Origin of the sequence: Rhodococcus sp. IEGM 27 (assembly GCF_033142305.1) — a bacterium.
GTDB classification, from domain to species: Bacteria; Actinomycetota; Actinomycetes; order Mycobacteriales; family Mycobacteriaceae; genus Rhodococcus_F; species Rhodococcus_F oxybenzonivorans.
Genome location: NZ_JAWLSG010000005.1, coordinates 225,513 through 282,387, shown reverse-complemented (window position 1 = coordinate 282,387; position 56,875 = coordinate 225,513). Strand labels below are relative to the sequence as shown.

Below are 56,875 nucleotides of genomic sequence, written 5' to 3'. Positions count from 1 at the left end.
TGCCAGGTCCAACCCGAAGTCGCGGGCGCACAGGTCCACGATGCTGCGCCCCTCGGGCGTGCCGTCCGCGAGGCTGGACAACCGTGCGGCCGTGGCCAACTCGATCGCGGAAATACCCGGTGCGGGATGCAGGGCCGTGGCCTGCCGGTTGCCGAACGTGATGGTGCCGGTCTTGTCCATCAGCAGGGTGTCGATGTCGCCGGCGGCCTCCACCGCCCGCCCCGACATCGCCAGGACGTTCCGCTGCACCAGCCGGTCCATCCCGGCGATGCCGATGGCCGACAGCAGGGCCCCGATCGTGGTGGGGATCAGGCAGACCAGCAGCGCGATCAGCTTGATCGGATCCTGCTCCTGGCCCGCGTACAGGCCCATCGGGCCGATCGCGACGACGGCCAGCAGGAAGATGATCGTCAGCGACGCCAGCAGGATGTTCAGCGCGATCTCGTTCGGCGTCTTCTGCCGCGCCGCCCCCTCCACGAGGGCGATCATCCGGTCCACGAACGACTGTCCGGGGGCCGCGGTGATGCGCACGACGATCCGGTCGGACAGCACGGTCGTGCCACCGGTGACGGCACACCGGTCGCCACCGGATTCGCGGACGACGGGCGCCGATTCTCCGGTGATGGCCGACTCGTCCACGGTCGCGATTCCGTCGACGACGTCGCCGTCGCCGGGTATCACCTCTCCCGCCTCGACGACCACCCGGTCGCCGACGGTGAGTTCGGTACCCGCCACCGACTCCACCCGGCCGCTCGCCGTGATCCGGTGGGCGACCGTGTCCTGCTTCACCTTCCGCAGGCTCGCCGCCTGCGCCTTGCCCCGCCCTTCCGCGACCGACTCGGCCAGATTCGCGAACAGCACCGTGAACCACAGCCAGGCGACGACGGCCCAGGAGAACACCGACGGGTCGGCGACGGCCATGACGGTGGTGACGACGGAGCCGACGAACACCACGAACATCACCGGGTTGCGGGCGAGGTGCCGGGGGTCGAGTTTGCGCAGGGCGCCCGGGAGCGCCGTCACCAGCTGGGCGGGGCTGAAGATTCCCGCCTTCACGGGCGCCGGGTCGTGGCCGGCCTCGGGCGTCGTCGCCGTCCCGGATTCCGGACGACTGGTCACGTTCACACTCACTGCAGAGCCTCCGCGATCGGTCCCAGCGCGAGGGCCGGGAAGAATGTCAACGCCGCGACGAGCACGACGGTGCCGGTGAGGAGTCCGGTGAACATCGGGCCCGCCGTCGGCAGGGTCCCGGCGCCTGCGGCCGTCTTCTTCTGCGACGCCAGGGATCCGGCGAGCGCGAGGACGAAGATGATCGGCAGGAACCGGCCGAGCAGCATGCACAGGCCGAGAGCGGTCTGGAACCAGTCGCTCGTCACCGTCAGCCCGCCGAACGCACTGCCGTTGTTGTTCGAGGCCGACGCGAACGCGTACAGCACTTCCGAGAACCCGTGGATGGATCCGGGGCTTCCGGGGTCGCCGCTGTTGCCCTGGTAGCCGGTGGTCGAGGACAGGATCACGGTGATTCCGGCCCCGATCAGGACGAGCGCCGGCATCACCAGCACCGACAGGGCGGCGAGGGTGATCTCCCGCTGCCGCAGCTTCTTGCCCAGATATTCGGGTGTGCGGCCGACGAGGAGTCCGCCGACGAAGACGGCGATCAGGGCGAGGACGAGAATTCCGTAGAGCCCCGTGCCGACACCGCCGGGCGCGATCTCGCCGAGCAGCATATTGAGCAGTACGGCTCCGCCGCCGAGCGGCGACAGGCTGTCGTGCGCCGAATTCACCGCGCCCGTGGACGTTCCGGTAGTGCTCACGGCGAACAGTGCCGTGCCGGGGACTCCGAAACGAACCTCCTTGCCCTCCATCATCGCGCCCGCGGCGGTGGCGGCGACGCCGCGCCGACCCGACTCCGCGGCCAGCGTGACCGCGAGGAGCGATCCCCACAGGATGCCCATCACGGCGAGCAGGGTCAGCCCCTGGCGGTGCCCGGACACCTCGCTCGCTCGGTCGTGAGGATCGCCGACCATGGTGCCGAACGTGCGGGTGAGGGAGACCGGGATCAGCAGGATCGCGAGGATCTCGACGATGCTGCTGATCGGCGTCGGGTTCTCGAACGGGTGCGCCGAATTGGCGGCGAGAATCCCGCCGCCGTTGGTGCCGAGTTCCTTGATCGCTTCCTGCGAGGCGACGGGTGCGAGTGCATTGGTGACGGAGCTGCCGTCCAGACCGGTGGACGCGAAGCCCGGGTGGAAGGACTGGATCACGCCCTGGCTCAGCAGGATCAGCGCGATCACGAAGGAGAACGGCAGCAGAATACGCAGGCTGCCCCGGGTGAGGTCCACCCAGAAGTTGCCGATCTCACCGCCGCGCGACACCCGGACGAACCCGCGGATCAGCGCCACCGCGACGGCCATGCCCACCGCTGCGGACACGAAGTTCTGCACGGCGAGCCCGACCGGCTGGGTCAGGTTGCTCATCGTGGTCTCGGGCGCATACGACTGCCAGTTGGTGTTCGTCACGAACGACACGGCCGTGTTGAACGCCACCGCGGGACTGACCCCGGAGAGATCCCCGGACAGCGGCAGCACGCCCTGGATGCGCTGCAGGGCGTAGAGGAACAGCACACTCGCCGCGGAGAATCCCAGCACGCTGCCCGCGTAGCCGTACCAGGTCTGCTCGGTGTGGGGGTTGATGCGGCACAGGCGGTACAGGACGGATTCGACCCGCAGGTGACGGCGTGATTCGTACACGCGCGCCATATAGTCGCCCACCGGCACATATGCGACCGCGAGTACCGCGAGGACGAAGGCGACCTGCAGTCCGGCCGCCAGGGCAGGCGTCATCAGAACCGCTCCGGGTCGATGAGCGCGATCAGGAGGTACACGACGAGCGCGGCGGCAATCGCGACGAGCGCGACGGCGAGTGTTCCGGCGCCCGTCATTTCACGCGTCCGGTCTGCAGGGCACGGAGAACGAGCGCGCAACAGGCGAATCCGCCGAGGACGAGCTCGACGTAGGCCACATCGGCCATGTGAGGATCCCTCTTCGTACTGATCCTGCGGTTCAGCGCAGGCATGACACCCCACGGTTGTGGGGTGTCATGCCAGCATCACGCCGGATCTCGGCGAAAGAGGCGGCGCTGACGAAGCGCTTACGGGACTCCTCCGGCTCTTGACGCTTTCCTTACGCGGTCCGGGTCAGCCGCGTCACGGACGCGGGCACGGGTGTCCCGCTCGCCACCCACGGCGCCGGGACGGGCGCGCCGGCGACCGACCGAACCGGGACCACGCCGGCCCAGGCGCTGCTGGTTTCGGCCGGTTCGCCCGGTGGTGCGTCCCGCACCTTGACGGTCCACTGGCCCGGCGTGATCGGGAGGGCGAGGGCCAGTGTCGCGGCGAGTTCCTTGCGCCGGTGCCCCCGGACCTCCGTGCTGCGGCCGGGGATCAGCACGTCCGACAGTGCGTTCAGTGCGTCGGCGGATTCGTCTTCGCCGAGAGTGACGAGGTTGCCCCGCACCACCGCCGAACGGTAGTTGGCAGACGAGTCGAACAGGGTGTCCGCGACGACGATTCCGTCGAGCATCGCGACGCACAGCGCCGCCGGTGCACCTGCCGCCACCTGCCGGAGCGCGCCGGCTCCGGTGGAGCCGTGCAGCAGGATCCTGTCGCCGTCGCGGGCGTACAGCATCGGCACGGCCCAGGGCAGCCCGTCGACGACGGTGGCGAGGGTGCCCATCGGCGCGGCGTCGAGGACGGCGTCGAGTTGCGCGCGTTCGGTGCGGGCACGGTCCGGGTATCTCATGATCTTGTCCACGAGACCATCCTCACCCCTATGTGGATCAGCTTCCAGATCCACAATCATCATTATCGACAGACCAGTATTGTGGGGACCATGCCCCGGATCAGCCCCGAACTGCACCTGACGTTGCGGCTCCCCGACACCGACGCGCCGCTGCGGCACCGCATCGCGGAGTCGATCCTCGACGAGATCCGCGTGGGTCGCCTGCGACCCGGCGACCCACTGCCCTCCTCGCGGGCGCTGGCCGCACACCTGACGGTCGCGCGGGCGTCGGTGGTCGACGCCTACGACGAACTCTGCTCGTCCGGATACGCGAACGCCCGCGCCGGTTCCGGCACCCGGATCGCACCGGGCGCCGATGTCGCGGCCCGCGCGCACGTCGCCTCGCACACGGTCACCCGAACGTCGGATCGGGCCTTCGCCGCCGCCCCCGGGACACCGGCGGCGCGGTGGGATCTCACTCCGGGCCACCCCGATCCCGCCCTGATCTCCACCGTCGACTGGCGCCGGGCGTGGCGGACGGCCGCCGCCGCGGCCGTGACCTCGGACGTCCCGAGCCCCGGCGCGCACCCGGAGTTGCGACGGTCCCTCGCGGTACATCTACGCCGCACCCGGGGGATCGCGGCGCGCCCCAGCGAACTGGTGATCGTTCCCGGAGTCGCCGCTGCGCTCCGCACGCTCGTGGCCGCAGCAGAACTCGGCGGCCGGGACGTGGTGTTCGAGGAGCCCGGCTACAGCCGGGCCCGCACCGTCCTCGACGATTCGGGGGTGCGGACGCGCAGCGTGTCCGTGGACGGCGACGGCCTCGACCCCGCCCTGCTGCGCGCCACCGACGCCGCGGCCTATTGCACGCCCGCCCATCAGTACCCGATGGGGGCCCGGATGCCGGTGGGCCGCAGGGCGCGGCTCGTGGCCGACGCCGCGGCCTCCGGAACGGTGATCATCGAGGACGACTACGACGGCGAGTTCCGCTACGACGTGTCGGCGCTGCCCGCCCTGCGCAGCATCGACCGCGGGCCGGAATGCGTGGCGTACGTGGGCACGGCGTCGAAGATCCTCACTCCCTCGATCCGGGTGGCGTGGGTGATCGCGCCTCCGGCGCTCCGGCAGGGACTCGTCCGGGCCCTCGACGCGAGTGGTGAGGCGTGCTGCGCGACCACTGCCCTCGCGCTGGCGCATTTCATCGACTCCGGTGCGCTGTCACGGCACCTCGCCCGCGCCTCCCGCACCTACTCGGCCCGCCGGGCGGCCTTCGTCACCGCACTGCAGCAGCAATTGTCCGCGGTCGACACGGACGGTGCCGGGCTGGCCGGCATCGAGGCCGGCCTCCACGTCGTCCTGACGCTGCCCGATTCCGTCGACGACGTCGCCGTGTCGGCTGAGCTGCAGGACCACGGTGTGACGGTCCCGAGCCTCGCCGATTACCGCACCACAGCGGGGGGCCCGCGGGGGCTGGTCTGCGGGTACGCCCGACTCCCCGAGTCGCAGGCTCGCGGGGCGGCCGAGGCGATCGGGAGGGTGGTCCGGCGACATCTCGGCTGATACTGTTCGTTCGAACGAACAGTAACGGGGAGCGGCGACATGAGCGCGGGACAATTGGGCGATCGACGGCAGCGCGACAACGACGGGGATCGGTCCCCGGGACTCGTCGAGCAGGCGCAGGCGCTGGCCTCGGGCGCCACCACCTCGGTCGCGGCTACCCGCGCCGCCCTCGACCGCATCGATGCGAGCCAGCCGACGCTCAACGCGTTCAAGGTGATCCGCCGGAACAAGGCACTGGCCGAAGCCGCCGAGGCCGACCGCCGGATCGCCGCCGGTGAGCGCCTGCCGCTGCTCGGGGTCCCGATCGCCGTGAAAGACGACGTCGACGTGGCCGGGGAGCCGACCGCCTTCGGGTGCCTGGGCGACTTCCCGCCCGCGGCGCGGGACTCCGAGCTGGTGCGACGCCTGCGTGCCGCCGGCGCCGTCGTCGTGGGCAAGACCAACAGTCCGGAGCTGGGACAGTGGCCGCTGACCGGCGGTCCCGCCTTCGGGTACACCCGCAATCCCTGGAACGGTGACCACACCCCCGGAGGGTCGTCCGGCGGCGCCGCGGCGGCCGTGTCCGCCGGTGTGGTGTCCGCGGCGATCGGTTCGGACGGCGCCGGGTCCATCCGCATCCCCGCCGCCTGGACCAACCTCGTCGGGATCAAGCCTCAGCGCGGCCGAATCTCCACCTGGCCGGCAGCCGAGGCGTTCTACGGCCTCACCGTCAACGGCCCGCTGGCCCGGACGGTCGCCGACGCGGCCCTGCTCCTCGACGTCGCGTCGGGACCGCACGAGGGCGACCTGCACACGCCCGCACCGGTCACCGTCAGCGACGCCGTCGGCCGCGACCTCGGACCGCTGCGCATCGCACTGTCTCTGCGCATCCCGTTCACCGCGACCCCCACGACGCTGCATCCCGAGGTCCGCCAGGGCGTCGCACGGATCGCCGAGGCGCTGCGCAAGCTCGGGCATCGCGTCGTGGTGGACGACCCCGACTACGGAATCATGTTCGGGCTCGGTTTCCTCCCGCGGTCGATGGTCGGTATCGACGACTGGATGCGGAAGGTCCCGGACCCGTCACTCGTCGACCCCCGCACGAAGGGCAACGCCCGGACCGGCCGACTGTTGCGCGGGGCACCGCTACGTGCCGCCCGCGCCGCCGAGCCGAGGATGCAGCGACGGGTCGGAGCGATCTTCGACAAGTACGACCTCGTCCTCGCCCCGACCACCGCGACTCCCCCACCGAGGGTCGACGGGATCGACGGCATCAGCTCGTGGGCCACCGACAAGGTGATCACCGCGGTCTGCCCGTACGCGTGGCCGTGGAATGTGCTGGGCTGGCCCAGCGTGAACGTGCCGGCCGGGTTCACGTCCGGTAACCTGCCGACCGGAGCCCAGTTGATGGGACACGACGGTGCCGAGCCACTGTTGGTGTCGGTCGCGGCCCAGCTCGAGTCGGTGCTGCGGTGGGACCTGGAACGTCCCGAGAAATGGTGGTGACCGGTGGCTTCGACGGACGTTCGAGACCGCATCCTCGCGGCGGCGCTGCACATCGTCGGCACGGAAGGCATTCCCGGCGTGACCAATCGGCGGATCGCCGCGCAGGCCGGCGTGTCGCTCGGCTCCATCACGTACCACTTCCCCACGCAGACGGACCTGTTGCGCGCCGCGTTGTCCGGGTTCGTGACGGAGGAGACGCAGCGCCTGTCGGAGCTGGCGGAGGGGTACCGGGACAAGGGGCTGAGCCTCGAGGACGCCGCCGCGCTCACCGGGAAGGTCGCGAAGGACCTGGCGTTCTCCGCCGAGCGGATCGCCCCGTTCGAGCTGTACATCCAGGCGGGACGCGACCACGAGCTGCGTCAGGCCGCGGCCGAATGTTTCGCCGCGTACGACGATTTGACGGTGACGATCCTCACCGCCCTCGGCGTCCCGGACGCGGCGTCCGTCGCACCGACCATCGTCGCGACCATCGCCGGCCTGCAGCTCAGGAGACTCGCGACCGGAAGCGACGGCGATCACGACTTCGCGACGTCGGTGCTCCTTCTGCTCAGGGCCGCCGCCCCGTGAGTGGCTGACGAGCCTCTGGACTCGTTCACCACGCACGGGTGGCGCAGCCGCCTAGAACCCCAGGCGGCCCAGCTGTTTCGGGTCACGCTGCCAGTCCTTGGCCACCTTGACGTGCAGTTCGAGGAAGATCTTGGTGCCGAGCAGCTTCTCGATCTGCAGCCGGGCCTTGGTCCCCACCTCGCGGAGGCGGGCGCCGCCCTTGCCGATCACGATGCCCTTCTGGGACGGGCGTTCGACGTAGAGCAGGGCGTGGACGTCGAGCAGTTCGCCCTGCTTCTCGGTGCGTCCCTCGCGGGGGATGATCTCTTCAATGACCACAGCCAGGGAGTGCGGCAGTTCGTCGCCGAGCCCCTCGAGTGCGGCCTCGCGGATGAGTTCGGCCATCAGCGTCTCTTCGGGCTCGTCGGTGAGCTCGCCGTCCGGGTAGAACGCCGGGCCCTCCTCCATCTTCGACGCGAGGACGTCGACGAGCACCTCCACCTGCTCACCGGAGGCGGCAGAGACGGGCACGACATCCGTCTCGGGACCGAGGAGCTTGGACACGGCCAGCAACTGCTGCCCGACCATGTCCTTGCTGACCTTGTCGATCTTCGTGACGATGCCGATGAGCGTGGTCTTCGGCGCGATCTGACGGACCTGCTGCACGATCCACCGGTCGCCGGGGCCGATCTTCTCGTCCGCCGGGATGCACAGGCAGATCACGTCGACCTCGGAGTAGGTGTCGCGCACGAGGTCGTTGAGGCGCTGGCCGAGGAGCGTCCGGGGGCGGTGCAGCCCGGGGGTGTCGACGAGGATCAACTGCGCGTGCTCGCGGTGCACGATGCCGCGAATCGTATGCCGGGTCGTCTGCGGACGCGAGGACGTGATCGCGATCTTGCTGCCCACCAACGCGTTGGTGAGCGTGGACTTGCCCGTGTTGGGCCGCCCGACGAAACAGACGAATCCGGAACGGAATTCGGGTTTACTCATGCTTCTCCTCGATCACGGATCCATCGGTTCGCGCGAAGACGATCGCCGCCTGCGCACTGAGTTCGTGTAGCGCGGCGATGCCGGGGTCGTCCGGGGCTGCGCCGATCAGGACAGCCGCTTCGAACCCTTCGGCGCCACTCGACACCGCCGCGGCGACGGCCGCCTGCAGAGCTGTCAGCGACAACGCCGCCAAGGTGACGGCGCCTGCGGCGTAGGTGCGGCCGTCGAGGTCACGGACGGCAGCGCCCTGCCCGCTTCCGCTGCGGCCCAAGGCTCCCCGCGCAAGCACGATCAGCTTGGCGTCCTCGGTATCGAGTTCAGGCATCGTCGCTCTCCCGTTCGCGGTCGTCGTCGTGATCGTCTTCCGAGATGGGGGCGCGTTGCACGAAGACCGTGCTGATCCGCACCCGGCCCCGCACGTCGGGCGAGCCCTCGCCGCGCAGGATCAGCCCCTCCGACACGACCTCGGAGCCGGGAAGGGGCACCCTACCGAGTTCGTATCCGATCAACCCGCCGACGGTCTCCACCTCATCGTTTTCGAGTTCGAGTCCGAACAGTTCGCCGAGATCCTCGATGGGCAACCGCGCCGACACCCGGTACATACCGTCACCGAGGTCCTCGATCGGCGGTGTCTCGTCCTGGTCGTACTCGTCGGCGATCTCCCCGACGATTTCCTCGATGACGTCTTCGATGGTGACGAGCCCGGCGACTCCGCCGTATTCGTCCACCAGCACCGCCATGTGGTTGCGGTCACGCTGCATTTCGGCGAGCAGGCTGTCCAGTGGTTTGGAATCCGGCACGAACACGGCCGGGCGCATCACGTCGCGGACGCGGACACTGCGCCCACCGTCACGCGAGTGGTACGTCTGCTGGACCAGGTCTTTGAGGTAGACCACCCCGAGGACGTCATCGACGTTGTCGCCGATCACCGGGATCCGTGAGTGACCGCTGCGGACGGCGAGGGACGTCGCCTGTCCGGCGCTCTTGTCGCTCTCGATCCACACCATCTCGGTGCGCGGGACCATCACCTCGCGGGCCGAGGTGTCGCCGAGTTCGAACACCGACTGAATCATGCGCCGCTCCTCGTCGGCCACCACGCCACGCTCCTGCGCCATGTCGACGAGTTCCCGAAGCTCGATCTCGGAAGCGAAGGGGCCGTTGCGGAAACCACGGCCCGGCGTGATCGCGTTACCGATGAGGATCAAAAGGCGACTGATCGGGCCGAGGAGGGTACCGATGACCTGCAGGGGGAACGACGCGATGAGCGCTATCGAGTAGGCGTGCTGACGGCCGAGTGTGCGCGGACCGACGCCGATCACCACATAGTCGACGAGCACCATGACGATGGCGGTGACCGTGAGCGCCCACACCGGTTCGAGGAGGTCGATCAACCCGCCGACGAGCACCACCGTGGCGGTGATTTCGCACAGGATGCGAAGCAGCACCATGAGATTCACGTAGCGCGGGCGATCCGACAGGATGCGGAGGACCCGGTGGGCGCCGGCCCGATCCTCCTTGGCCATCTCCTCGACGCGCGCCGACGAGATGGTGTTGAGAGCGGAGTCGACGGCGGCGAACACACCGCCGAGGGGGACGAGAACGATCGCGAGGACGATCAGCGCGATGGCGCTAGTCACAAAGAACCCTTCACGTCGCGGTTACTGATCCGGCGAGTCGAAGAACCCGGCCTTGCCGAGCAACTTCTGATCGCGGGCAGCGAGTGCCGCGTCCCGTTCGGCGCGGCGAAGGTCCTCGTACCACTCTTCGAGGAGCTGGTTCTGCAGCCCGAACATTTCTTTCTCTTCTTCGGGCTCCGCGTGGTCGTAGCCGAGAAGGTGCAGCACTCCGTGGACGGTGAGCAGAGCGAGTTCGTGGGCCAGCGGGTGACCGGCCTTGTCGGCCTGATCCGCTGCGAAGGACGGGCACAGCACGATGTCGCCGAGCATCGACGGTCCGGGGTCCGGCGCATCCGGCCGACCACCCGGCTCGAGCTCGTCCATCGGGAAGGACATCACGTCGGTGGGGCCCGGCAGGTCCATCCACCGCATGTGCAGGTCCGCCATGGTGGCCGAGTCCACGAGGACCATCGACAACTCGGCCGCGGGATGGACATCCATCCGTGCGATCACAAAGCGGGCAACGCTGATCAGCTCCTCTTCGGAGACGTCCATGCCCGATTCGTTCGAGACTTCGATGCTCATGTGTGTCGCTTCCTCCTGGTTCCGGCGACACTCACCCTACCGTCGCGGAGAACGCGAGTGCGCCGCTCTCCGCTGTGCGCGGTTTCCGAGCTCCACCTTGCCGTCGCGGTCCGCCTCGAAACGCTCGTAGGCGTCGACGATGTCGGATACCAGCCGGTGCCGGACCACGTCGCTGCTGTTCAGCTCGGCGAAGTGGATGTCGTCGATGTCGCCGAGGATCTCGCTGGCGGCCCGCAGGCCCGATCGCGCGCCTCCCGGCAGGTCCACCTGGGTGACGTCACCGGTGACGACCACTTTGGAACCGAAGCCCAGCCGGGTGAGGAACATCTTCATCTGCTCGGCGGTGGTGTTCTGTGCCTCGTCGAGAATGATGAAGGCGTCGTTCAGCGTGCGACCGCGCATGTACGCCAGGGGCGCGACCTCGATGATGCCCGACTGCATCAGCTTCGGGATTGCCTCGGGGTCCATCATGTCGTGCAGCGCGTCGTGCAGTGGCCGCAGGTAGGGGTCGATTTTCTCGTGCAGCGTGCCGGGCAGGAATCCGAGCCGCTCGCCCGCCTCGACCGCGGGGCGGGTGAGGATGATCCGCGACACCTGTTTGGTCTGCAGCGATTGCACGGCCTTCGCCATCGCCAGGTACGTCTTGCCCGTGCCGGCGGGGCCGACGCCGAAGACGATCGTGTTGGCGTCGATCGCGTCCACGTACCGCTTCTGATTGAGCGTCTTGGGTCTGATGGTCTTGCCGCGCCGCGACAGGATGTCGAGAGTGAGTACCTCGGCGGGGGACTCGCTCAACCCCTGAGTCAGCATCCCGACGGTACGCCGCACCGCATCGGGTGTTAGCGGCTGTCCCCGGCCCACGATGGCGGCGAGCTCGGTGATTACCCGCTCGGCCAGGGCAACGTCCCCGGGTTTCCCGGTGAGTGTGACCGCATTGCCGCGTACGTGGATGTCTGCATCCAGGACCCGCTCGAGAGCTCGCAGATTCTCGTCGGCAGAACCGAGGAGAGGCGGGACCGTTTCGGGTGGGAGATCGATACTCGAACGCACGGTGCGTTCCGCCGGGCGCGTGGCGCCGAACGTCTCGCCATTCTGGTCTTGTTCGCTCACGTGAGGTATATGGCCTACTTCCGGTTCCCGGCGATTCACGGCGGTCGCCGTGCTCTCCGCAGTCTATCGCTCGCAGGTCAGCGCGCCCACCCGATTACGCGACAACACCGGCGTGATCGGCGACAGCGGCGGGAAACGTCACCGGTCGGCCGGACCGGCCAACAGCGCATGCCGCGAGATCTTCCAACAGTCGGTCTCGGGATTCAGGAAGGCGTAGTGGTCTTCACCCTCGACGACATGCAGCGCGATCGGGTCACCGGCCGCCCGCGCGGCCTCGCTGTACCGCACACTCACCTTCGCAGGCACTTGCACGTCCTCCGTGCCGTGCACGCAGACGACCGGTATGCCGATCGGAATCCGGTGGTAAGGAGACGCCGAGCGGTAGCGCTCGGGATCATCGCCGAAGGGAACGCCGAGAAGGTCCTCGATGTACCCGATACGCCGCCCGCGCTCCCCCGCCGACGCCAGGTCGAGCGCCCCGGCCTGTGCCACCACCATGTCGGGCCGCACCGCGGTGTGCGATTGGCCTGCGAGCCACACGGCCAGCTGTCCCCCGGCCGAGTGCCCGACCACCCGAACGCGAGACAAGTCGAAGGCCACCGGCGACTGCTCGGCGACGGGACCGGCGATTGCCTCCAGCGCGGCGACGACGTCGACGGACATCTCGTCCCACGTCCCACCCGCACCCAACCTGCGGTACTCGATGTTCCAGACCGCGACTCCGTGCCGCGCCAGATCGACCGAGAAGCTCGTTCCCAGGTTGAGGTGGTACTTGCCGCTCCAGAACCCGCCGTGCACGACCATCACCACGGGGACGGGACCCTCGACCGGCTCCTCGGGGGCGTAGAAGTGCCCGAATTGCTGCGGTTCGGTGCCGTAGGCGATACGAATGCGGTCCACGGGCAGTCAGATTAATCGCCGACGAAGATGCAGCGTCAGGCGATGGGGGCGGCGCCCCAGCGGTCCGTGAGCACGCCGAGGGCCCCGAGGGCGACCGCGGCCGCCGTGGAGGTTCGCAAGACGTGCGGTCCCAGCAGTACGGGGACGGCGCCCGCCTCCGTCAACGAGGCGACCTCGTCGTCGGCGAGGCCGCCCTCGGGTCCGACGACGAGCACAATCTCTGCGGCCGAACGCAGTGGCAGTTCGGCGAGACCCTGTGTGGCCGCTTCGTGCAGGACCGCGACGACTCCGCCGCGGCCGACCACCTCACGCACGACGGCGAGCATTCCGGCGGTGCGGTGCAGCTCCGACACCTCGGGCACGATCGCCCGCCGCGACTGCTTGGCGGCGGCCAGTGCAGCGCTACGCCAGCGGGCGACGCCCTTCGCCACCTTGGGACCCTCCCACTTGGCCACGCACCGCGACGACTGCCAGGGAATGATCGCATCGACACCGGCCTCGGTGGCGAGTTCGACGGCCAGCTCCGAGCGGTCCGCCTTCGGCAGTGCCTGGATCACCGTGACCGTGGGCGACGCTGCAGATACCTGACGACGCTCGTGGACGGTGAGTTCGAGCCGGTCCTTTCCGGCTGCGGTGACTTCGGTGTCAGCGAGGCCGCCGCGCCCGTCGGCGAGGACGATCCGCTCACCGACACCGATTCGGCGCACAGTGGCCGCGTGCCTGCCCTCGGGGCCGTCGAGCACCGCGGTCCGCCCGACCTCGGGCAGGGGGTCGAGGAAGAAGACGGTGGCCGCCACCGTCAGCGGCCGCTGAATGCTTCGCGCAGGCGGGAGAACAGCCCACCGCTGTGTTGCGACTGGGTGGAGACGACCTCGGCGACGTCCCGGTCACGCAGATCGCGCAGCTCGCGGAGAAGCTTGGCTTCCTTGTGGTCGAGGCGCGAGGGGACGACGACCTCGAGGTGCGCGTGCACGTCGCCGCGTACACCGGAGCGCAGCTTCGGCATGCCGTGTCCGCGCAGGACCGTCACCGACCCGGGCTGGGTGCCGGGTTCGATGACGATGTCCTTGGGGCCGTCGATGATGGTGTCGATGGTGACCGTGGTTCCGAGCGCGGCGTCGACCATCGGCACCCGGACGGTGCAGTGCAGATCTTCGCCGTCGCGGACGAATACTTCGTGTGCCTGCTCGACGACCTCGACGTACAGGTCACCGGCCGGACCACCGCCGGGGCCGACCTCGCCCTGCGCGGCGAGCCGGATCCGCATACCTCCGGCGACGCCGGCAGGGACCTTGACGGTGATGTCGCGGCGGGCGCGCACGCGGCCGTCGCCGCCGCACTTGTGGCAGGGATCCGGAATGGTTTCGCCCGCGCCGCGGCACGTCGGACACGGACGGGAGGTCATCACCTGACCGAGGAACGAACGCTGGACCGACTGCACTTCACCGGCACCGCCACACGTCTCACAGCGCACGGGCTTGGAGTTTCCGTTGGTGCCGGAGCCGGTGCAGCTGTCGCACAGGATCGCCGTCTCGACCGCGACCTGCTTGCTCACGCCGGTCGCGCATTCGGCCAGCGTCAGACGGGTGCGCAGGAGGGAGTCCGCTCCGGGTTGCACCCGGCCGCGGGGACCGCGTCCCGCGCCACCTCCGCCACCGAAGAACGCTTCGAACACGTCGCCGAGGCCGCCACCGAAACCGCCACCGAAGCCGGCACCCGCACCACCACCGGAGGACAGCGGGTCGCCACCGAGATCGACGATGCGCCGCTTCTCCGGGTCGGACAGCACCTCGTAGGCCGTCGAGATCTCCCGGAACCGAGCCTGCGCCGACTCGTCGGGGTTCACGTCGGGATGCAGTTCCCTCGCAAGCTTGCGGTAGGCGCGCTTGAGCTCCTGGTCGGTCGCCTTCTGGTCGACGCCGAGCGTTGCGTAGTAATCCCGTGCCACGTTGAGTCTCTCGTCCTTCTCTACTTCGTCATCTCGCTATTGATCCGTCTTCGCGTCCCCGGCTCCCGTCGAGCTCATGGGTCCGGCGGTTACCGCTCGGCGAGTACCTGGCCGATGTATCTGGCAACGGCTGCCACCGACGCGATTGTTCCCGGATAGTCCATTCGGGTGGGTCCGAGCACTCCCATGCCGCCGAGCACGGTGCCGGCGGCGCCGTAGCCGGTGGAAATGACCGAGGTGCCGCGCATCTGCTCCACCTGTGTTTCTTCGCCGATCCGCACGGTGACGGTGCCGGCATCCTGGGTGGCGGCCAGCAGTTTCAGGACCACCACCTGCTCCTCGAGCGCCTCGAGGACGGCCCGCAACGAACCGGGCAGCCCGCTGATACCGGTGAAATCGGCGGCATTGCGGGTGAGGTTCGCCGTGCCGCCGAGCACCAGCCGCTCCTCGGGGTGTTCGACGAGCGTTTCCACGAGCACGGTGGCCGAACGGACCACCGCGTCGCGGAGGTCTTCGGGAGCCTCTTCGGCGAGTTCCGACACGGCGATCGACGCCGCCGCCAGCCGCTTGCCTTCGAGAGCGCCGCCGAGGAGCCTGCGCAGTCGTGCGAGGTCTTCGTCGTCGAGGACGTCACCGAGTTCGACGATGCGTTGATCGACGCGGCCGGAGTCGGTGATCAACACCAGCAGCAGCCGGGCGGGTGTCAAGGCGACCACCTCGAGATGACGAACGCTCGACGCCGAAAGTGTGGGATATTGCACAACCGCGACCTGCCGCGTCAGTTGCGCGAGGAGCCGCACGCCCCGCCGGAGCACGTCGTCCAGGTCGACACCCGACTCGAGGAACTCCAGGATGGCGCGCCGTTCCGCGGTCGACAGTGGCTTCACTTCGGCGATGCGGTCCACAAACTGCCGGTAACCCTTGTCCGTGGGCACGCGACCGGAACTCGTGTGCGGCTGGGCGATGTATCCCTCGTTCTCGAGGAAGGCCATGTCATTGCGCACGGTGGCGCTGGAAACCCCCAGGTTGTGCCGCTCGACCAGCGCTTTGGACCCCACGGGCTCCTGTGTGGAGACGTAGTCGGCGACGATCGCGCGTAGAACCTCGAAACGTCTGTCGTCAGTACTCGACACCGCCATCCACCTCCAGTTCTCGATCATCACGAATACGGCCCTCACCGAACCGGGTTCGGTGAGGCCCTCACGTCCCCTGAGCTCCGTGCGTAGGCACGTGCATCGCGGCTCGATCCAGTCTAATCGTCCGGACGCCCGCACCCGCCGAGGCCTTACTGTGGTGACCGGAAGTCGCGCATCGGTGACCAGCTGGATATTCGGGCGTCGATGAGCGCACGGCACGACTACGGGCGGATGACGAGGCGATGATTTTCAAAGGTGTCATGGACGGCAAGCCCTACCCGGACCACGGTTTGTCGCTGCGCGACTGGTCCAAGATCCCGCCGCGGCAGGTTCGACTCGACGAAATCGTCACCACGACCAAGGTTCTGGAACTCGACCGGCTGCTGTCCGAGGATTCGACGTTCTACGGCGACCTCTTTCCGCACGCCGTGCAGTGGCATGGGGTGCTGTACCTCGAGGACGGACTACACCGGGCGGTGCGGTCGGCCCTGCGAAACCGGGTGGTGCTGCACGCGCGGGTGTTCGACTACGACGAGATGCCCGGCATCGTGACCGCCTGATCGCGGTCCGGCTACCGGAGAACGGTCCTGACAACGGCATCGGCGAGGAGCCGTCCCCGATCGGTCAGCACCAGGTGATCGCCGTCTCGCAGCAGAAGCCCGTCCTTCACTACCGCATCGGCGGAGCGGCGTTCCCCGGCGTCGAGCTCGGCTACCGGCAGGCCCGTCCGCAACCGTGCGGTCAGCATCACCCGTTCGAGGTGGCGATCGTCGTCGGTGAGGTGTTCACTTCCGCCGACCGGTAGCGATCCGGCCGCGAGCTGCTCGGCATAGCGGGCCGGGTGTTTGACATTCCACCAGCGCACGCCCCCGACGTGACTGTGGGCGCCCGGGCCGGCTCCCCACCAGTCACCACCGTCCCAGTACCCGAGGTTGTGCCGGCATTCCGCTCCGCTCACAGCCCAGTTCGACACCTCGTACCAGGTCAGGCCGGCGTCGGCGAGGCGGGCGTCGATCCGTTCGTAGCGCGATGCCAGCACGTCGTCGTCCGGTGCCGGCAGTTCACCGCGACGGACTTTCCTGGCCAGCGCGGTACCGTCCTCGACGATCAGCGCATAGGCCGAGACGTGGTCGACCCCCGCCGAGAGCACCGCATCCAGCGAGAGGTCGAGGTCCTCGTCGCGTTCGCCCGGTGTGCCGTAGATGAGGTCGAGGTTGACGTGCTCGAACCCGGCGGCCCGCGCTTCGAGGGCGGCGGCGACCGCCCGACCGGGAGTGTGCGTCCGATCGAGCACTTTCAGGACGTGCTGGGCCGCGGACTGCATGCCCAGCGAGACACGGGTGTATCCGCCTGCGCGGAGCCGGTCGAAGAACGCCGGCGATGTCGACTCGGGGTTCGATTCCGTCGTGACCTCGGCGCCATCGGCCAGCCCGAAGCTCGCGCGGACGGCGCCGAGGACGTCGGCCAGACCGTCACCGCCCAGCAGTGAAGGGGTACCGCCGCCGACGAACACCGTGTCGACGGCCGGCGCCCCGGTCAGCTCCGCTGCCGCGTCGAGTTCGCGGCGCAATCCCTCCATCCACGACTGCGGGGACGCAGAGGTGCCGAGTTCACCGGCCGTGTAGGTGTTGAAATCGCAGTAACCGCAGCGTGTGGCGCAGAACGGAACGTGGATGTAGATGCCGAACGGACGACTCCCCACGCCGGAGAGAGACCGTTCCGGCAGCACGAATGGGCCCGCCTCGCGCAGACTGCCGGGGGTCGTACTGGTTCCGCTCACTCCTCCAGTGTCCACGGTGTTGCGTTGCGGCGATTCCACGGGACGTGGCCACCGCCCGACCGACCGGAAGAAATGCACCCAAGCGTGATATTTCCCGCAAAAATGGTGGAAATCGGTCCCCGGCTCGGAGTCAGCGATCTGACGTGGCACAATGGACCGCATGACCGGACCCGGAGTGCGACTGGTGGCACGTCGCCACGTCGATCTCAAGCGTGTCTGCAGCTGTTGTTGTCTGCCCTGCTGCGCGCAGTAAACCAGCCTGTCAGCCCGTTCATCATTCTTCTCGACTTCCGGCCGGATTCGTACGCCCCGAGCGAGGAACAGCGTTCCTCCTCGGCCTCAGCCGGTGCACCGTGAGACACAGGAGTGCTCCATGACGTCGACCACCGACGCCTCCCCCGCTGCCACCGACGCAGCTCCCGCGCCCACTCGCACCCGCACGGCGAAGCCGACCCGCCGACGGGCCGAGGGACAGTGGGCCCTCGGCTACCGCGAGCCGCTCAACGCCAACGAGCAGGCGAAGAAGGACGACAACCCGCTCAACGTCCGAGCGCGCATCGAGAACATCTACTCGAAGCAAGGTTTCGACAGCATCGACAAGAGCGACCTGCGTGGCCGCATGCGCTGGTGGGGTCTTTACACCCAGCGCGAGCAGGGTTACGACGGCACCTTCACCGGTGACGAGAACATCGACCTGCTCGAGGCCCGGTACTTCATGATGCGGGTGCGGTGCGACGCCGGCGCACTCAACGTCGAACAGCTCCGCACCATCGCCGGTATCTCCACGGAGTTCGCTCGCGACACTGCCGACCTCTCGGACCGCGAGAACGTCCAGTACCACTGGATCGAGGTCGAGAACGTCCCGGAGATCTGGAAGCGCCTCGAAGGTGTCGGTCTCAAGACCACCGAAGCGTGCGGCGACTGCCCGCGCGTGGTGCTGGGTTCGCCTCTCGCCGGTGAGTCGCTGACCGAGGTCCTCGATCCGACGCCCGCGATCGACGAGATCGTCCGCCGCTACATCGGCAAGCCCGAGTACTCCAACCTGCCGCGCAAGTTCAAGACCGCCATCTCGGGTCAGCAGGACGTGGTCCACGAGATCAACGATGTCGCGTTCATCGGTGTCAACCATCCGGAGCACGGTCCCGGCCTCGACCTCTGGGTCGGCGGCGGACTGTCCACCAACCCCATGCTCGCGCAGCGCGTCGGCGTGTGGGTGCCGCTCGACGAGGTCGCCGACGTCTGGGAAGCCGTCGTCTCGATCTTCCGTGACTACGGCTACCGCCGGCTGCGCGCCAAGGCCCGCCTCAAGTTCCTCGTGAAGGACTGGGGTATCGAGAAGTTCCGTGAGGTACTCGAGACCGAGTACCTGAAGCGCAAGCTGATCGACGGCCCGGCGCCGGAGAAGCCGCTGCGTCCCATCGATCACGTCGGCGTGCAGAAGACCCGCAACGGCCTCAATGCCGTCGGCGTCGCGCCCATCGCCGGCCGTGTGTCGGGCACTATTCTCGCGAAGGTCGCCGACGCTGCCGAACGCGCCGGCAGCGACAAGATCCGCTTCACGCCCTACCAGAAGCTGATCATCCTCGACGTCGCCGACGACAAGCTCGACCAGCTGATCGCCGACCTGGACGAGGTGGGTCTGCCCGCTCGTCCGTCGCACTGGCGCAAGAACCTGATGGCCTGCTCGGGCATCGAGTTCTGCAAGCTGTCGTTCGCGGAGACGCGCAAGCGCTCGCAGGTGCTGGTTCCCGAACTCGAGCAGCGGCTGGCCGACATCAACGCGCAGCTCGATGTGCCGATCACGATCAACATCAACGGCTGCCCCAACTCGTGCGCCCGCTCCCAGGTCGCCGACATCGGATTCAAGGGAATGCTCGTCGACGACGGCGAAGGCAACCAGGTGGAGGGCTTCCAAGTCCACCTCGGCGGCAGCCTCGGTTTCGATGCAGCTTTCGGCCGGAAGCTCCGGCAGCACAAGGTCACCAGCACCGAACTCGGTGACTACATCGATCGCGTCGTCCGCCAGTTCGTGAAGCATCGCAACGAAGGTGAGCGCTTCGCGGAATGGGTCGTTCGAGCTGACGAAGGAGACTTACGATGAATCTCGCCACAGCCACACACGACGATCTCCGGCTCCTTGCCGAGCGCGGAGCAGCAAGCCTCGAAGGTGCCACCGCGCAGGAGCTGCTGCAGTGGACCGAAGAGACGTTCGGGGACGGTGCGAGCGACGCGACGGGCTATCGGAACAGCTACATCGTCGCGTCGAACATGCAGGACGGTGTTCTGGTCCACCTCGCCGCCCAGGTTCACCCCGGCGTGGACGTGTTGTTCCTCGACACCGGCTATCACTTCGCGGAGACCATCGGCACCCGCGACGCCGTGGAGCAGGTGTACGGGGTCAACATCATCAACGCCCGCGCCGAGGCCAGCGTGGCCGAGCAGGATGTGGCGGAGGGCAAGGATCTGTTCGCCCGTGAGCCCAACCGGTGCTGCGCACTACGCAAGGTCGCGCCGCTGAAGAAGACTCTCGCCGGTTACAAGGCCTGGGTCACCGGTATCCGGCGGGTCGAGGCCCCCACGCGGGCCAACGCGCCGCTGATCTCGTTCGACGAGGCGTTCGGTCTGGTGAAGATCAACCCGATCGCCGCGTGGTCCGACGAAGACATGCAGGCCTACATCGACGAGCACTCGATTCTCGTGAATCCGCTTGTCGACGAAGGCTATCCGTCCATCGGGTGCGCTCCGTGCACCAGCAAGCCAGCCCCCGGCAGCGATCCGCGCAGCGGCCGCTGGGCCGGTAAGGCCAAGACAGAATGCGGGTTGCACGCCTCATGAGCATCGATTTCTCCACCTCCGTTGCCGACACGGGCGTTCGCCCGCAGTTGAACGGCACTCAGTTCGACACACTCGACGCACTCGAGTCGGAAGCGATCCACATCTTCCGTGAGGTCGCCGGCGAGTTCGAACGCCCGGTCATCCTCTTCTCGGGTGGCAAGGACTCGACGGTGCTGCTGCATCTGGCCATCAAGGCGTTCTGGCCCGCACCGCTGCCCTTCGCCCTGCTGCACGTCGACACCGGCCACAACCTGCAGGAGGTGCTGGACTTCCGCGACCATGTGGTCTCGAAGTACAACCTGCGCCTGCACGTCGCGAAGGTCGAGGACTACCTGGCCGACGGTCGCCTCACCGAACGTCCCGACGGGATCCGCAACCCCCTTCAGACTGTGCCGTTGCTCGACGCGATTGCCGAGAACCGTTTCGACGCCGTCTTCGGTGGCGCTCGCCGCGACGAAGAACGCGCCCGGGCCAAGGAGCGCATCTTCTCGCTGCGCAACGCGTTCGGCCAGTGGGACCCGAAGAAGCAGCGCCCCGAACTGTGGAACCTGTACAACGGCAAACACTCCCCCGGTGAGCAGGTCCGCGTGTTCCCGCTCAGCAACTTCACGGAACTCGACATCTGGCGTTACATCGCCCGCGACAACGTCGAACTCGCCAGCATCTACTACGCCCACCAGCGTGCGGTGTACCAGCGCGACGGCATGTGGATGACCCCGGGCGTGTGGGGCGGTCCGACCGAAGGCGAGGAACTGCAGACCTTGTCGGTGCGATACCGCACTGTCGGTGATGGATCGACCACCGGCGCAGTCCTTTCCGACGCCGCCGACAACGAGGCGATCCTCGCCGAGGTCGCGGCATCCCGATTGACCGAGCGCGGCGCGACACGCGGCGACGACCGAGTTTCCGAAGCGGCCATGGAAGACCGCAAGCGAGAGGGCTACTTCTGATCATGAGCGACCTCCACGTGGGTAGCCCCCGAAGCACCCAGTTACTTCGGCTTGCCACCGCCGGCAGTGTGGACGACGGCAAGTCCACTCTCGTGGGCCGACTGTTGTACGACACGAAGTCGGTACTCGCCGACCAGATCGATGCCGTCACCCGGGCCTCGGTCGACAAGGGTCTGTCCACCCCCGACCTGTCGCTGCTGGTGGATGGTCTGCGCGCCGAACGCGAGCAGGGCATCACCATCGACGTCGCCTACCGGTACTTCGCCACCCCACGCCGGTCCTTCGTGCTGGCCGACACCCCCGGGCATGTGCAGTACACCCGCAACACCGTGTCGGGCGCGTCCACCGCGCAGCTGGTGATTCTGCTGGTCGACGCCCGTAAGGGTGTGATCTCGCAGACCCGTAAGCACGCTGCAGTTCTGGCTCTGCTCGGGGTTCCCAAGTTGGTGCTGGCGGTCAACAAGATCGACCTCGTCGAGGATCCGGCCAGTGTGTTCGCCGAGATCTCGGCCGAGTTCAACTCGCTCACCAGTTCACTCGGCTGGGCGTCCGAGGACGTCCTCGAGATCCCCGTGTCAGCACTGCACGGCGACAACGTCGCGGTCCGATCGGACAACACGCCGTACTACGACGGTCCCACCCTGATCGAGCACCTCGAGTCCGTGCCGGTGGACGCCGAACCGCACCGGGTCGGCCTCCGCTTCCCGGTCCAGTACGTGATCCGACCCCGCACCCCCGAATTCCCGGATTACCGCGGATACGCCGGGCAGGTCGCGGCAGGTGCGGTGGAGCCCGGGGACGAAGTGGTGATCCTGCCGTCCGGTGTGCGCACCACGGTGACCCGGATCGATACCGCGGACGGTGAACTCGACAGCGCACACGCAGGCCGAAGCGTCACCCTGGTTCTCGCCGACGACGTCGACGTCTCGCGTGGCGACGTCATCGCCTCACCTGCAGATGCGCCGGAACCGCTCGGTGAGTTCGATGCCACCGTGTGCTGGTTGGCCGAGAAGCCGCTGCGTCCCGGGGCGCGCCTGCTCCTCAAGCACGGCACCCGCACCACCCAGGCTATCGTCGGCACCCTGGTCGAGCGTCTCAACGAGCAGGAACTCACCTCCGAGCCAAGCCCGGAGTCGTTGGAGCTCAACGAGATTGGGAAGATCTCGGTGCGTGTCGCCGAACCGATCGTCGCGGACGACTACACGGTGAACCGCCACACCGGCAGCTTCCTGCTGATCGACCCGGCCGGCGGCAACACGCTCGCCGCAGGCCTCGTCGGAGACGCCATCGCCTCGGTGGAGCTCGGCGAGCGCGTCTGAGTGCAGTGACGCCGCTGATCGCTGTCGCACACGGCAGTCGCGACCCCCGCAGCGCGCGGGTGGTGGCGGCTGCCGTGTCGGCGCTGCGCGAGAGACGTCGAGACCTCGATGTCCGCCTGTGTTTCCTCGACCTCACTGCGCCGTCGGTCGATCAGGTGATCGATGCGGTGGCCGCGGAGGGTCATGACTCGGCGGTGGTCGTGCCGATGTTGCTGGGCGCTGCCTTCCACGCCCGGGTCGACCTACCCGCACTTCTCGATGCCGCCCGGCGACGGCACCCCCGGCTCGAGGTCCGTCAAGCCGACGTACTCGGGCATGATCCCCGGCTCCTCGACGCCGTCCGTGACCGGATCGTCGAGGCCGGCGGCTCCACCGACGAGTCCGGTCTCGGGGTGGTCCTCGCGGCGGTCGGCTCCTCGGACCCGGCAGCGAACGACCGAACCCGGAGGCTGGCCGACGCACTTCTCGCCGGCACCCGGTGGTCCGGCGCTGTCACCTGTTTCGCCACTTCAACCGAACCGACGGTGCAGCAGGCGATTGCGCATCTTCACGCGTCAGGCGCGTCACGCATCGTGATCGCGCCGTGGTTCCTCGCCCCCGGACTGCTCACCGACCGGCTGAGCCGTGCAGCCGAGTCCTGCGCAGGCGACATCACCTACTCCGCCACCATCGGACCGCACTCCCGGCTGCTCGACGTCATGCTCGATCGGTATGCGGACACGCGCACCGAGTCGCGGACGTGCACTGTCTTGTCCGCCTGAGCACCCGCCGACCGGCACGACGACGCGAGCGAGGCCTAGGACGCCGCCGAAGCTGCGGACCCGAGACCTGCGTGTGCGCGGGATGGCGGCGGACGTCGGCGGCGTGTCCGTCGGCTGGGCGGGGGCCCGATCGTGGTCGTCATCAGTAGTGCACCTTCTTCTCGACGAACCGCATCTGCACAACCGTGACGACCATGAGGAGCACGAACATGATCATCGTGCCGGCGGCCGCCGATCCGGCCTTGAACTGGCGGAAGCCTTCGTCGTAGATGAACCAGCTCAGCGTGGTCGTGGCCCCGGCGGGTCCGCCCCCGGTCATCATCGCGATGAGATCGAAGGACTGGAACGCACCGATCACCTGCGTGACCATCAGGTCAGTCAATCAACCTGTTCGAAGGCAATCGTCACAAACCTTCACCGCGGCTTCACCGCCCTCCCTTGGCATTGCGCCACTCGGCCAACGTCCCCCGCCGCCGGGTGAAATTCCGCCGCGCTATGCCGTTCTCACTCCTACGCGGACCGTCGCGTCGGCACCGCAACCATTGGTGGCAGCGATTCCAGCAACGAAGCCCAGGCGCGGACCACGCCGATGCAAGCCGGGAAAGTTTCGCGCCGACAAGGGCTACGACTACGACATTCACTGACGGCGGCTGCTCGAACGAGGCATCGTCCCGAGGATCGCCCTCCGCGGCATCGAGCGAAACGATCGTCTCGGCCAGTACCCGTGGAAGATCGAACGCACCATTGCCTGGCTCACCGGCTACCGGCGTGTGACCATCCGCTACGAGCGTCACGGCGAACACTTCGCCGGCTTACTTCACCTCGCCGCCGCACTCACCTGCTTCACGAAGCTCACCACATGGGACACGCTCTCAGTCGTCCAGGTACTTCGCCATTCCGTCCAACGTGGCAGTCAGCTGCTTCTTGAACGTCTTCTGGATCGCTTTGCCGATAGGGCCGAAAAGCAGTGGGCTGCTGACGTCCAGTGCGATGGTGATCGTGGAGCCCTCACCATTCGGGGCGCAGCTCAGCCGAAGTGAGACCTTCGAGCCAGTGGAACCTGAGCCTGACAGGACCAAATCACTGGGGGGACAATACGTCTCGACTCGAAAATCGATCGTATCGGTGATGTTTGCGATCTTGACCTTCTCCACCATTCGAGTACCCACTTCGATGGCTCCCTGCGGGGCCTCCACCCACGCAGAGTGCAACGCATGCCAGTGCTCGTACGTCGTGGGATCGGAGACGGTCGCCCACACGTGAGCAGGCGAGGCCGGCAATTGACGTTCCATCGTGATCGGAGGAGCCATGGTGTTCCCTTCGCAGCAGCTGATGACAGCCTCCACTACCTCACAACGTTGACTCGAAGTCAACGTTGACACCAAGTCAATGAACTTCTAATGTGGGACTCCCACCGCACTCACACCCAGAGCGGTATCTACACACCCCGCCCCGGGTTCGACGACGTTTCTGTCGGCGGCTGCGAGGCACTCGCCCAATCCCGGAGTGCGCTCTCATCGCTCGGGCCCGGCCGAACCGAAAGTGAACTCATGACTACAGCAACAGACCCGTCCTCGGTTGCCACGGGGGCGGACGTCCTGAACAATCTTCGCGCCCTGGTTCCCGAACTGAAAGCCGGAGCATCGGAGAACGAGGCGGCTCGGCGGTTGTCCGAGGGGACCGTCGATGCCTTGAAGGGAGCCGGAGCATTCCGCGTTGCCGCGCCCGCCCGATTCGGGGGACTCGAGACCAACCTGCGCACCATGCTCGACGTCTCGGCCACCATCGCCGAAGGCGACGGTGGTGCCGCATGGGTCACCACACTGTCCAACATCAACGACTGGGCACTCGGAGTCTTCTCCGACGAAGCGCTGTCCGAGGTCTACGCTGACGGACCGGACACCATCATCTCCGGCGTCGTGACACCGACCGCAACTGCTCGGAAAGTAGACGGCGGCTATCGCGTGGACGGCGAGTGGGCCTACGCTTCCGCGAGTCTGCATTCGGCCTGGTGCACGGGCGGTGTGCTCGTCGTGGACGAGGACGACACCATGATCGACCAGGCGATGGCGCTGATTCCCCGAGCGGACTACTCCATCAAAGACACCTGGTACGTCGCCGGCATGCGGGGGTCGGGCAGCAACACCGTGGTCGCCGACGACGTCTTCGTACCCGAGCATCGCCTTGCCTCGATGTTGCCCATGATGGACGGGTCTTACATCGCCGAACGGCCCGATTCCGCATTCGGGCGTTCCGCATTCGGCCCCATGCTGGTCATGGTTCTCGTGGGACCACAGCTCGGAATGGCACGAGCAGCACTGGATTTGGTGAAAACCAAGGCCAGCGAGAAGGCGCTTGCGTATACCACTTTCGAACGCCAGTCGGATTCGGTGGCATTCCAGATGCTCCTGGCAGAGGCTGCCCTGAAGATCGATACCGCTCATCTTCATGCCTACCGCGCCGCGGACGACGTCGAGCGATGGGCGATTGCCGGGGAATATCCGGATGTGATCTCCCGTGCTCGCGTTCGAGGAGATGCAGCTGTCGCACTACGCAGCGTGAACGAGGCCCTCAACATGTTGCTCGATGCAACTGGGGCCGGAGCATTCGCAGAGGTCAACGCCCTTCAACGCATTTGGCGCGATTCCAATGTGGGCGCACGCCATGCAGTGATGCTGCCGCGCGTATCGATCGAGACGTACGGGAAAGCGTTGCTCGGCGCTGAAGCGCACGAACACATCACCCCGATCATCTGACGAGCACGGCCATGTCCGCCCGCGCGTACCCGTCCGCAGGTGAACACGACGACCAGAGCTTCCCAGCACCGTGTTCCGACCACACCGCGGAACTAGAGGCGATCGCGTCGAACGACCGTGAAGCCCTCGTCCGCCGCGCGTTCGGGGCGCGTGTAAGCAGTCATTTGGCGTCCGGTGGTCTGCTGGTCGTCGCGCGGCCCAGCAGCGACGGGATCCTCGTCCTCGCGGCCCACAACGCCACAACAGCGGCAATGGCGTTCCTGATCCGCCACACCTCGGGGTTTGTCCAGATCGCCTTGCCCGAGAGCCGTTGTGGGCGCTTGCAATTGCCGCCAATGAACGCCTTCGACCGCGGATTCGTCCGAATGTGCGTCGGGGTGGATGCGATAGACGGTGTCGGTACCGGAATATCTGCGTCGGACCGAGCCACCACCAGCCGGCGTTTGCTCGATCCGGCGGCCGAACCGAGCCATTTTACCCGTCCGGGACACCTCGTTCCCGTATGCGTCGAGAACCACGGGATGAAGAGTCCCCTCAGCTCGGCTGCGGTGGCGCTGAAACTGGCCGGACACATCGAATTCAGGAGTGCGAAACTCGAATGGACCTTTCACTGTTCAAGAACGCCATGGCCCGAGTGACAGGACCGGTCGCTGTCATCACATCGTACGAAGACGATGCGCCGTATGGAACGACGGTCAGCTCGTTGGCATCGCTGAGCCTGCGCCCTGCCATGATCTCGGTCGCTCTCGACAACGCGTCCTCGTTGCTCGACATCGTCCAACGAACCCAGACCTTCGGCATCAACATTCTCTCGGTCGACCAGCACGAGAGTGCAGCGCGCTTCTCAGGGCCCAGGGAGCACAGGTTCACGGGCACGGCGTGGGACCTGCACGGAGGACTTCCTCGATTGGCAGGCACCTCAGCATGGCTGGAATGCACGGTCGCAGCTGACTTCGTCTGCGGCGACCACACCTTGATCATCGGTTACGTCACCCACTGCTCGGTCGAGGAGCACGCACCCCTGGCCTACAGCATGCGTACCTACGGCTCGATCGACATACATCCCTCGGCCATCGAATTATCATCATGATCGACGCCAACCGCCGTCGCAGGGTGACCTACTCGTGGCGTGTGGACCGTTCCATCAGGCCTGCGGGCGGCCGACACGACGGTTGTCATCGACCGCACCGCAGGTATGGGCGCTGAACGTTGCGCCGACGGCGCGACAGTCCAGAACGCGTAAACTGCGCATTGCACGATGCGACAATCGCTACACGACACGAGATTGGAAGTCCGGTGCCGAACTCAACCGCCAGAATCGCCGCTCGCGCCGCACAAGCGGCCGAGACCAGGCAGCGACTGGTGGATGCCGCTGTTCGTCTGTTCTCCGACCTGGACTACGACAAGGTAGGGGTGTCGGAACTCGCGCAGGAAGCAGATGTGGCCCACGGTCTGCTCTTCCATTACTTCGGCAACAAGCGGGGCATCTACCTCGAAGCGATGCGTGTCACAGCAGAAGCCCTGACGCGCCAGTTCGCCGGCGTTCGCGCAACCACGCCCGCGGGTCAGATTCGGGAAGCGTTGACAGCCCACCTGCGGTATCTGAGTCGACATCGTGGTCTCGCACTGCGCATGGTGCTGGGCGGTCGAGGTGCTGATCCCGAGGCCTGGGCAGTGTTCGAGAACGCCCGAACGTCGGCGCTGACGTATGCGGCACACATGCTGTCCCTCGATCCCCACAACCCAAGTCTCCGTCTCGCAGGCCGCTCCGCCGTGGCGGCAATCGACGAGGCGACCGTGCAGTGGCTCGAAGACGAAGACCGCTTCAGTATCGAACAAATGGTCGATTGGGCAGTCCAGCTCACTGTGGGATGCCTTCGATCCGCCGAAGTTCTCGACCCGACACTGACGCTGGACTCGGCGATACAAGCCCTGCTCGAAACAGCTGACGAACCGGAATAGGAGCTGAAACCTTCTGAAGGACACGGGTTCTCGTTCTATACGGCCGAGCGCGCCACCACATATCGAGAGTTCGCCGTCGGAGAGGCAGCACACCGCCGAAGAGCACCCCGGTGACTGCGATCGGCGCCTACAAGATCGTCGCCCTCGAGGAGCACCCCTCATAATGGACACTGCCATCGCATGGGCCGCAGTGTGGGCCGCAGCCGAAGGAGCGAACCCGAACGCGGATGTCGGTAGAACCATCCCGGGCACTCGGCCCGAGCGCTTGTTCGAACTGGGCGAACAGCACATCGCCGACATTGCTGCCTCGCTGCCCGACCGATTCGACGATGGCAGTAAATTTCGACGGTGTCGCGGGGTGCACGCTACTTGATACGGCGAGGGCGCAGGCACCGTCGGGGCCGAAGACGTGATGCACCAGTCGGCATGCCCGTCGGGCGTAGTCTCGAGACCTCAGATATCGGATGGGTCGTTTGGGTCACGCACGCCGGCCGATAAGACTCGTATCGACTACCGAAATGTGCGGACACCAGTTCGGCACGGCACACAAAGAGCAAGGGGTATGTGGTGAAGACAGCTATCGTCACCGGAGCGTCATCGGGGATCGGGCAGGCCGTAGCAACGGCGCTCGTCGACCGCGGGTACCGGGTGATCGGGACGAGCCGGAACAGTTCCACGGTGAGCGACCCGGCGCGAGGTGTCGAATACCGCGATCTGGACCTCACCGACCGAGACTCGATCCGCAGTTTCGTCGACGCTCTCGACGGGGTAGAGGTCGACGTGCTGATCAACAACGCAGGCGAATCTCAGTGCGGTCCTCTCGAAGAGCTACCCGCCGATGCCGTGCAAAGGTTGTTCCAGCTCAATGTCTTCGGCGCCGTGGAGCTGACTCAGTTGTTGCTCCCAGGAATGCGGCAGCGGCGACGCGGCAAGATCATCAACGTCGGGTCCATGTTGGCCAGCTTCCCCCTCGCGTACCGGTCGTCGTACGTGGCCACCAAGGCCGCCATCAAAGGATTCGCCACAGCCGCACGCTACGAGCTGCTGCCGTTCGGCATCGACATCACCACCGTCGAACCGGGTTCGATCGCCACCGGGTTGTCAGGACGCCGAACGAAGTACATAGGTAGCCGATCCCCTTACGCACAGCGCTTCTCCTCCGCAATCTCGGTACTCGATGCCAGGGAGGCGCAGGGTATCTCAGCGTCCAAGGTCGCACGGACGGTGGTCAAAGCAGTCGAGGACAAGAAGACCCTCCCTCTCTACGCCGTAGGCAGCAACGCCCCAGTTGTGTTCTTGGCGCGAAGGTTGATGCCGCGCACGGTGATCGAGTCCGTCATGGCCAAGGCGTACGGCATCGGCACTCGTACACGACGAGGTTGACTTCGCGACGGTCTTGGCACTGGCGTACGGCAGTCTTGCCGCGAATGGACGGCGAACACGACGTTTCATCGACTGCGGCAGGGTAGTCGCGTCACAGAATCGGATTGCCGTCGAGTGACTGTCGTCGGATAGCGAACTCCGAAGAGGTGTGAGGTCCGCGTCGACACAGAGATACAACTATCAGCTTCGGAGTATGGTGTCGAAATCCGACTCGAAATTGCACTCTAGAGCCCCGACCAGAATGGGCGGAGGCATTCGCCGAGGCCTTCGGCTTCACGGTGGCGTTGCGGACAGCCGAGGAATTGCACCTACGCAGCACCGCAGCCGGCTCACCGTGCGTACTGATCCGCAAAAGCGCCCGGACGAAGTGCCTCGGGGCGGCGTTTCTCGCCGCCGACGGCGGCGATGTGATGCGACTGGCCGAGACCACCGGCCGTCGCGTCGATCGGCTCCTCGGACACCGTCGGCGGAATCGGGGTCACTCTCACCGATCCGACATCGTGGTCTCGCACTGTGCATGACCGAATCAGTATCGAACAAACGGTCGTTGGACAGCCCAAGGCACTGGGGGATGTCTTCGATCCACCGAAGTTCTCGACCCGACATTGACGCTGGACTCGGCGATACAAGCCCTGCTCGAAACAGCAGACGAATCGGCATAACCGGAGCGTCGCCTGCCCGAGTCGACGACGCGAGCTCTCGCCTTGCAACCCTCGGACGAGGAGCACCGATACCTCGGCCATGCACCCGGCAACGCCCGAAGCGAAAGAGGGTACCCGTCATCACCGCACCAACGACCACGACACCGCGAAAACCCGCGTAGTGCCCGGCGTGCAAACAGGAAGGCAGGCAAGGGTGTGTCCCTGTAGCCATGAACACGTGGGCTGTGAAGCTCACGCACCTGTTGCTGAGCGAGAGGGGGCGACGGTCGAGCCCGCGGCCTCGATGAGGCCGAACAACGTCCCGACAGTCAGCTCGACCACAGGGTCGAGGTCCAACTCGGGGTTGTCGAAGTACTCGTCGGCAGCTCGATCGAGAAATCCCACCCATCCACTCAGTGCAGCGCGCGTCAACGGCGACAGGGGCTCGCTTACGCCGACGAGATCTGCAACCTGTCGAGCGCCCTCCGTCTGGGCGTCTCGGACCACACGCTCCACATCGGGGTCGGCCAACATACCCTCGCGAAGCATCTTGACGTACACGGTTCGATAGGTCTCGAGAAATTCGATGTGCCGCCGTACAAATCCTTCGAGACGTTTTTGCGGGGTGTGTTCATCCGATTTTGGGCTCTGGAACGCAGCAAGTTTCGTCAGAACATCCGACAACGCTGCCGTCACCAGACCCCGCTTGTCGGTGAAGTAATAGAACAGCAGCCCATGCGCGACGCCTGCCCGCCGCGAAATAGCGGCCGCGCTGATGTCGGTATCGCCACCTTCGCCGAACAACTCGATCGCCGCGTCGATGAGGGCTTGCCGCCGGTCTCGGCGTGGCCGGGTATCGCGCCGAGCACGGGCACCGGCTTTGGACGCTTCTGTCGCCATGTAAGCCACGCTAGCGGACGGCGGCTGCGCCATCCGAGCGATTGACTGATAGTCAGTTTCATTGACTTGAAGTCAAAGTGTCACGTAACGTGGGTCACATGATTACTTCGCAGCCTGGGAACAGCCGGCCCATGGCGCCGGACCTGATCGCTCACTGGGTGGTGAAATCAGCACGCCGCGATGAGCTGGTGCAGTGGTACGGCACTGTGTTCGGCGCAGAGGTCACCTACCAGGACGACACTGTGACCTTTCTGACCTGGGACGACGAATCGCATCGCCTCGCGATCATCCCGGTACCGAAGCTCGTGAAGTTCCTCTTTCCGTTCGCCAAGTTTCGGCGGAAGGCCTACGGAATCGACCACATCGCGTTGACCTTCCATTCGCTCGAGCGGCTACTGGAGAACTACGTGCGCCTCGAGCGCCAGGGAATCCGACCGGTATGGAGCATCAATCACGGGCCGACGATCTCGCTCTACTACGAAGATCCGGACGGAGTGCGTCTCGAGTTCCAGGTCGAGAACTACGCTCCCGGTCACGAGTCGGACTTCTTCTACACTGCCGAGTTCGCTGACAACCCGATCGGCGTCAACATCGACCCCGACTACCTGCTCAGTCAACTCCGCAACGGCGTTCCCGCCGAGGAACTCCGCCGCCGTGAAGCCGGAGTCAGGCCGGGTCGACGTGTGGTCGCAAACAAGAAGACCCTCAACTTTCGAACCTTGTGACAACCTCCTCGACCGCCCGAAAATCCTGACCCAGAAAGCGACCTCCGATGAGTATCAGCGTTGTACGAACCACCGACGCCTGGTGGCGCCTCGACGGTGACCGAGCAGTACGCATCGACACCGCCGCCGCGACTACCGAAGAGCTACTCGCCGACCGCGGCAGCATCGCCACAGCGACGGGAACAACCCGCGACGTCGACGACCTCGAATTGCTCTCTCCTGTAACCGCTCCCTGCCGCGTCGTGGCACAGCTGCTCAACTACCGGTCACACGCCATCGACACCGGAGCCGACCCGAATACGTTGCAACCGACATTTTTCCGAAAGTCGTCGGCGTCGATCAGCGGACCGACCGACCCGATTCGCACACCGGCCGAAGTGAGCCTGCTGGACTACGAAATCGAACTCGGTATCGTTGTGGGCGCCGAAATTCCCATCGGCACTACCGTCACCGCAGACACCCTCGCGAAGTACGTCGCCGGGTTGGTCGTGACGAACGACGTCTCCGCTCGCGAGATACAGTTGACGAAAACCCAGGTGTACGAGAGCAAGTCGTATCCCACCTTCACCCCGGTCGGCCCACGCCTTGTGCTCCTGGAACAAGAAGAGCTCATCCGTATCCCCGAGCTTCGCATGACACTAGCCGTCAACGGTGATGTGCGTCAGGACCAGCTGATCGGCGATGACCTGATCACCCCGCCCGCGGAGGCGCTCACCCGACTCTCCCGATTCCAGGCCATGGCACCGGGTGATCTCCTGCTGACCGGCACACCGATCGGTACCGCCATCTCCGCGCCCCCCAAGATCGTGCAGAAGATCGGCGAACTTCTCCCACCTGCACTCAAATGGAAGATCTTCTTCGCCCGCCAGCAGAAGAATCCCAAGTACCTCTCGGTCGACGACGTCGTCACCGCAGGCATCCGCACTGCCGACGGGACGCTCGACCTGGGTGTCCAGAACACAATTGTGCGATGACCCCGACTCGGCACTCAACGGTCGACGCACCGGTGGTGATCGTCGGTGCAGGACCGGCGGGTGCAACAGCGGCTCTCCTACTCGCTGCCCGGGGAATACCCAGCGTGGTCATCGAACGCCGCACAACGCCGTTGTTCCATCCCGCCGCACATGTCATCAACGCACGAACCCTCGAGATCTGGCATCAGCACAGTCCGGATCTTGCCGCGAAGATCGCGGGCATGTCGCCTCCGCACGAGACCGTCAATCTGATCAGCTGGTACGGCTCCCTTGCGGATCCGCCGATCGGCTCGATCGACCTTCTCTCCGACCCCGAACGCAAAGCGGAGGTCGAAAGTCAGAGCCGGTACATGGTCTCACACATCGGCCAACACATCCTGATGCCGCTACTGTGGGACGCCCTGGGCTCCGATCCCCTCGTCGACTTCCGACGAGGGATGACCGTGTCCGCCGTCGAATCGGCAGCCCATGAAGCGACAGTATCGACCACGTCGGCGGACAGGGTTGCCGCGCAGGTTCTACGCACGCAGTACGTCCTGGCATGCGATGGCGCGAACAGCGCGACCCGCGCCGCCGCCGGTATCACGCTCGACGGCCCGGTCCTGGCGAACATGGGCAGCGCATTCTTCACCTCCACGACGCTTTTCCCGGACGACGCGCGGCCATTGCTCAGTTGGATCTACACCCCCGAACTGTGCGGAGTGCTGATCTCCCACGCCGAACACCGCTACATCTTGATGACCGCGTACCTGCATCCCGGGCAGGACATCGCACTCGACAGCCGACGGTACTGGGAGAATATTCTGCCGACAGTACTGGGCGACAAGGATTTCGAGCTGGAGTCGACGGGCACCTGGATGATGACATCCCAGACCGCGGATAAGTTTCGACGCGACCGCGTTCTACTGCTCGGCGACGCCGCGCACAGATTCCCGCACACCGGTGGTTTCGGGCTGAATTCCGGCGTGCAGGACGCGCACAATCTCGCGTGGAAGCTCGACGCTGTGCTCTCCGGGGGTGCGTCACCCGACCTGCTGGACACCTACGAACCCGAGCGTCGACCAGTGGTGGAGCAGTTCGCCGCACAGAGCGTCGCCAACCACTTCCGTCTCGACGACATCGGCAGGCATGTCGGAGTTACCAATACGATGCTGCACAAGGCGACCGAGGCCGTGCGGCGCCACCCACTCGACTGGATCCCGGGCCGATTGATCGCCCCACTCGCTGCCTCCGCGACGAGACGGAAGATGCGCCGTGCCCGGTCGCTGGATCCCGATCTTCCAGGGGCAGCCGAGCTCCGGCAGCGCATCGCCGACGCGATTCCAGGTCAAGTCGAGCACTTCGTCTCCACGGGCCTTCAGTTCGGTTACATCTACGCCAGCCCGCTCGTCGCCGCCGACGCGGCCGAAAAGCCAGCCGACGATGTCGTCGACTACCGGCCGACCACTCACCCCGGCGCGCGATTGCCCCACGCACTGGTTGCGATCGGCGGCATGACCATCCCAGTTCACGACGCAGTGGACCACACCCGTTTGACCCTGCTCTCCTTCGACGGCGACAACTGGAAACGGCTGCTCTCTCACAGAGCCGTCCCCTCCCCCGGTATCACCGTCGTCACTATCACTCCAGTGACCCGACATGACCTCACCCCGTTGGTCGAGCTGTTCGAAGTCGGCGAGTCGGGCGCAGTGGTCGTCAGGCCGGACGGACATGTCTTTTGGAGAACCTCATCACCGGCCGAAGTCGCGACACCAGAGCTGCTCGACGCCATCCGACACCGGTGGGGCACGTTCTACACGAGCACGCCGAAAACACCGCCCTCACCAGCGGACGGCAGCGAACTCGTCGGTGGACGATCGCCCTGATCCGGCGAAACGACGGATCGGAAGTGCCAGACGATCTGACGGCGGCCGCGCGCCGCTGTCGCATCGTGCCCGGGCGCTGCGCCCAGGGAACAACGATGTAGGCACCTACACCAATTGTCACTGGCGGCTATTCTACCGCCGGGTGCACCGCGGCCCGGGAGTGGTGGGTCCTCGGCTACACCGGGCCGGTAGCTATCGTCGGTGCGGACGACAACTGCGCGTACTCCGACCCGCCTTGCCCGAGCAAATCCTCATCGATACCGCTGCCGATGACGCTGTGGTATTCCACCTTCAAGGGCTCGACCTCGATGTGATGGGTTCGCCGGCGACGACCCTTGGTACCGAAAATCGCACCGTCACAACGGCTGTCGGGTACGAATTGCGTGCTCCTTCATCTTGAGAGGTCACTTCGAGCTTGATTACATGGCACATCGAGCCGCCTTTCATACCAGCGCCCGGTTTCGTCGGGCTCAGTGACCGTGAGCGCCAGAGTCGTAGCGGCCGATGACGGTGATACCCAAGAGGAGTTGAAGGTTCCATGTCCAGAAGGCGCAGTCCGGCAACGGCTGGTGCTATCGGAATGCTCGTGATTCTGCTGGCAGCAGTGTCAGCGATGGCACTCGATTCACTGCCCCTGATCGGGGCCGGCCCGACCTATCACGCCGAGTTCTCCGAGGCGGCAGGACTCGCACCCGGCAACGAGGTGCGCATCGCCGGTGTCAAGGTCGGCAAGGTTAGTGCACTCGAACTCGACGGTGGCCACGTCGACGTAGCGTTCAAAGTGTCCGACGCCTGGATCGGCGACGAGACCTCAGCGTCAATCCAGATCAAGACGATCATGGGCACAAAATATTTGGCGCTCGACCCCCGCGGGACCGACGTGCTGAAACCGGGCGACGCGATACCGCTCGACCGCACCACGTCCCCCTATGACGTCATCGATGCGTTCTCGTCCGCGGCCAGGACGGTCGGCGCCATCGACGGCGACCAACTCGCAGGGGCCATGACATCGCTGTCGCAAGCGTTCGAGGGCACCCCCGCCGAGATCCGGGCTTCCCTGGACGGTGTCAGCAGGCTCTCCGGCGCCGTGGCGAGCCGAGACCAGGAACTGCGGAGGTTGTTTGACACCACCGCGAACACCTCGAAGGTGTTGGCCGACCGCAACGCTCAGTTCACGCGGCTGATTGCCGACGCCGGAGTGCTCCTCGACGAGCTCAATCACCGACAGCAAGCGATCTCACAGCTACTCACTGGGACGCAACGTCTTTCGCAGAAACTGTCAGGCCTGGTCAAGGACAACGAGGCGATCATCGGCCCTGCTTTGCAACAACTTGGAGCGGTCGTGAAAATACTGCGTGAGCACAATGAAAATCTGGACAAGTCAGTGAAACTGTACGAACCCTTTACCCGCCTCTACACAAACATTGTTGGTAACGGCCGCTGGTTCGAAGCGGCCTTCGTGAATCTTCTTCCGCCGGCACTGCCTGATGTCCCAGGCCCGCGCGAACCCGTACGCGCGTTACCAGGAAATTGATCGGCTTGCTGTGGATCACGCGGCCATCGGCTCCACCGTATGGCCAACACCTGAACTGATGACTCCAGTCCAGCGTTTTTGCGCTCAGATCCAGCTCGTCGAGAATTGGAATCCCGGCAGTGTCGGATCGATGGCCTTATGGGGCGTGCGTGCGCCGGCGTGGATCAGGTGGGTGAGCACGACGTGGAGCGGGTTGATGGTCTGGGTGCGGGTTTTGACCAGTCATCGCTGAGGATGTCCTCGAGTCGGCGTTCGTCTGCAGGGGTCGCGGCGACGACGACCGCTGCGCACAGGGCGGGTTCGAGGACCGCTTTCGCGGCGAGGTAGTGTTCCGGGCTGAATCCCCGGTGCCGGAACAGGTTTTCGAATGCGCGGAGTACCGCCTCGATGCCGCCGTCGAGGACGTAGGTGCCTCCGCCGGCACCGACCTGGACGTCGACCAATCCTTCGCCTTCGAGGCTCATGGTGGCCTGCCTGATCACAGCCCTGCTCACCTGGAACTCCTGGGTGAGCTCTCCCTCGGTCGGCAACCGGTCACCGGGCCGGTAGTGACCGTCGAGGATTGCCTCGCGAAGTTGCTCGGCCACGGTTTCGTAGAGCAGTCCGCGCGTGGCCGGCTTGAACGTCGTCATCGTCTCGATCTCCAGGCGTGGTCTGTTTCGGGTGAGCGGGGTGCTCGATGTCGGATGTCGGTGGCGGGGCGGAGGCTCCGCGAAAGCGCCGCGGTTGGGATCCGCGCCGACGCGATCTCTCCGGGTTTCGTCAGCTCCCCGGCCACCGACGAAGCGGTCGACGACACCGGCCGCGAGTACATGCGGGGACTGCATCTGATCCAACGCCCCGGCACCGGTCACGACATCGCCGCCCTGGCGCTATACCGACTGCAACCCGGCCGAGCCGAGGCAACGGCCGACGCACTGGCCGCCCAAGGACACGACGCGTGGGGCACCACCGTCGACCTCACCGACCCCGAGGCCGCCCGCGCATGGGTGACCGACGGTGCTGCTCGCCTCGGCGGTATCGATGTGCTGTACAACAACGCTGCCGGGTTCGTCTTCGCTCCCTTCGCCGAGATGAACTACGACCTCTGGAAGAGCACCCTCAGCGCCGAACTCGACCTGGTCCTCACCCGTCACCAACGCCGCCTCGCCGCGCCTGATAGCGGACGGGGGCGGCGCGATCATCAACGTGGGTCGATCTCCGGGATGCGCGGCATCGCCGCGCTCGGCCAGGCCGCGCACGCGGCAGCCAAGGGTGCGGTTATCGCCTTGACGAAGACCCTTGCCCGCATCCGACGACGCGGGCACCTTCCCGGACCTGGGCGGCCTGGCCCAGTCCCCCGTCAGTCCCGGTGATGAGGACCCGCTTGCCGTGCAACCGGCCGCGGCCCACGGATGCACTCTCTGTGGGCGCCGCGGCTTCTGTGGGTGTAGTGGTCATCTCCTGCGCTTTCGTCGAGTGGTTGCGATGAATTGCGCGCAAGACAACGCCCACACCGAACAGTGTCGCCACGAAGACGATCAGCGCCTTGAAGCGGTGACGCCTTCGGGACCGTTCCCCTTCCACGCGATCTCCTGCCCCCGGCCTCTCGCGGCAGTGTCCCGCACGATATCCATCGGTGCAGAAAGGACCGCGTAATGCCTGTCCGGTTCTCGGACTGTCCACCTAGCAGAATCGACGCCAGCCCCATGCTCGGTCTTGTACAACGGATGAAGTCCGGCGAATTGACCTCCCGAGTCACACCCATTCGCCTCTGGCGCACCGCCGTCGTTCTGGATCAAACTGAAACAGAGGCGAGGGAGTCCACCATGGCTACTGAGATCATCCGGCACGGAATCGTGGCGGGCATCGACGGATCGGACGGCTCAGTGGAGGCGGCGCAGTGGGCCGCCTCCGCAGCGGAGCGCTTCGAGGAGCCGCTGCGCCTGGTCCACGTGCTGCCCAAGCATCCCGAGTCACGCGGCCGGGCGCCCGCGGGGGAGCCCCGGCACGACTTCCGCGCCGAGGCAGAGGCGCTCCTCGCGGCAGCGGAACGCGCGTTGCGTGATGGTCGTGCCGACATGGAGATCGAGCGGAGCATCGTCGACGGACCCCCGGCACGCGTGTTGATCGATCTGTCCCGTACCGCGCGGATGATCGTCCTCGGGCCTGCGGCCACCAGTGAAATGAAATCGGTGTATGCCGGTTCCGACGTCGTGCGGGTGTCGAACCACGCCGAATGCCCGGTCGTTGTGTGGCGTGGGATCCAGGGCCACGAGGTCAGCGGCAATCGCCCGATCGTGGTGGGTGTGGACGGCAGTGAACTGAGCGACATGGCGGTGTCCCACGCCTTCGAATTCGCGTCCTTCTTCGGCGCCCCACTGGTCGCCGTGCACACCTGGGCGGAGCACTCCACGTTCGGGGCGTGGTACTCGGAGGCGCGGCGATTCATGGACTGGACCGACCTCGTTCAGCACGAGGAGGCCTGGCTCGCCGAGAGCCTTGCCGGATGGTGCGAGCAGTACCCCGACGTGGAGGTCACGCGGTGCCTCGAGCGGGGCGGGCCGATGAAAGTACTCCTCGAGTACTCGTTCGGGGCGCAGTTGATTGCCGTCGGCAGTCACGGGCGCAGCCCCTTCACCGCGTCGTTCATCGGCTCCACCAGTCAGAGCCTGATCCACCACGCACGGTGCCCGGTGCTGGTCTGCCGTAAAGGCTGAGCGGACGCAGGCAATTGCGATCAGGCTGATTAATATCGACGTAGTACAGAACCAATCTCGTGCCGGAATCCGGCGTCGCATCCAGCAATCCACAATGCTCCTGAACTGCGTCTTTTTGGTTGACAGCAGTGTCACAACACACCATGCACAGCGTGCAGAAAAGGCAAGTGTTTTCATCAGGCAAAATCGAATGCGCCACAGATTGCGACACCCCATTTCGCGTTTATAGTTTCCGGCATGCCGGAGCCCCAGTCGTACCTTGTCTGCGCGTCGCAGCGTAGTGGCAGCACTTTGCTCGTCGAGTCACTGCGCGCCACCACGGTGGCTGGCAATCCTGAAGAGTTTTTCCAGTATTTGCCGTCCACCAGCCGGTCACCGCAACCGCGGCAGTGGTTCGAGGATGTCACCGACGAAGCGGTGCTCTCGCTCCTCGCGCCGCTGGAACCGGGGGTCGAGGACACCCGCACGGCCGAGCAGTGGCGCGATCAACTACTCAGCCTCGGGCGCACCCCCAACGGGATGTGGGGCGGAAAGCTCATGTGGAACCAGGTGTCCCTGCTGCTCGATCGCGCGGCGGGGTTACCCCACCGTTCCGGGGCCGATCTCCGGTCCGCCCTCGACGACGTTCTCGGCACGGACATCACTTTCATTCACGTGTACCGGCCCGATGTCGTCGATCAGGCGGTGTCGATGTGGCGGGCCGTCCAGACCCAGGTTTGGCGCGACGACGCGACTCCGCCGGCACCGAACGACGGCGCCGAGTACAACGCCGAGGGCATCGCCCACCTTGCGCGGAACTTGCGTGACCAGGAGCGCGCCTGGCGCGACTGGTTTGCGGCGGAAAACCTGTCTCCTCTCGAGGTCAGCTTCACCGATCTGGTGGCCGATCCGCAGGCCACCACTGCCAAGGTTCTTCTTGCGCTGGGGTTGGATCCGGACTTGGCACCGCCGCCGCCACTGAAACGCCAGAGCGACGGCCGCTCCCGCGAATGGGCAGAACGCTATCGCGTCGAAGCAACGGCGAAGGGGTACCCGGTATGACCCACGGTTCTATCGTTGCGGATTCCAGATCTGCGGAATCCACAGTCGCCGCGGTCGAGGAACTCCGCGCACTCGAGGCCGAGGCTGTGCACATCATTCGCGAGGTCGTGGCCGAACTGGAACGGCCGGTACTGCTCTTCTCGGCCGGCAAGGACTCGATCGTTCTGCTTCGCCTCGCGGAGAAAGCATTTCGCCCGTCGCCTGTTCCATTTCCCGTGCTCCATGTGGACACCGGTCACAACTTCCCGGAAGTACTCGAGTTCCGGGACCGGCGGCTCGCCGAGGGCGGGCACTCGCTCCTCGTCGCGTCCGTGCAGGAATCGATCGATCGTGGCCGGGTCACCGAGGCGGGCGGTCCGAGCGGGTCACGGAACCGGCTGCAAACGCGCACGTTGCTCGACGCGTTGGAACAGCACCGATTCGACGCCGCGTTCGGTGGCGCCCGGCGGGACGAGGAACGCGCCCGCGCGAAGGAGCGAGTGCTCAGTTTCCGCGACGAGTTCGGCCAATGGGATCCGCGTGCGCAGCGCCCCGAGCCGTGGTCGCTCTACAACGGGAGAATTCGCCGGGGCGAACAGGTGCGCGTGTTTCCGTTGAGCAATTGGACGGAAGTCGACATCTGGCGGTACATCGAACTCGAGAATCTCGAGCTGCCGTCGATCTATTTCGCACACCACCGCACAGTGTTCGAGCGTGACGGGATCCTTCTGGGCGTGTCCGAACACACGCAGCCCGCGCCCGGTGAGGTGGTGCAGGAACTCCGGGTCCGATATCGGACGGTCGGCGACCTCACCATCACGGGTGCCGTCCTCTCCGAGGCCGACGACGTCGCGGGGGTTATCGACGAGATCATGGCCGCCACCGTCTCCGAACGCGGCCAGACCCGAGCCGACGACCGAACGTCGGCTGCAGCAATGGAAGACCGGAAGCGCGAGGGCTATTTCTGATGACCATCACCGCACCGCGCCAACTGCTGAGACTCGCGACCGCAGGCAGTGTCGACGACGGAAAGAGCACGCTGATCGGCCGGCTCCTTCACGACACCGGAAGCCTGCCCATCGATCACCTCGACGCGGTGACCGACGAAAATGGAAACGCGGACCTGGCCGCCCTGTCCGACGGCCTACGGGCCGAACGGGAGCAGGGAATCACGATCGACGTCGCATACCGCTTCTTCTCGACCGCCTCCCGTAGTTTCGTACTCGCCGACACGCCCGGGCACGAGCGGTATACCCGCAACATGTTCACCGGGACGTCCAACGCACACGTTGCGATGTTGTTGGTCGATGCGCGGACCGGAGTGCTCCGCCAAACCCGGAGGCACGCACGCATCGCCGAACTGCTCGCAGTGCCCCACGTGGTGGCAGTCGTCAACAAGATCGACCTGGTGGGTTTCGACGAGGCACGCTTCCGGGAGGTCGAGTCCGACCTACGCATACTTGCCGGGCATCTGGGTGCGGCCGATCTCACCGTGATCCCTGTGTCGGCGACACTGGGCGACAACGTCGTGCACCGCTCCACCACCACTCCGTGGTACGCAGGTCCCACTCTGCTCGAGTATCTCGAATCCGTGGAACTCGCTGCCCCATCGGCGAACACCGCTCAGCTGCGCTTGCCCGTCCAGTGGGTTGCGCGCCCGACTGAAGGCCGCCGACGGCGCTACACCGGTCGACTGTCGGCCGGCACTCTCACAGTCGGCGACGAAGTTGTGGTGTTGCCCGCGGGCGCGCGAAGCACGGTGACCGCCCTCGATACGCTCGACCCCGAACGCTCCGTCGCCGTCGCGCCCCTGTCGGTGTCGCTGGAACTTGCCGACGACATCGACGTCGCACGGGGCGATCTCATCGTCAGTGCCCACGCCGATGCCTCGGCTCCGGTGCCGGCGCGAGAGATCGATGCGACCGTGTGCTGGCTCGGTGAAACCCCTTTGCGTGCCAGCGATCGCATCGCCGTGAAGCACACGTCCCGCACCGTTCGCGCCACGGTGCAGGCGTTGCACACTCGACTGGACCCGGAAACTCTCGACGAACACGACTCCCCCGCCGAACTCGCTCTCAACGACATCGGCCGAATAACGCTGCGCACCAGTACCGTCGTCCTCGCCGACACGTATGCGGAAAACCGGGATGGTGGCGCATTCATCCTCATCGACGAGAGCAGTAACGACACGATCGGCGCCGGCACTGTCCTCGATTCCCGGGAAGTGGTACCGGGAGCGCAGACGAGACGCGATATCACTTGGCACCCTTCTTCTCTCGACCGTGGCCGTCGATGGGCGGCGACGGGTCAGCGCGGCGCCACCATCTGGCTCACCGGGCTTCCCGCGTCGGGGAAGTCGACGGTGGCTGTAGCACTCGAACGCACGCTCGTCGATGCGGGGCGAACGGCGTATCTGCTCGACGGCGACAATGTGCGGCACGGAATCTCCGATGATCTGGGGTTCAGCCCAGGGGACCGCGCCGAGAATATCCGGCGAGTCGGACACCTCACCCGATTGTTCGCCGACGCCGGGGTGGTCGCGATCGCCTCGATGGTGTCTCCACTCCGGTCGGATCGCACCATTGCGAGGGTCCTCAACGAGGCGGCGGGACTGCCGTTCCTCGAGATTCACGTGAGCACGCCGGTAGAGGAATGCGAACGACGAGACCCGAAGGGCCTCTACGCTCGTGCGCGGGCCGGCGAGCTGCGTGGCCTCACAGGTGTGGACGCGCCTTATGAGGAGCCTGATGATCCGGACCTCGCGTTCGATACCACGGGTGCCGATCTCGACGAGCTCGTACAACGCATCCTTGCCGTACTGGCCCGACACGAGGTTCGGTAGCGCTGGCGCGGCGCCGTCGAGGCCCGAGGCCGGATCTACTCACGCCCGCGCGGACCGGAGTACGGCGTCGTAAAGGGCGACGCGATCATCGAAAGGTCGCCGGACCCGGCCGAAATCCTGCACGGCGTCGGAGCCGCGACCCGCTACGACGACGACGTCACCGGGTGCGGCCCGCGTGACCGCGGTCGCGATGGCCTCGCCGCGTTCGGGGACGACGAGTACCTCAGCGGTCTTCACCCTCCGCGCCGCTCGTGCGACGTCGTCCCGCAGCACCTCGGCATCTTCCGAGAACGGGCTTTCGTCTGTGACGACGACGATGTCGGCGAGCTCGGCCGCCGTCGTCCCCAGTCGGGCACGCTTACCCGGATCACGATTGCCGGTCGCCCCGATGACGACGATGACCTTGCCCCGGGTCAGGGAGCGAAGATACGGGAACAACCGCCGCTGACCTCCCGTGTTGTGCATGTAGTCGACGAAGGCCAGGAAGGGCTGGCCGGCGTCGATCGCTTCGAGACGACCCGGCACGGTGTCGAGGCCCTCGATTCCGGCGATCGCGCCGTCGAGGTCGACCCCGCGCACAGTCAGGGCCGTGACGGCGGCAAGTGCGTTGTCCACCTGATGGGCTCCCAGGAGCCGAAGTCGAATCGTGGTCGTCCTCCACGGGCCGTGCAACCTGAACGAAGTTCCACCCTCGTCGGCGTGCACGTCGTCGCCGTAAATATCTGCCTTCGCAGACCTCGAGGAAAAGGTGAGACGGGGCACGGACACAGTGGCGGCAAGGCGGCGACCGAATTCGTCGTCTATGCCGATTGCCGCCGTCGCACAACGCTCGGCGCTGAACAACCTGGCCTTCGCGGCAAAATAGGAAGCCATATCTTTGTGGAAATCGAGATGGTCCCGTGCAAGATTGGTGAATACGGCTACACCGAACGACGTTCCGTCGACGCGATGCAGCGCGAGCCCGTGGCTGGAGACCTCCATCGCCACCGCGGAGACACCCTGGTCCCGGAAAGCGGCGAGAGTCTGGTGGAGTTCGGAGGCCTCGGGAGTGGTCCGGACAGCGTCCCGCGAACCGCGGCGTCCCCGCACCGTGATGCCGGTAATCCGTCCGGCGGTAATTCCGGCGCCGTTCAAACCTGCCTCGAGTAGATATGCGGTGCTGGTCTTTCCGTTCGTTCCCGTCACGCCGTAGACATCGAGTGCGCCGGAGGGATTTCCGTAGAGTACGGAAGCGAGCGGACCCACAGCACACCGCGGATCGTCCACGACGATGGTCGGCAGGAGTTCCGACGGGTGGTCACTCAGCATCGCGACCGCACCACGCGAGACGGCTTCGGCTGCGAACGCGGCGCCGTGCCAGCGCTGGCCGGGCAGCGCCGCATAGAGGTCGCCCGGCCGGACGAGACGCGAGTCCTGACTGATACCCGTCACGACTTCCTCCCCGGTCCCGAAGAGCACTGCCGCCCCGCCGAGGCGGCGCAGCACCTCGCGCAGAGGTGTGGGCGGACGGGACCGGCAGTCGATGCTCACGCTCTCAGTGCACCACTGCCGCGGGGCGTGCGAGGGCTGAACCGGATCTTCGATCCGGCATTGTCAGGTGTCGGTGTTGTTCCGCGGTTCGTCGAGGATGCCGCGCTCCGCGCTGTACGCCGACCGCACATCGGGCGTGCGGTCCAGTTTGGCGAGATACTTCTCCATTGCAGTTCGGGCGTAGGCGGTGCCCTCCTCATCGCTCGGAATGGCGTCGCCGGTGGCCCGCCGCCACGCGTGAAGCTCGAGCGACAACTCGGCCTGGATGCCGGCAAAGGAATCGGTGTCTGCGACGTTGACGCGTTCGTCGGGATCGGCAGCGAGGTCGTAGAGCTCCCTGCTCGGACGTGGCGCGAGGTGCTCGGTACCCATCGCGTCGCCGGACAAGCTGTTCTGGATGTCGAGCGGAAGGTCGAGAACGGGCCGGGGCGCGTAGTTCTCGATGTAGCTGTACTGCTTCGATCGCACAGCGCGGATCGGGTCGAACGTGTCGTGGAAGGTCTTCTCGGTGAACACCACCTCGCGCGCCTGGTCGTTCGACGCACCCAGTAACTGTTCGGCGTGGGAGACGCCCTCCACCTCCGCGGGCACCGGCACACCGAGCAGCTCGAGAAGGGTGGGCACCAGATCCACACCACTGAACAATCCGTCGTAGACACGGGGCGCCGCGCGCAACCGGCGCGGTGGGCGGATGATCGTCGCGATCCCGGTACCCGGCGCATACAGGGTCGACTTGGCCCGGGGGAACGCTTCGCCGTGGTCGGTGAAGAACACGACCCACGTGCTGTCGTCGAGTCCCTCGGCCTCCAGCGTGTGCAGCAGCCGTCCAACGGCCGCGTCCGCCACCTCGATCGAACCGTGAAACCCGGCCAGGTCTTCGCGCACCTGCGGCCGGTCCGGCAGGTACGAAGGCACCGCGAAGCTCTCCGGGTCGGCCGGCCGGTAGCGGTCCGCTGGGTACGGGCGGTGCGTCTCGAAGAAACCAGCCGTCAACAGGAACGGCTGTGGCGGGAATCGGGACAACCACCCGGACGCACGATCGGTGACGTAGTCGCAGTACGAGTTCGTCACGTCGTACTCGTGGTAGCCGAGCCGCTTCGGGTACGCCGTCTCGTGCTGCATGCCGAACAGGGCCGTGTACCATCCGGCGTTCGACAGAAGAGACGGCAACGTCTGCACGTCGTCGTGATACTGCCATCCATGATGGGCGAGTCCGACGAGACCGTTGCTGTGCGGGTAGCGGCCCGAGAACAGTGCGCCGCGCGACGGGGAGCACAGGGGTGCCACCGCGTGCGCGTCGGTCAGCCGCACTCCCTCCGCGGCGAGCCGGTCGAGGTTCGGACTTCGCACACCGGACGCACCGTAACAACCCAGATGCCTCCCGAGATCGTGCCAGTGCACGATCAGCACGTTGTCGCGGGTTACGGGCACTGCCGGAGTTGTCACAATCGCCTCCTCGTCGGCACGGGATTACAGAGACACCGGGCTATAGAGACACCGGGATTTCCGCCTCGGGAAGCTCCGGTGCCCGCGTGGCCCGCGCGTACACAGTTTCACCCTCCTGCAGATGCAGCGCCGCGCTGTCACCCCGCGTCACCTGGGCCGAGAAACGCTCGCCGGTCGCCTCGTTGCGCAAATCCACCCGCACCTCGAACCCGAGATGCACCACCCGTTCCACAGTGGCCCGTGTCACCCCGAGCGACTCCGCGGTTCCCGCCTTCTGGGCAAGTGCCATGTCGGGGTCGCGGCCGAGCCGGATGTCGTGAGGACGGACCAGCTGGCCGTTGAGTTTGGCCACCGAACCGAGGAACGACATCACGAAATCGTTGGCCGGACGATCGTAGAGGTCTGCCGGTTCACCGATCTGCTCGATGCGGCCCTTGTTGAGGACGGCGATCCGGTCGGCGACATCGAGCGCCTCCTCCTGATCGTGGGTGACGAGGACGGTGGTCACGTGCACCTCGTCGTGGAGCCGGCGCAGCCAGGTGCGCAGGTCGGTCCGCACCTTGGCGTCGAGGGCACCGAACGGCTCGTCGAGGAGCAGCACCTGGGGATCGACAGCCAATGCCCGGGCGAGCGCCATGCGCTGCCGCTGCCCGCCGGAAAGCTGAGCCGGGTATCGGTGCTGGAACCCGTCGAGCCCGACGATTCCGAGGAGCTCGTTGACCTTCCTGTCGATCTCCGGCTTCGGCCTCTTACGGATCTTGAGTCCGAACGCGACGTTGTCGCGCACCGTCATGTGCTTGAACGCCGCATAGTGCTGGAACACGAATCCGATGTCACGTTTCTGCGGCGAGACGTTCGTGACATCTTTCCCGCCGATCACCACCGTGCCGGAGTCGAGTGCCTCCAGGCCGGCGATGGAGCGCAGCAGTGTCGACTTGCCGGAACCACTCGGACCGAGGAGCGCAGTGAGCGAACCCGAGGGGATGTCGATGGTCACGTCGTCGAGGGCAGCGAACGATCCGTAGTTCTTGCGCGCGCCGGTCACGGTAATCATGTGGTGCTCCTCTTACGGTCGAGCAGAGTCATCAGAAGCAGGCTGAGTACGGCAATGCCCATCAGCAGGGTGGCCGCCGAATATGCCCCGAAGGTGTTGTGGTCGTCGATGTACCGCGAATGCACCAGCAGTGTGAGGGTCTGCGAGACTCCGGGGAAACCGGACGACACCATGATGACGGCGCCGAACTCGCCCAACGAGCGGGCGATGGTGAGAATCACCCCGTACGTCAGACCCCACCGGATGGCGGGGAGGGTGATCAACCAGAAGGTCTGCCACTTGTTTGCCCCGAGCGTCGCGGCCGCCTGCTCCTGTTCTTCCCCGATCTCGTGCAGCACGGGCTCCACCTCGCGCACCACGAACGGAAGCGTCACGAACAACGTGGCGATCACCATTCCCGGCAGGCCGAAGATGACCTTGAACCCGATCGATTCCACTCCCCCGAACCAGCCGTTGGTGCCCCACAGCAGGATCAGCGACACACCCACGACGATCGGGGACACGGCGAACGGCAGATCCACCACGGCTTGCACCAGACCACGACCCGGGAATCGTCCCCGTACGAGAGCGAGGGCGGTCACGATTCCGAACACCACGTTGATCGGCACGACGATGGCGACGATCAGCAACGACAGGTTGAGCGCCGAGATTGCTGCCGGGGTCGAGATGGAGTCGATGAACGCACCGATGCCACGCTCGAACGTTCGGTAGAGAATGACCGCGATCGGCACGACGAGAAGGCCGAACAGGTAGAGCAGCGCGACGGTGCGCAGAGTGATGCGGGTGGGTCCCGACAGTTTCATTCCGCCTGCTCCTCACGACGTTGACCACGACTCGCGAGAAGCCGGAGAACGAACAACGTCACGAACGCGATGGCCAGCAGAGCCACCGACACGGCCGCCGCAGCGGCAGGCCGATCGATTTCGATCTGTTGTTGAATGTACTGCGACGCCATCTGGGTCTCACGCGGAATGTTGCCGCCGATGAGGACCACCGACCCGTATTCGCCGATCGCGCGGGCGAACGCCAGCCCTGCACCGCTGATGATCGCAGGCATGAGGGTCGGGACGACGACTCGCCGGAAGATCGTCACATTGTCTGCACCGAGCGACGCCGCAGCTTCTTCCACTTCCCGGTCCACCTCGATGAGTACCGGCTGCACCGAACGCACCACGAAGGGCAGCGTCACGAATGCGAGTGCCACGATCAGTCCGGGTTGCGTCGCGTTGAGGTAGATGTGAATGGGACTTTCCGGCCCGTAGAGGGCCAGCAGGACGATGCTGGCCACGATCGTCGGGAGTGCGAACGGGAGATCGATCAGCGCATTGACGATCCGTTTGCCCGGAAACTCGTCGCGAACGAGCACCCACGCGATCAGCGTGCCCATCACCACGTTGATCACGGCCACCACGACCGACACCATGATGGTGACCCGGAGGGAGGCCAACGCGACCGGGCTGGTGATGGCGTCGACGAAGCCGCCGATGCCGTCACCGAACGACGCCACGGTCAGGGCGGCGAGGGGAAGCACCACGATGATGCTCAGCCACAGGGTCGCGACACCGATACCCAACGGTCCGACCGCGCCGGTGACCTGAACGAGTTTCTTACGGGTGCGGCGATCGGGCGGGGACGGCACCGTGGTGCCGGTGCCGACCGCCGTCGTCGTCGTCGGTGCGTCGCTCATGTCGGTGTTACCTGGTTGCGTTGTCGTAGATCACAGCGATCGACCCGGTGTCCTTGGCGAACAACTCGGGGTCGACCTTCGACCAGCCGCCGAGGTCGGCGATGGTCCACAACTTCGCCGGCTGGGGGAACTTGTCGGCGAACTCCGTCGCCACGGCCGGGTCGACCGGGCGGAACCCGGCCTCCGCCCACAGCTTCTGGCCCTCGGGGGTGTAGAGGAAGTCCTTGAACGCGTTGGCCTTGTCGAGGTGCTTGCTGTTGGACAGCACGGCGACCGGATTTTCGATCTTGAAGGTGGTCGGCGGGGTCACATGCTCGACCGGATCACCGTTGCTCTCCATGAACAGCGCCTCGTTCTCGTAGCTGAGCAGCACGTCACCGGTGCCCTGCAGGAACGCCTCCGACGCCTCACGGCCCGACTTCGGCTGAATTTTCACGTGGTCGTTGACCAGCGAGGTGATGTAGGCGAGACCGGCGTTCGGATCCTGGCCGCCGTTGCTCTTCGCGGCATACGGTGCGAGCAGATTCCACTTCGCCGATCCGGAGCTGAACGGGTTGGGGGTGACCACCTCGACGTCGGGGCTCAGGAGGTCGTCCCAGTCCCGGATGTTCTTCGGGTTGCCCTCACGCACGACGATCGTGACCACCGAACCGAAGGGGATTCCGTTGTAGGCATCCTGGTTCCACGTCTTGTCGACCAGTCCCGCGTCGACGAGACGAGTGACGTCGGGCTCGACCGAGAAATTGACGAAATCGGCCTCGGCACCGTCCTTGACCTTGCGGGACTGGTCACCGGACGCGCCATACGACGGCTGGAACGCGACATTCTTGCCTTCTTCGGTGGCATTGAACGCGGGGATGAGCTTGTCGTAGCCGGGCTTGGGCACCGCGTACGCGAAGAGGTTGATGGTGCCGGCACTGCCGTCTGCACCCACCGCGTCGCTGCCGGCGGTGTCGCTCGCGCCGCCGCTGCACGCGGTCAGTGCCACAGCTCCGAGTGTCACGAGGGCCGTGAGAAGACTACGAGAACGGCGTTTCATGGAGAAACCTTCCTGGGAACTGTTTACAGAGAAGTAGTGCGAAACGAGAAGAGGGGGGACGCGCCCATCGGCACCTGCAGGAACGCAACGGAAAGAGCGATGCGCCATCGGCGGCGGAACTGCTCGATGCGGGAAATGCCGACTGCTGGGTGCGAGGTGAGAATCAACAACAGTCGATGTCGGCGACTGCAAGCATGCCGACAGCGATCAACGCCAATTCATGGCGGACCTGGTGTACAGCGGCTTCAGACACGCCGTGGACTGTAGCAGAGGCTGAACCAGCCTCTCGAATCGAACCGAGCTATCGGGTGAGCAGCCAGGCGACGACAACGAGAACGATGAGCGCGAGCAAGGCGAGTGTGACGCGGGAGCGCGGCATCAGGGTTCCTCCACTGTGGGAACGTCCCGCCTGAGCAGGACGAAGACTGCGGCCAGTGCTCGATCGAGCAGCCACGCGACGCCGCGGCACACCGGCACCATGACCAGCAGCACGAGAGCGACTTGAGGAACGAAGGGAAGGCCCGCGATCCACAGCTCGAAGCCGTCCCACCAACCCGCCATCAATTCCACCGCACCACCCTATCGCCCGCCGATGCCGGGAGGCCGCACAGGTGGACGGCGCGACGCAGGCGGTCGATGATGTCCAGATGGTGTCCACCGAGAACCAGAAGCTTCCGTTCGGGCCGACGACCCCTGGTAAGACCGCATCCGGCGGGCACCATCGGCACGACACGTTTCCGCCGATCGACGACTACGCGTTCCTCTCGGACTGTGAAACCACGTGCCTGATCGCCCGCAACGGGGCCGTCGAATGGATGTGCATCCCACGTCCCGACTCCCCCAGCGTCTTCGGCGCGATCCTCGACCGCAGCGCCGGCCACTTCCGCATCGGTCCGTACGGGCAGAACGTGCCGGCGGCCCGCCGCTATTTGCCGGGCGGGCTCATCGTCGAGACCACCTGGCAAACCGAGACGGGGTGGCTGATCGTCCGTGACGCGCTGGTGCTCGGCCCGTGGCACAACACCGAGCAACGCTCCCGTTCGCATCGGCGCACACCCACCGACTGGGACGCCGAGCATGTTCTGCTGCGAACGGTCAAGTGCGTCAACGGAACGGTCGAATTCGAGATGAGCTGCGAACCTGCCTTCGACTATCACCGTGGCACAGCGCACTGGGAGTACACGGGCAAGGTGTACGAGGAGGCCACGGCCACCTGCAACGCGAGCGGCCCGGGTGATCACCCGGTGCTGCGGCTCACCACCAATCTGAAGATCGGCCTCGAGGGCCGCGAGGCAAGGGCTCGAACCCGCATGGTCGAGGGGGACAATGTCTTCGTCGCGCTGTCCTGGTCGCACCTGCCCGCACCCCAGACGTTCGACGAGGCTGCCCAGAAGATGTGGCACACCGCGAAGTGCTGGCGCGAATGGATCACCATCGGCCGTTTCCCCGACCACAAGTGGCGCGGTTACCTCCAGCGCAGTGCGCTCGCACTGAAGGGTTTGACGTACGCGCCCACAGGTGCTCTTCTGGCCGCGTCCACTACCTCCTTGCCGGAAACACCTGGCGGCGAGCGCAACTGGGACTATCGCTACGCGTGGGTTCGCGATTCGACCTTCGCGTTGTGGGGTCTGTACAGTCTCGGGCTCGACCGTGAAGCCAACGATTTCTTCTCGTTCATCTATGACGTTTCTGCCTCCGAGGACGGCCACCATCATCCGCTCCAGGTCATGTACGGCGTCGGGGGCGAGCAGACCCTCGAAGAGGCCGAACTGCATCACCTGTCCGGGTACGGCGGGGCGAAGCCGGTGCGCATCGGCAACGGTGCATACAACCAGAACCAGCACGACATCTGGGGAACGATCCTCGACTCGGTGTATCTGCACGTGAAGTCGCGCGAGCGAGTTCCCGAAACGTTGTGGCCGATGCTCAAACGTCAGGTCGAGGAAGCTGTCAAGCATTGGCGGCACCCGGACCGCGGCATCTGGGAGGTGCGCGGCGAACCACAGCATTTCACCTCGTCGAAGATCATGTGCTGGGTCGCCCTCGACCGCGGCGCCAAACTCGCCGAGCAGCAGGGTGAGGCGAGTTATGCCCAGCAGTGGTCGGACCTGGCCGACGAGATCAAGAAGGACATCCTCGAGCACGGGGTGGATCGTCGCGGTGTCTTCACTCAGCGCTACGGCAGCGACGACCTCGACGCCTCACTGCTCCTTGCCCCGCTGCTGCGGTTCCTTCCAGCGGACGATCCGCGTATCCGCGCCACGGTCCTCGCCATCGCCGACGAACTGACCGAGGGCGGCCTGGTCCTGCGCTATCAGGTGGAGACCACCGACGACGGACTCGAGGGCAAGGAGGGCACGTTCACGATCTGTTCCTTCTGGCTGGTCTCGGCGCTCGTCGAGATCGGTGAGCTCGACCGCGCCAAGGATTTGTGCAACCGGCTGCTGGGCTTCGCGAGTCCACTGAAGTTGTACGCGGAGGAAATCGACCCGGCGTCGGGACGACATCTGGGCAACTTCCCGCAGGCGTTCACCCACCTGGCTTTGATCAACGCAGTGGTTCACGTCATCCGCGCCGAAGAGGCCGCCGCGGGCGGCTTCCAACCTGCGCATCAGACCGTCTGATCAGGTGGCCACTGCCTCGAGCTGGGGCATGATCCGGTTCAGGGAATACACCAGCGAGCGGCTCGACGGCGTGTTGAATCCCACCACGGTCGCGTAGTCCTGGGTCGCGAGCCCACCGCCGCGCACCGACGGGAGCTCGGCGAACCCTGGCAGTGTCATCAGGTCCTCGCGCGTGCCGCCGTTGGGCAACATGACGACGAGATCGGCGTCCAGGGTGTCGACCCTCTCCGGGCTCAGCATCAGCCGACCGCCCGTGGCACCCGCCTCCTCGACGAGATCCGGCGGCAATGTCAGTCCCAGCCGGCGAAAGACGGTACTCGCGCCGTCGTCAGGGTCGGCCACCACAACCAATTGATCGGTGGCGAACATGAATTGGGAGAGGACAGCCGTCTTGCCCGCGAGGCCGGGCAGGCGCTCGGTCAGGCCGTTCACGAATCCGTCGGTCTTCGCGACGATCTCGGCTGCCTGCCCCTCCTTACCGAGCAGTCGACCGAGCGTCTCGACTTGCAATTCCCACGGGTCGACCTGTTCATTGCCGATCGCCGCAACGGTGGGTGCGATGCCGGAGATTCGATCGAAGTCGTCCTGATCCGTAATGGCGAACGAACCGAGGATCAGGTCGGGATTCATGGCGGCGATTTCCTCGGCAGGCAACGGCGCACCCGACTGGGTCACCGAGGCGCGGTCCAGTTCGACCGCCGACTCGGCAACGTCGGATTCCCAGGGATAAAGTCCCCGCTCGTCCCCCATCGGACCAGCTGAGAGATACCCCACCGGCTGGACGCCGAATTCCAGCAATGCGTCGAGCCATTGGCTGCTCGTCGCGACGATCCGGGTCGGTGTGCCCTCTACGGTCGTCGTGCCGAAGCGATGTTCGACCGTGATCTGCCGCTCGGCTACCTCGTCGGAACGAGCGTCGACGCTGCAGCCGACACCGGCGAACATCACCGACAACACGACCGCGATGACCAGACCTCCATGCACAGCGCACCCCTCTTCGATAAGCCAAGGCTAACCTTGGCATACCGGAGGACTCGGCGCTACGCCTTCGTTGCCGTCACTTCGCGAAACGCGTCAGCAGTCGCTCCGCGTCGGCGGCGATCCGGCGGACCACCGCTCCCGCCGGCTGCTCGGAAGTGACCAACCCGGCCGCTTCGCCCGCGTACACGACCCCGAGGTCGGGATTCGCGGGGTCGTACGCCGTGGCGAGTTCGCTCTCTGCGGCGCCGACGTCGTGCCACTTGCCGGTGAAGTCGTTGCGAAGCGCCCGGCCACCCCACCGCGAAGGCCACGGCTGGCTGCGGGCCTGGTCGAACACCGAGGTGTAGACGGTGTCGGCGCTGCCCGCGGCGATCAGTTTGCTCCGCGCGTACTCCGGGCCGATGGTCTCCGGGCTCGCGAGCAGGACGGTCCCGATCATCGCGCCCTCGGCACCGGCGGCGATAACCGCGGCAAGGCCACGGCCGGTCGCGATTCCTCCTGCGGCGAGCACGGGCAACGACGTGGCCTCGAGGATCTCCTGCAGCAGGGGCAGCGTCCCGATTCGGCCGGTGTGACCGCCGGCTTCACCGCCCTGGGCGATGACGACGTCCACGCCGGCAGCTTCCACCACGCGAAGGTCTTCGACGGTGTTGACCTGCGACACCACGAGCGCACCGATGTCGTGGACCCGATCCACATATGGTGCGGGATCACCGAACGAGAGCGAGACCACCCGCGGGTTCTGAGCCAGAGCGGCGTCGAGCAGCGCGTCATCGTCGTCGAGCGCCCAGGTCATCAGGCCGATCCCGAAGGCGTCCCCGCCGATACCGCGCGCGATCGCCACCTCGTCCGCGATCCACTCCGGGGTGGCATAGCGGGCTGCCCCGAGTAGGCCGAGCCCGCCCGCCTTCGACACCTCGCCGACGAGAGTGCCGCCGGCCCGCCCGCCCATCGGGGCTCCGAAGATCGGCACCTCGATTCCGAGAGTCCGGGTCAGCCAGGTTTCGATTGCCACGCCGCGTACCTACTTTCGTTCGGACACCCCGGAGGGAACGCCTCCGGGCGGGGCTGCGTTACTTCTTCGGCTTGTCGCCGACCGCTTCGGAGGACAACGCGGCGACGAAAGCCTCTTGGGGAACTTCCACTCGCCCAATGGTCTTCATGCGCTTCTTGCCCTCCTTCTGCTTTTCGAGCAGCTTGCGTTTACGGCTGATGTCGCCGCCGTAGCACTTGGCAAGCACGTCCTTGCGGATCGCGCGGATGTTCTCACGGGAGATGATCTTCGCGCCGATGGCCGCCTGGATGGGCACCTCGAACTGCTGGCGCGGAATGAGCTCGCGCAGCTTGGACGTCATCCGGCCGCCGTAGGCGCCGGCGGCCGACCGGTGCACGATCGACGAGAACGCGTCGACGGCCTCGCCCTGGAGCAGGATGTCGACCTTCACCAGATCCGCTTGCTGTTCACCGGACTCTTCGTAGTCGAGGCTCGCATACCCCTTGGTGCGCGACTTCAAAGCGTCGAAGAAGTCGAACATGATCTCGCCCATGGGCATTTCGTAGCGCAACTCGACCCGGGTCTCCGACAGATAGTCCATGCCGCCGAGTTCACCGCGCCGGTTCTGGCACAGCTCCATGATCGCCCCGATGAATTCGCTGGGCGCGATGACGGTGCACTTCACCATCGGCTCGTACACCTCGCGGATTTTGCCCTCCGGCCAGTAGGACGGGTTGGTGACGACGTGCTCGGCGCCGTCCTCCATCACCACGCGGTACACCACGTTGGGTGACGTGGAGATGAGTTCGAGGCCGAACTCGCGCTCGAGGCGGTCGCGGGTGATCTCCATGTGCAGCAGTCCGAGGAACCCGCACCGGAAACCGAATCCGAGCGCCACCGACGTCTCCGGCTCGTAGGCCAGCGCGGCATCGTTGAGGCGCAGCTTGTCGAGGGCGTCGCGCAGCACCGGGTAGTCGGAGCCGTCGAGGGGATACAGACCCGAATAGACCATCGGCTTGGGGTCGCGGTAGCCGACGAGCGGTTCCGTGGCGCCGCCACGGGCTGCGGTGACGGTGTCGCCGACGCGCGACTGCCGCACGTCCTTCACACCGGTGATGAGGTAGCCCACCTCGCCGACACCCAGTCCGATGCTGGCCTTCGGCTCCGGCGAGATGATGCCGACCTCGATGAGATCATGGGTGGTGCCGGTCGACATCATGGTGATCTTCTCGCGCGGGGAGATCCGCCCGTCGACCACGCGGACGTAGGTGACGACACCGCGGTAGGCGTCGTACACGGAGTCGAAGATCATCGCGCGCGCCGGTCCGTCGGCGTCGCCGACCGGCGCCGGGATCTGCTTCACGACCTCGTCGAGAAGTTCCTTGACGCCCACACCGGTCTTGCCGGACACGCGCAGCACGTCGCCCGGCTCGCAGCCGGTGATGTGCGCGATTTCCTCGGCGTAGCGGTCTGGATCGGCGGCAGGCAGATCGATCTTGTTGAGCACCGGGATGATGGTGAGGTCCTTCTCCATCGCCAGATACAGGTTGGCCAGTGTCTGCGCCTCGATGCCCTGAGCGGCGTCGACCAGCAGCACCGCGCCTTCGCACGCCTCGAGGGCGCGCGAGACCTCGTACGTGAAGTCGACGTGCCCGGGCGTGTCGATGAGGTGCATGACGAATTCCTCGTCACCTACCTTCCACGGCAACCGGACGTTCTGCGCCTTGATCGTGATGCCGCGTTCCCGCTCGATGTCCATGCGGTCGAGGTACTGGGCCCGCATCTGCCGTTCTTCGACCACGCCGGTGAGCTGAAGCATGCGGTCGGCCAGCGTCGACTTGCCGTGATCGATGTGCGCGATGATGCAGAAATTCCGGATCTGTGCGGGATCCGTGAACGTCTTGTCGGCGAAGCTGCTGATGGGGGACCCCTTACCTGGACCGGCACCGGCCCGGTTCCGGGCCACTGTCACCTGTCAGGATATCCAAGCCACCGGACTCCGGCTGCTGCGGCATACACGCACTAAGCTCGACGGCCATGGCGAGCACGTGGAGCAGCATCGGGAAGACACTGGCCAAACTGGCGCGAGACAAGGGCCCCCAGTTGCTGCAGCAGCTGCAGAAGTCCGGCGCACTCGACCGCGCAGCCGGCGTGCTGACCGGTTCGGCCACCACCACGCCGAAGCCGAGCCCTGGCCGCCCGGTTACCGCGAACTCCGCGCCGACGGCCCACCGTGCCCGCAAGGTGCAGTACTCCCCCGATCTGGACGGGCGCGCGGACCCGGGCGAGATCGTGTGGACCTGGGTGGCGTACGAGGAAGATCCGGCACAGGGCAAGGATCGGCCGGTACTGGTCGTCGGGCGGGACGGAGCGACACTCCTGGGCCTCATGTTGTCTTCGCAGAGCAAGCACGACGGTGACCGCGACTGGGTGGCGGTCGGCTCGGGTTCCTGGGACTCCGAGGGTCGCCCGAGCTGGGTCCGCCTCGACCGGGTGCTCGACGTGCCCGAGGAAGGGATCCGGCGCGAGGGCGCCGTCATGGAGCGGACGACGTTCGAGCTCGTGGCAAGGCGGCTGAGAGCCGATTTCAGCTGGCAGTGAGATCGAACAGTACTGCCGGGCACGCACCGCGGGGTGCGTGCCCGGCATTCGCCGAGGGAGCCGGCTTTCGTCAGCTCTGGAGGCGGTCGTACCTGCCGAACAGCGAGCGGTAGGCCAGGGCGCCCACCGCACCGCCGATCAACGGGAAAACCAGGAACAACCACACCTGCGACAGCGCGCCGACCTGATACGGGGCCACGGCGAGACTGCGGGCGGGGTTCACCGACGTGTTGTCGATCGGAATGGACACCAGGTGGATCACCGCGAGGGTGAAGCCGATGGACACACCGGCCAGCGGTACATCCGAGATCTGGTCGG

General features: G+C 66.1%; 58 protein-coding genes and 1 pseudogene (2 of these 59 only partly in view). 28 read left to right on the top strand and 31 right to left on the bottom strand.

The window, feature by feature from the left end:
* The 4 genes from kdpB to R4P95_RS19300 all read right to left on the bottom strand — a co-directional run.
* Window positions 1-1,131: the 5' portion of a potassium-transporting ATPase subunit KdpB gene (gene kdpB / locus R4P95_RS19315; protein ID WP_317746243.1), read on the bottom strand. It extends 972 nt beyond the left edge of the window; only the first 1,131 of its 2,103 coding nucleotides appear in the window; it begins with the start codon at window positions 1,129-1,131; the stop codon falls past the left edge of the window.
* Window positions 1,128-2,843, bottom strand: coding sequence for a potassium-transporting ATPase subunit KdpA (kdpA, locus tag R4P95_RS19310; RefSeq protein ID WP_317746244.1), 1,716 nt, complete (start codon window positions 2,841-2,843; stop codon window positions 1,128-1,130). Before kdpA ends, kdpB begins: the two co-directional genes overlap by 4 nt.
* On the bottom strand, window positions 2,843-2,941 hold the full coding sequence (kdpF, locus tag R4P95_RS19305; RefSeq protein WP_105415108.1) for a K(+)-transporting ATPase subunit F: 99 nt from the start codon (window positions 2,939-2,941) through the stop codon (window positions 2,843-2,845). Before kdpF ends, kdpA begins: the two co-directional genes overlap by 1 nt.
* A 241-nt stretch (window positions 2,942-3,182) precedes the next feature.
* A complete protein-coding gene (locus R4P95_RS19300; RefSeq protein ID WP_317746245.1) occupies window positions 3,183-3,812 on the bottom strand; it encodes a pyridoxamine 5'-phosphate oxidase family protein in 630 nt (209 codons plus the stop codon).
* A gap of 18 nt (window positions 3,813-3,830) precedes the next feature.
* On the opposite strand from R4P95_RS19300, the gene R4P95_RS19295 reads away from it, so the two are divergent.
* Genes R4P95_RS19295 through R4P95_RS19285 form a run of 3 tightly spaced genes read left to right on the top strand, consistent with a single transcriptional unit; the run spans window position 3,831 to window position 7,391 of the window.
* On the top strand, window positions 3,831-5,339 hold the full coding sequence (locus R4P95_RS19295; RefSeq protein ID WP_317746246.1) for a PLP-dependent aminotransferase family protein: 1,509 nt from the start codon (window positions 3,831-3,833) through the stop codon (window positions 5,337-5,339).
* Window positions 5,340-5,378: 39 nt separating this feature from the next.
* Window positions 5,379-6,824, top strand: a complete 1,446-nt coding sequence (locus R4P95_RS19290; RefSeq protein WP_317746247.1) for an amidase — start codon at window positions 5,379-5,381, stop codon at window positions 6,822-6,824.
* 3 nt (window positions 6,825-6,827) lie between these two features.
* The gene (locus R4P95_RS19285) at window positions 6,828-7,391 is read left to right on the top strand and encodes a TetR/AcrR family transcriptional regulator (protein WP_105415104.1); all 564 of its coding nucleotides are present in this window, start codon (window positions 6,828-6,830) and stop codon (window positions 7,389-7,391) included.
* 51 nt (window positions 7,392-7,442) lie between these two features.
* Here the strand turns inward: R4P95_RS19285 and era are convergent, their stop codons facing one another.
* The 9 genes from era to hrcA all read right to left on the bottom strand — a co-directional run bounded on the left by era (window position 7,443) and on the right by hrcA (window position 15,652).
* Window positions 7,443-8,360 carry a GTPase Era gene (gene era / locus R4P95_RS19280; RefSeq protein WP_213572523.1) on the bottom strand — a complete coding sequence of 306 codons (918 nt, stop codon included), beginning with the start codon at window positions 8,358-8,360 and terminating at the stop codon, window positions 7,443-7,445.
* Window positions 8,353-8,685, bottom strand: coding sequence for a cytidine deaminase (locus R4P95_RS19275; RefSeq protein WP_213572524.1), 333 nt, complete (start codon window positions 8,683-8,685; stop codon window positions 8,353-8,355). The genes era and R4P95_RS19275 overlap by 8 nt, the downstream gene beginning before the upstream one ends.
* On the bottom strand, window positions 8,678-9,997 hold the full coding sequence (locus R4P95_RS19270; protein WP_213572525.1) for a hemolysin family protein: 1,320 nt from the start codon (window positions 9,995-9,997) through the stop codon (window positions 8,678-8,680). Before R4P95_RS19270 ends, R4P95_RS19275 begins: the two co-directional genes overlap by 8 nt.
* A gap of 21 nt (window positions 9,998-10,018) precedes the next feature.
* The gene (gene ybeY, locus R4P95_RS19265) at window positions 10,019-10,561 is read right to left on the bottom strand and encodes an rRNA maturation RNase YbeY (RefSeq protein ID WP_109329011.1); all 543 of its coding nucleotides are present in this window, start codon (window positions 10,559-10,561) and stop codon (window positions 10,019-10,021) included.
* A gap of 36 nt (window positions 10,562-10,597) precedes the next feature.
* Entirely contained in the window at window positions 10,598-11,671 is a 1,074-nt protein-coding gene (locus R4P95_RS19260) for a PhoH family protein (protein WP_213572526.1), read from the bottom strand.
* Window positions 11,672-11,809: 138 nt separating this feature from the next.
* Window positions 11,810-12,571, bottom strand: a complete 762-nt coding sequence (locus R4P95_RS19255) for an alpha/beta hydrolase family protein (RefSeq protein WP_213572527.1) — start codon at window positions 12,569-12,571, stop codon at window positions 11,810-11,812.
* 35 nt (window positions 12,572-12,606) lie between these two features.
* Complete coding sequence (locus R4P95_RS19250) at window positions 12,607-13,368, bottom strand: 16S rRNA (uracil(1498)-N(3))-methyltransferase (protein WP_317746248.1); 762 nt, start codon at window positions 13,366-13,368, stop codon at window positions 12,607-12,609.
* A 2-nt stretch (window positions 13,369-13,370) separates the two neighbouring features.
* Window positions 13,371-14,519 (bottom strand): molecular chaperone DnaJ, encoded by a 1,149-nt coding sequence (gene dnaJ / locus R4P95_RS19245; RefSeq protein WP_159921475.1) that lies wholly within the window; start codon window positions 14,517-14,519, stop codon window positions 13,371-13,373.
* A gap of 89 nt (window positions 14,520-14,608) precedes the next feature.
* A complete protein-coding gene (hrcA, locus tag R4P95_RS19240) occupies window positions 14,609-15,652 on the bottom strand; it encodes a heat-inducible transcriptional repressor HrcA (RefSeq protein ID WP_109335011.1) in 1,044 nt (347 codons plus the stop codon).
* Window positions 15,653-15,897: 245 nt separating this feature from the next.
* On the opposite strand from hrcA, the gene R4P95_RS19235 reads away from it, so the two are divergent.
* Window positions 15,898-16,215, top strand: a complete 318-nt coding sequence (locus R4P95_RS19235) for a type II toxin-antitoxin system VapB family antitoxin (RefSeq protein WP_005261240.1) — start codon at window positions 15,898-15,900, stop codon at window positions 16,213-16,215.
* 11 nt (window positions 16,216-16,226) lie between these two features.
* On the opposite strand, the gene hemW is transcribed toward R4P95_RS19235, so the two are convergent.
* Window positions 16,227-17,435 carry a radical SAM family heme chaperone HemW gene (gene hemW, locus R4P95_RS19230; RefSeq protein ID WP_213572528.1) on the bottom strand — a complete coding sequence of 403 codons (1,209 nt, stop codon included), beginning with the start codon at window positions 17,433-17,435 and terminating at the stop codon, window positions 16,227-16,229.
* A 151-nt stretch (window positions 17,436-17,586) separates the two neighbouring features.
* Here hemW and R4P95_RS33620 point away from each other — a divergent pair, with 151 nt between their 5' ends.
* From R4P95_RS33620 to R4P95_RS19200, 6 genes are all read left to right on the top strand, one after another.
* Window positions 17,587-17,688 (top strand): Ms4527A family Cys-rich leader peptide, encoded by a 102-nt coding sequence (locus tag R4P95_RS33620; RefSeq protein ID WP_374433888.1) that lies wholly within the window; start codon window positions 17,587-17,589, stop codon window positions 17,686-17,688.
* A 120-nt stretch (window positions 17,689-17,808) separates the two neighbouring features.
* Complete coding sequence (locus tag R4P95_RS19220) at window positions 17,809-19,536, top strand: nitrite/sulfite reductase (protein ID WP_109329001.1); 1,728 nt, start codon at window positions 17,809-17,811, stop codon at window positions 19,534-19,536.
* Window positions 19,533-20,270 (top strand): phosphoadenylyl-sulfate reductase, encoded by a 738-nt coding sequence (locus tag R4P95_RS19215; RefSeq protein ID WP_213572529.1) that lies wholly within the window; start codon window positions 19,533-19,535, stop codon window positions 20,268-20,270. The genes R4P95_RS19220 and R4P95_RS19215 overlap by 4 nt, the downstream gene beginning before the upstream one ends.
* Window positions 20,267-21,220: a sulfate adenylyltransferase subunit CysD gene (cysD, locus tag R4P95_RS19210; RefSeq protein ID WP_109328997.1), complete on the top strand. Its 954-nt coding sequence runs from the start codon at window positions 20,267-20,269 to the stop codon at window positions 21,218-21,220. The genes R4P95_RS19215 and cysD (R4P95_RS19210) overlap by 4 nt, the downstream gene beginning before the upstream one ends.
* A 2-nt stretch (window positions 21,221-21,222) precedes the next feature.
* The gene (locus R4P95_RS19205) at window positions 21,223-22,539 is read left to right on the top strand and encodes a sulfate adenylyltransferase subunit 1 (RefSeq protein ID WP_213572530.1); all 1,317 of its coding nucleotides are present in this window, start codon (window positions 21,223-21,225) and stop codon (window positions 22,537-22,539) included.
* A 5-nt stretch (window positions 22,540-22,544) separates the two neighbouring features.
* The gene (locus tag R4P95_RS19200; protein WP_317746249.1) at window positions 22,545-23,300 is read left to right on the top strand and encodes a sirohydrochlorin chelatase; all 756 of its coding nucleotides are present in this window, start codon (window positions 22,545-22,547) and stop codon (window positions 23,298-23,300) included.
* Window positions 23,301-23,442: 142 nt separating this feature from the next.
* Here R4P95_RS19200 and R4P95_RS19195 read toward each other — a convergent pair whose 3' ends face one another.
* Window positions 23,443-23,670, bottom strand: a complete 228-nt coding sequence (locus R4P95_RS19195; RefSeq protein ID WP_317746420.1) for a hypothetical protein — start codon at window positions 23,668-23,670, stop codon at window positions 23,443-23,445.
* Window positions 23,671-23,836: 166 nt separating this feature from the next.
* Here R4P95_RS19195 and R4P95_RS19190 point away from each other — a divergent pair.
* Window positions 23,837-24,046, top strand: a pseudogene (locus tag R4P95_RS19190) (IS5/IS1182 family transposase); the annotation flags it as partial.
* A gap of 126 nt (window positions 24,047-24,172) precedes the next feature.
* Here the strand turns inward: R4P95_RS19190 and R4P95_RS19185 are convergent.
* Window positions 24,173-24,610, bottom strand: a complete 438-nt coding sequence (locus R4P95_RS19185) for an SRPBCC family protein (RefSeq protein ID WP_317746250.1) — start codon at window positions 24,608-24,610, stop codon at window positions 24,173-24,175.
* A gap of 240 nt (window positions 24,611-24,850) precedes the next feature.
* Between R4P95_RS19185 and R4P95_RS19180 the strand changes: the two genes are divergently transcribed.
* The 6 genes from R4P95_RS19180 to R4P95_RS19155 all read left to right on the top strand — a co-directional run bounded on the left by R4P95_RS19180 (window position 24,851) and on the right by R4P95_RS19155 (window position 29,401).
* Entirely contained in the window at window positions 24,851-26,056 is a 1,206-nt protein-coding gene (locus R4P95_RS19180) for an oxidoreductase (protein ID WP_317746251.1), read from the top strand.
* Between the two features lie 11 nt (window positions 26,057-26,067).
* Window positions 26,068-26,694, top strand: a complete 627-nt coding sequence (locus R4P95_RS19175; RefSeq protein ID WP_317746252.1) for a 3,4-dihydroxy-2-butanone-4-phosphate synthase — start codon at window positions 26,068-26,070, stop codon at window positions 26,692-26,694.
* Window positions 26,655-27,146, top strand: a complete 492-nt coding sequence (locus R4P95_RS19170; protein ID WP_317746253.1) for a flavin reductase family protein — start codon at window positions 26,655-26,657, stop codon at window positions 27,144-27,146. Before R4P95_RS19175 ends, R4P95_RS19170 begins: the two co-directional genes overlap by 40 nt.
* A 206-nt stretch (window positions 27,147-27,352) precedes the next feature.
* Window positions 27,353-28,018 (top strand): helix-turn-helix domain-containing protein, encoded by a 666-nt coding sequence (locus tag R4P95_RS19165; RefSeq protein WP_317746254.1) that lies wholly within the window; start codon window positions 27,353-27,355, stop codon window positions 28,016-28,018.
* 163 nt (window positions 28,019-28,181) lie between these two features.
* The gene (locus R4P95_RS19160; RefSeq protein WP_317746255.1) at window positions 28,182-28,391 is read left to right on the top strand and encodes a hypothetical protein; all 210 of its coding nucleotides are present in this window, start codon (window positions 28,182-28,184) and stop codon (window positions 28,389-28,391) included.
* Window positions 28,392-28,585: 194 nt separating this feature from the next.
* The gene (locus R4P95_RS19155) at window positions 28,586-29,401 is read left to right on the top strand and encodes an SDR family oxidoreductase (RefSeq protein WP_317746256.1); all 816 of its coding nucleotides are present in this window, start codon (window positions 28,586-28,588) and stop codon (window positions 29,399-29,401) included.
* Between the two features lie 329 nt (window positions 29,402-29,730).
* On the opposite strand, the gene R4P95_RS19150 is transcribed toward R4P95_RS19155, so the two are convergent.
* Complete coding sequence (locus R4P95_RS19150) at window positions 29,731-29,889, bottom strand: hypothetical protein (RefSeq protein WP_317746257.1); 159 nt, start codon at window positions 29,887-29,889, stop codon at window positions 29,731-29,733.
* A gap of 405 nt (window positions 29,890-30,294) precedes the next feature.
* Entirely contained in the window at window positions 30,295-30,942 is a 648-nt protein-coding gene (locus R4P95_RS19145; protein ID WP_317746258.1) for a TetR/AcrR family transcriptional regulator, read from the bottom strand.
* Between the two features lie 98 nt (window positions 30,943-31,040).
* Between R4P95_RS19145 and R4P95_RS19140 the strand changes: the two genes are divergently transcribed.
* From R4P95_RS19140 to R4P95_RS19125, 4 genes are all read left to right on the top strand, one after another.
* A complete protein-coding gene (locus tag R4P95_RS19140; RefSeq protein ID WP_317746259.1) occupies window positions 31,041-31,667 on the top strand; it encodes a VOC family protein in 627 nt (208 codons plus the stop codon).
* Between the two features lie 47 nt (window positions 31,668-31,714).
* Window positions 31,715-32,641: a fumarylacetoacetate hydrolase family protein gene (locus R4P95_RS19135; RefSeq protein WP_317746260.1), complete on the top strand. Its 927-nt coding sequence runs from the start codon at window positions 31,715-31,717 to the stop codon at window positions 32,639-32,641.
* The gene (locus R4P95_RS19130) at window positions 32,638-34,506 is read left to right on the top strand and encodes an FAD-dependent monooxygenase (RefSeq protein WP_317746261.1); all 1,869 of its coding nucleotides are present in this window, start codon (window positions 32,638-32,640) and stop codon (window positions 34,504-34,506) included. Before R4P95_RS19135 ends, R4P95_RS19130 begins: the two co-directional genes overlap by 4 nt.
* A gap of 538 nt (window positions 34,507-35,044) precedes the next feature.
* Window positions 35,045-36,040, top strand: a complete 996-nt coding sequence (locus R4P95_RS19125) for an MCE family protein (protein WP_317746262.1) — start codon at window positions 35,045-35,047, stop codon at window positions 36,038-36,040.
* A gap of 164 nt (window positions 36,041-36,204) precedes the next feature.
* Here R4P95_RS19125 and R4P95_RS19120 read toward each other — a convergent pair whose 3' ends face one another.
* Window positions 36,205-36,672 (bottom strand): FadR/GntR family transcriptional regulator, encoded by a 468-nt coding sequence (locus R4P95_RS19120; RefSeq protein ID WP_317746263.1) that lies wholly within the window; start codon window positions 36,670-36,672, stop codon window positions 36,205-36,207.
* A 54-nt stretch (window positions 36,673-36,726) separates the two neighbouring features.
* Here R4P95_RS19120 and R4P95_RS19115 point away from each other — a divergent pair, with 54 nt between their 5' ends.
* The 5 genes from R4P95_RS19115 to cysC all read left to right on the top strand — a co-directional run bounded on the left by R4P95_RS19115 (window position 36,727) and on the right by cysC (window position 42,601).
* Window positions 36,727-37,395, top strand: a complete 669-nt coding sequence (locus tag R4P95_RS19115; RefSeq protein ID WP_317746264.1) for an SDR family oxidoreductase — start codon at window positions 36,727-36,729, stop codon at window positions 37,393-37,395.
* A 453-nt stretch (window positions 37,396-37,848) separates the two neighbouring features.
* A complete protein-coding gene (locus tag R4P95_RS19110; RefSeq protein WP_213572532.1) occupies window positions 37,849-38,739 on the top strand; it encodes a universal stress protein in 891 nt (296 codons plus the stop codon).
* Window positions 38,740-38,976: 237 nt separating this feature from the next.
* Window positions 38,977-39,780, top strand: coding sequence for a trehalose 2-sulfotransferase (stf0, locus tag R4P95_RS19105; RefSeq protein ID WP_317746265.1), 804 nt, complete (start codon window positions 38,977-38,979; stop codon window positions 39,778-39,780).
* Window positions 39,777-40,727 (top strand): sulfate adenylyltransferase subunit CysD, encoded by a 951-nt coding sequence (gene cysD, locus R4P95_RS19100; protein ID WP_317746267.1) that lies wholly within the window; start codon window positions 39,777-39,779, stop codon window positions 40,725-40,727. The genes stf0 and cysD (R4P95_RS19100) overlap by 4 nt, the downstream gene beginning before the upstream one ends.
* Window positions 40,727-42,601 (top strand): adenylyl-sulfate kinase, encoded by a 1,875-nt coding sequence (cysC, locus tag R4P95_RS19095; RefSeq protein ID WP_317746268.1) that lies wholly within the window; start codon window positions 40,727-40,729, stop codon window positions 42,599-42,601. The genes cysD (R4P95_RS19100) and cysC overlap by 1 nt, the downstream gene beginning before the upstream one ends.
* A gap of 39 nt (window positions 42,602-42,640) precedes the next feature.
* On the opposite strand, the gene R4P95_RS19090 is transcribed toward cysC, so the two are convergent.
* The 8 genes from R4P95_RS19090 to R4P95_RS19055 all read right to left on the bottom strand — a co-directional run bounded on the left by R4P95_RS19090 (window position 42,641) and on the right by R4P95_RS19055 (window position 49,918).
* Entirely contained in the window at window positions 42,641-44,131 is a 1,491-nt protein-coding gene (locus tag R4P95_RS19090) for a UDP-N-acetylmuramoyl-L-alanyl-D-glutamate--2,6-diaminopimelate ligase (protein WP_317746269.1), read from the bottom strand.
* A 63-nt stretch (window positions 44,132-44,194) separates the two neighbouring features.
* On the bottom strand, window positions 44,195-45,577 hold the full coding sequence (locus R4P95_RS19085) for a sulfatase (protein WP_317746270.1): 1,383 nt from the start codon (window positions 45,575-45,577) through the stop codon (window positions 44,195-44,197).
* Window positions 45,578-45,617: 40 nt separating this feature from the next.
* Window positions 45,618-46,631 carry a sulfate ABC transporter ATP-binding protein gene (locus tag R4P95_RS19080; RefSeq protein ID WP_317746271.1) on the bottom strand — a complete coding sequence of 338 codons (1,014 nt, stop codon included), beginning with the start codon at window positions 46,629-46,631 and terminating at the stop codon, window positions 45,618-45,620.
* The gene (cysW, locus tag R4P95_RS19075; RefSeq protein ID WP_317746272.1) at window positions 46,628-47,434 is read right to left on the bottom strand and encodes a sulfate ABC transporter permease subunit CysW; all 807 of its coding nucleotides are present in this window, start codon (window positions 47,432-47,434) and stop codon (window positions 46,628-46,630) included. The genes R4P95_RS19080 and cysW overlap by 4 nt, the downstream gene beginning before the upstream one ends.
* Entirely contained in the window at window positions 47,431-48,318 is an 888-nt protein-coding gene (gene cysT, locus R4P95_RS19070) for a sulfate ABC transporter permease subunit CysT (RefSeq protein WP_213572540.1), read from the bottom strand. Before cysT ends, cysW begins: the two co-directional genes overlap by 4 nt.
* Before the next feature lie 7 nt (window positions 48,319-48,325).
* The gene (locus tag R4P95_RS19065; RefSeq protein ID WP_213572541.1) at window positions 48,326-49,357 is read right to left on the bottom strand and encodes a sulfate ABC transporter substrate-binding protein; all 1,032 of its coding nucleotides are present in this window, start codon (window positions 49,355-49,357) and stop codon (window positions 48,326-48,328) included.
* Window positions 49,358-49,520: 163 nt separating this feature from the next.
* Window positions 49,521-49,610: an Ms4533A family Cys-rich leader peptide gene (locus tag R4P95_RS19060; RefSeq protein ID WP_317746273.1), complete on the bottom strand. Its 90-nt coding sequence runs from the start codon at window positions 49,608-49,610 to the stop codon at window positions 49,521-49,523.
* Between the two features lie 125 nt (window positions 49,611-49,735).
* Window positions 49,736-49,918 (bottom strand): hypothetical protein, encoded by a 183-nt coding sequence (locus R4P95_RS19055; RefSeq protein ID WP_284708046.1) that lies wholly within the window; start codon window positions 49,916-49,918, stop codon window positions 49,736-49,738.
* Between the two features lie 86 nt (window positions 49,919-50,004).
* On the opposite strand from R4P95_RS19055, the gene R4P95_RS19050 reads away from it, so the two are divergent.
* Window positions 50,005-51,981, top strand: a complete 1,977-nt coding sequence (locus tag R4P95_RS19050; protein ID WP_317746416.1) for a glycoside hydrolase family 15 protein — start codon at window positions 50,005-50,007, stop codon at window positions 51,979-51,981.
* Here the strand turns inward: R4P95_RS19050 and R4P95_RS19045 are convergent, their stop codons facing one another.
* The 3 genes from R4P95_RS19045 to lepA form a co-directional block, all read right to left on the bottom strand.
* Entirely contained in the window at window positions 51,982-52,965 is a 984-nt protein-coding gene (locus R4P95_RS19045) for an ABC transporter substrate-binding protein (protein ID WP_317746274.1), read from the bottom strand.
* A gap of 73 nt (window positions 52,966-53,038) precedes the next feature.
* Window positions 53,039-53,977 (bottom strand): NAD(P)H-dependent flavin oxidoreductase, encoded by a 939-nt coding sequence (locus R4P95_RS19040; protein WP_213572542.1) that lies wholly within the window; start codon window positions 53,975-53,977, stop codon window positions 53,039-53,041.
* Window positions 53,978-54,035: 58 nt separating this feature from the next.
* Window positions 54,036-55,928 carry a translation elongation factor 4 gene (gene lepA, locus R4P95_RS19035; protein ID WP_109328974.1) on the bottom strand — a complete coding sequence of 631 codons (1,893 nt, stop codon included), beginning with the start codon at window positions 55,926-55,928 and terminating at the stop codon, window positions 54,036-54,038.
* 65 nt (window positions 55,929-55,993) lie between these two features.
* On the opposite strand from lepA, the gene R4P95_RS19030 reads away from it, so the two are divergent.
* Window positions 55,994-56,557: a type II toxin-antitoxin system PemK/MazF family toxin gene (locus R4P95_RS19030; protein ID WP_317746275.1), complete on the top strand. Its 564-nt coding sequence runs from the start codon at window positions 55,994-55,996 to the stop codon at window positions 56,555-56,557.
* A 70-nt stretch (window positions 56,558-56,627) separates the two neighbouring features.
* Here the strand turns inward: R4P95_RS19030 and R4P95_RS19025 are convergent, their stop codons facing one another.
* Window positions 56,628-56,875: the end of an aquaporin gene (locus R4P95_RS19025; RefSeq protein WP_109328969.1), read on the bottom strand. 526 nt of this gene lie beyond the right edge of the window; only the last 248 of its 774 coding nucleotides appear in the window; the start codon falls outside the window, past its right edge; it ends in the stop codon at window positions 56,628-56,630.

Coding starts and splice junctions, on each gene's coding strand:
- kdpA (WP_317746244.1), bottom strand. CDS start 2,843: ATGACGCCTGCCCTGGCGGCCGGACTGCAGGTCGCCTTCGTCCTCGCG.
- kdpF (WP_105415108.1), bottom strand. CDS start 2,941: ATGACGGGCGCCGGAACACTCGCCGTCGCGCTCGTCGCGATTGCCGCC.
- R4P95_RS19295 (WP_317746246.1), top strand. CDS start 3,831: ATGTGGATCAGCTTCCAGATCCACAATCATCATTATCGACAGACCAGT.
- R4P95_RS19290 (WP_317746247.1), top strand. CDS start 5,379: ATGAGCGCGGGACAATTGGGCGATCGACGGCAGCGCGACAACGACGGG.
- era (WP_213572523.1), bottom strand. CDS start 8,360: ATGAGTAAACCCGAATTCCGTTCCGGATTCGTCTGTTTCGTCGGGCGG.
- R4P95_RS19275 (WP_213572524.1), bottom strand. CDS start 8,685: ATGCCTGAACTCGATACCGAGGACGCCAAGCTGATCGTGCTTGCGCGG.
- ybeY (WP_109329011.1), bottom strand. CDS start 10,561: ATGAGCATCGAAGTCTCGAACGAATCGGGCATGGACGTCTCCGAAGAG.
- R4P95_RS19235 (WP_005261240.1), top strand. CDS start 15,898: ATGATTTTCAAAGGTGTCATGGACGGCAAGCCCTACCCGGACCACGGT.
- R4P95_RS33620 (WP_374433888.1), top strand. CDS start 17,587: ATGGACCGCATGACCGGACCCGGAGTGCGACTGGTGGCACGTCGCCAC.
- R4P95_RS19220 (WP_109329001.1), top strand. CDS start 17,809: ATGACGTCGACCACCGACGCCTCCCCCGCTGCCACCGACGCAGCTCCC.
- R4P95_RS19215 (WP_213572529.1), top strand. CDS start 19,533: ATGAATCTCGCCACAGCCACACACGACGATCTCCGGCTCCTTGCCGAG.
- cysD (WP_109328997.1), top strand. CDS start 20,267: ATGAGCATCGATTTCTCCACCTCCGTTGCCGACACGGGCGTTCGCCCG.
- R4P95_RS19205 (WP_213572530.1), top strand. CDS start 21,223: ATGAGCGACCTCCACGTGGGTAGCCCCCGAAGCACCCAGTTACTTCGG.
- R4P95_RS19195 (WP_317746420.1), bottom strand. CDS start 23,670: ATGGTCACGCAGGTGATCGGTGCGTTCCAGTCCTTCGATCTCATCGCG.
- R4P95_RS19185 (WP_317746250.1), bottom strand. CDS start 24,610: ATGGCTCCTCCGATCACGATGGAACGTCAATTGCCGGCCTCGCCTGCT.
- R4P95_RS19180 (WP_317746251.1), top strand. CDS start 24,851: ATGACTACAGCAACAGACCCGTCCTCGGTTGCCACGGGGGCGGACGTC.
- R4P95_RS19175 (WP_317746252.1), top strand. CDS start 26,068: ATGTCCGCCCGCGCGTACCCGTCCGCAGGTGAACACGACGACCAGAGC.
- R4P95_RS19170 (WP_317746253.1), top strand. CDS start 26,655: ATGGACCTTTCACTGTTCAAGAACGCCATGGCCCGAGTGACAGGACCG.
- R4P95_RS19160 (WP_317746255.1), top strand. CDS start 28,182: ATGGACACTGCCATCGCATGGGCCGCAGTGTGGGCCGCAGCCGAAGGA.
- R4P95_RS19145 (WP_317746258.1), bottom strand. CDS start 30,942: ATGGCGACAGAAGCGTCCAAAGCCGGTGCCCGTGCTCGGCGCGATACC.
- R4P95_RS19140 (WP_317746259.1), top strand. CDS start 31,041: ATGATTACTTCGCAGCCTGGGAACAGCCGGCCCATGGCGCCGGACCTG.
- R4P95_RS19135 (WP_317746260.1), top strand. CDS start 31,715: ATGAGTATCAGCGTTGTACGAACCACCGACGCCTGGTGGCGCCTCGAC.
- R4P95_RS19130 (WP_317746261.1), top strand. CDS start 32,638: ATGACCCCGACTCGGCACTCAACGGTCGACGCACCGGTGGTGATCGTC.
- R4P95_RS19125 (WP_317746262.1), top strand. CDS start 35,045: ATGTCCAGAAGGCGCAGTCCGGCAACGGCTGGTGCTATCGGAATGCTC.
- R4P95_RS19120 (WP_317746263.1), bottom strand. CDS start 36,672: ATGACGACGTTCAAGCCGGCCACGCGCGGACTGCTCTACGAAACCGTG.
- R4P95_RS19115 (WP_317746264.1), top strand. CDS start 36,727: ATGTCGGTGGCGGGGCGGAGGCTCCGCGAAAGCGCCGCGGTTGGGATC.
- R4P95_RS19110 (WP_213572532.1), top strand. CDS start 37,849: ATGGCTACTGAGATCATCCGGCACGGAATCGTGGCGGGCATCGACGGA.
- stf0 (WP_317746265.1), top strand. CDS start 38,977: ATGCCGGAGCCCCAGTCGTACCTTGTCTGCGCGTCGCAGCGTAGTGGC.
- cysD (WP_317746267.1), top strand. CDS start 39,777: ATGACCCACGGTTCTATCGTTGCGGATTCCAGATCTGCGGAATCCACA.
- cysC (WP_317746268.1), top strand. CDS start 40,727: ATGACCATCACCGCACCGCGCCAACTGCTGAGACTCGCGACCGCAGGC.
- R4P95_RS19080 (WP_317746271.1), bottom strand. CDS start 46,631: ATGATTACCGTGACCGGCGCGCGCAAGAACTACGGATCGTTCGCTGCC.
- cysW (WP_317746272.1), bottom strand. CDS start 47,434: ATGAAACTGTCGGGACCCACCCGCATCACTCTGCGCACCGTCGCGCTG.
- cysT (WP_213572540.1), bottom strand. CDS start 48,318: ATGAGCGACGCACCGACGACGACGACGGCGGTCGGCACCGGCACCACG.
- R4P95_RS19065 (WP_213572541.1), bottom strand. CDS start 49,357: ATGAAACGCCGTTCTCGTAGTCTTCTCACGGCCCTCGTGACACTCGGA.
- R4P95_RS19055 (WP_284708046.1), bottom strand. CDS start 49,918: ATGGCGGGTTGGTGGGACGGCTTCGAGCTGTGGATCGCGGGCCTTCCC.
- R4P95_RS19050 (WP_317746416.1), top strand. CDS start 50,005: ATGGTGTCCACCGAGAACCAGAAGCTTCCGTTCGGGCCGACGACCCCT.
- R4P95_RS19030 (WP_317746275.1), top strand. CDS start 55,994: ATGGCGAGCACGTGGAGCAGCATCGGGAAGACACTGGCCAAACTGGCG.